The organism is Mycobacterium pinniadriaticum (assembly GCF_026242045.1).
In the GTDB taxonomy this organism is placed as follows: domain Bacteria; phylum Actinomycetota; class Actinomycetes; order Mycobacteriales; family Mycobacteriaceae; genus Mycobacterium; species Mycobacterium pinniadriaticum.
This window is the reverse complement of sequence record NZ_JAPJDO010000011.1, coordinates 57286-113615: the sequence shown is the minus strand read 5'-3', so window position 1 is coordinate 113615 and position 56330 is coordinate 57286. Positions and strand designations below refer to the sequence as shown.

Genomic DNA, 56330 nt, shown 5'->3' with positions numbered 1-56330 from the left:
ATCGTGGCTCTGGAGCAGGCCGTGTCGGCACCGATGTGCACGCGCGTCCTGGCTGACTTCGGGGCTCGCGTGATCAAGGTCGAGAACCCGGCCGGCGGGGACTTCGCCCGCCATTACGACGATGTCGTCAACGGCCCGGGCGGCCTTGCGGCCCATTTCGTCTGGGCCAACCGCAACAAGGAATCGATTGCGCTGGACCTCAAATCAGCCGAGGGCATCGAGATCCTGCATCAGCTGCTCGACCGCGCCGATGCGGTGGTGTCGAATCTGGCCCCGGGCTCCACTTCGCGACTCGGCATCTCACCCGAGCAGCTGCGCGAACGGCACCCCCACGTGATCGCCGTCGAGATCGACGGCTACGGGGCCGGCGGCCCGCTGTCGAACAAGCGCGCCTACGACCTGCTGGCGCAATCGGAATCCGGATCGTGCGCGGTGACCGGCTATCCCGGCAAACCGGCCAAGCCCGGACCGCCGATTGCCGACATCTCCACCGGGCTGTACTCGGCGTTGTCGATCATGGCGCTGCTCATCTCCCGCGACGGCCGGGAGCGCAGAGGCGCGGCGGTCAGCGTGAGCCTGTTCGACACGATGATGGACCTGATGGGATATCCGCTGACGTACGCACAGCACTCCGGAATCGACCAACAACCGTTGGGGATGAGCTCGCCTGCCGTGGCGCCGTACGGTGCCTACGACACCGCCGATCATCAGACCGTCGTGCTGGGTACCACCAACGACCGGGAATGGCAACGGTTGGCGCGGGAGATCATCGAACGGCCCGATCTTGCCGACGACCCGCGCTTCGCCTCCAACTCGGATCGCGTCGCCAATCGCGAGGTGCTCGACGACGCCATTCAAAGCTGGTGTGCACAGCACGATCTCGCGCACATCCAGACGACAGCCGACGCCGCGGGCATCGGCAACGCCCGGTACAACCTGCCCAGCGAGGTTCTTGCGCACCCGCAGTTGTCCGACCGTGATCGCTGGCGGACGGTACAGACCACCGCCGGTCCGATCCAAGCGATCCTGCCGCCGCCGATCATCGAAGACTACGAGCAGCCGATGGGTCCGGTGCCCGGCCTCGGTGAGCACACCGACGCGCTGCTGACCGAATTGGGCTTGTCCGACAACGAAATCGGCAGGCTGCGCGAGCAGGGCGCCGTCGCATGAACCATCGTCAGAAGTAAGGAGCAGCCATGCGGGAAACGGTGATCGTCGAAGCGGTGCGCACTCCGGTCGGTAAGCGAAACGGCGGGCTGTCCGGCATGCATGCCGCCGACCTGTCGGCGGTGGTGCTGAACGCGCTCGCCGAGCGCATCGGGCTCGACCCCGCGACGGTCGACGATGTGGTGTGGGGCTGCGTATCCCAGGTCGGCGACCAATCGAGCAATATCGGCCGCTTTTCGGTTCTGGCCGCCGGCTGGCCGGAAGCCATTCCCGGGACCACGGTCAATCGGGCGTGCGGATCCAGCCAGCAGGCACTCGATTTCGCCGCCCAGGCGGTCATGTCCGGCCAACAGGACGTGGTGGTCGCCGGCGGCGTCGAGGTGATGAGCCGGGTTCCGCTCGGCTCGGCCCGCGCCACCGGCATGCCCTACGGCCCCAGGGTGCTCGAGCGCTACCACGACTTCTCGTTCAACCAGGGCATCTCGGCGGAGATGGTCGCCGAGAAGTGGGGGTTCTCCCGCACGGATGTCGACGAGTTCTCGGTGCGCAGCCACGAACTGGCCGCCGCGGCACAGGATCGCGGGGCCTTCGCCGACCAGATCGTTCCGGTGGCAACCGACGGGGGTGTGGTGAGCGCCGACGAGGGCATCCGCCGGGGGACCACCGTCGAGAAACTGGCCGCGCTCAAACCGGCATTCACCGAGGATGGTGTCATCCATGCTGGCAACTCGTCGCAGATCTCCGACGGCGCGGCCGCTCTTCTGGTCACCACCGCCGAATACGCTGCCGCACAGGGCTGGACGCCGCTGGCCCGCTACGTCGCCGGTGCGGTCGCCGGCGCCAATCCGGTGATGATGCTCACCGGTCCGATCCCGGCGACGCAGAAGGTGCTGGGCAAGACCGGGCTGGGCATCGACGATATCGGGGTGTTCGAGGTCAACGAGGCGTTCGCGCCGGTGCCGATGGCCTGGCAGGCCGAAACCGGTGCCGCGACCGAGCGGCTGAACCCGCTGGGCGGCGCGATCGCACTGGGCCATCCGCTGGGCGGGTCGGGGGCAGTGCTGATGACCCGGATGCTGTACCACATGCGAGACAACGGAATTCGCTACGGACTGCAGACGATGTGCGAAGGCGGCGGCACCGCCAACGCCACCATCGTCGAGCTGCTCGGAGAGTATTGATGCGCCGCGATCTGTTCACCGAGGACCACGAGGCGTTTCGCCAGCTCGCCCGCGACTTCATCGAGAAGGAAGTCGTGCCTGCCTACCCGCAGTGGGAGAAGGCGGGTCGGATGCCACGCGAGACGTTCGCGAAGCTCGGCGAGACCGGGATCATGGGGGTCACCCTGCCCGAGGAGTACGGCGGCGGCGGCCAGGACGACTACCGCTACAACGTGGTGCTGCAGGAAGAAGCCGCCCGCGCACTGGTCACCTTGTCGACGGTGCGCACCCAGCTCGAGGTGATCCTGCCGTATTTTCTGCACTACGCGAATGACGAACAGCGCGCCCGCTGGTTTCCCGGACTCGCGGCCGGGACGCTGCTCACCGCGGTCGCCATGACCGAGCCGGGCACCGGGTCGGACCTGGCCGGGGTGCGTACGACGGCGGTGCGGGACGGTGACGACTACATCGTCAACGGCGCGAAGACCTTCATCACCGGCGGTATGCAGGCCGATCTGGTGGTCGTGGTGGCGCGCACCTCCACCGATCCGGACAACCGGCGCGCCGGGCTGACCCTGCTGGTCGTCGAGGACGGGATGGCGGGCTTCACCCGCGGGCGCGAGCTGGAGAAGATGGGCTGCAAGGTGCAGGACACCGCCGAGCTGTCGTTCGTCGACGTGCGGGTGCCGGCCACCAACGTGCTGGGGGCCGACGGCCAGGCGTTCAGCTACCTGGGCCACAACCTGGCCCAGGAACGGCTCACCGTGGCGGTCGGCTCGGTGGCCCAAGCCCGCTCGGCGATCGCTGCCGCCATCGAATACACGCGGAGCCGCAAGGCATTTGGCACGCCCGTCGCGTCGTTTCAGAACACCAAGTTCGAACTCGCCGCCTGCTCGACAGAGGTGGAGGCGGCCCAGGCCATGCTTGACCGGGCGGTATCCCTGCATGTCGAAGGTGAGCTCAGCGGCGCCGACGCGGCCCGGGTCAAGCTGTTCTGCACCGAGGTGCAGCAGCGGGTGATCGATCGCTGTCTGCAGCTCTTCGGCGGCTACGGCTACATGATGGAGTATCCGATCGCCCGCCTCTACACCGATGCGCGAGTGGCCCGGATCTACGCCGGCACCAGTGAGGTCATGAAGGTGATCATCGCCAAATCGCTGGGGTTATAGCGGCGCGTCACATTTCTGTACCGATCGGTGCTGAAGTGTTATGGTTCCTCGTATGACGGCACATCGGGAGTCGGGGCAGGTTGTCCTCATCACTGGCGGCACGTCCGGTATCGGCTTGAGCCTGGCCGAAGCCTTCCTGGATCAGGGTGCTGCGGTAGCGGTCTGCGGACGATCGCTGCCGGCTCTGGAGAGTTTCTCGCGGGCTCACCCAGATGAGCTGGCCGTCCAGGCTGACGTGACGGTTGCTGAGGCGAGGGCTGCGCTGCTCGATGCGGTAGCCGCTCGGTTCGGTCGGCTTGACGTGCTGATCAACAATGCGGGCACGTTTGTCGAACGAGACTTTGTCTCGGGCGTCGACGCCACCCATGATCTCGAAGATGAAGTCGCCCTGAACCTTACAGCACCCATTCAGCTGACCGGTGAGGCTTTGCGGCGCTGGCCGGCGCTCGCCGCGATCGTCTTTGTCACGTCGGGTTTCGCCTTGGTTTCTCCCTCCCGCGCGCCGACCTATGGTGCGGTCAAAGCAGGACTGCATGGCTTCGCCGAGGGGCTGCGTCGGCAGCTTGAGCCCACGAAAACCCATGTCCTCGAACTTCTTCCGCCCGCCACCGACACGCCGATGAATGCCAACCTCGAGGGCAAGAAAATGTCGCCGGCGGTTGTGGCGGCAGTGACCCTCAAGGCCTTGGAGCGCCGCAGGCCAATGGCTCTGCCGGGCTCGACCAAGCTGCTCCCGACGATGTTGCGGCTCACTCCGAACACCGTTGCGCGCGCGGTCGCCAAGATGTGATGCCCGACGTGAACGGCCTCAGGCCGACGGCCAGTTTCGCAGCGCGACGGCGGCGACGTGGTGAAGGTCGTCGGGACTGGCGCCGGCCGCGGCTTGAACGGCGATGCCGTTGGACACCGTCATGACGTAGCGTGCCAACACACCGGGATCGGCGCCCGGTGGCAGGTCGCCTTCGTCAAGTGCGCGTTGAAATCGCTCGCGCAGCCGAGAGACTGCCTCGTTGCGCAATTCGGTGAGCATGTCGCGAATCGCGCGGGCGGACTTGCCGGCGGCGAGGGAGCCTTGGACGGTCAAGCAGCCTGTTGGGCCGGTCGGACTGGTGGTGGCCTTGATTGATCCCTCCAGAATGGCCGCGGCTACCTTTCGCGCGGTCGGTTCCTGCAACGCGCGGGGGCCGTAGGAGGCTGGGCCTTCGGCGTAGCGCTGCAGAGCCTGGGCGAACAGATCTTCCTTGTTGCCGAACGCGGCGTACATGCTTGTGCGTCTGATGCCCATCGCGTCCGTCAGGTCGGTGAGGCTCGCACCTTCGTAGCCCTGTTCCCAGAAAACCCGCATGGCGCAATCAAGGGCTTCGTCAGCGTCGAATGTGCGCGGGCGCCCGATCGCCGCTTTCTTGCCACTCTCCATGCGATCGACCGTACCGCTTTTGCACCGATAGGTACGAAAGTCCGCACTGTGCCGGGCGCCGCCGAATCTTTTTCCGTTGAGACCCTTGTCACACTGCCCCAAACCAACCTACTGTGTGTTCACTAGGTTGGTCTGAGGAAGGGAGTGCAGTGACGGCAACCCGTCCGTACGCAACCCTGCTGGCTAAGGGTGAGGACCGCAAGCAACGGATTCTCGACGTCGCGCAGCGGCTTCTCGCACGCAACGGCTGGCGCAACACCACGTTGGCTCAGATCGCTCGGGAGGCCGGCGTCACCGCTGCCGGCTTGCTGCACCACTTTGAATCCAAGGAGCAGCTGCTGCACGCCGTGCTCGATGCTCGTGATGCCGATGACAGCGAGCATGCCGACTACCTGACCGGTGACCTCATCGAGGGCATTGCCAATGCCGCCGACCGGTTCGATCGATCACCGCAGCTCGTTGGCACCTTCGCGGTGCTGATGGTGGAGAACATCGCGCCCGACGCCCCGCTGCACGATCGCCTGGTGGACCGCTACCGGCAGGCGGTGGACATCATCGCGGACCGGATCCGTGGCGGTCAGGCCGCCGGCCGCTATCGACAAGACGTGAACCCGGCCCGCAAGGCCGTGGAAATCCTGGCATTTGTGAACGGAATGGAGACCTCATGGCTACTCGACCCGTCGATACCGCTGACCGACGTGTTCCGGGAGTACTCCAGGTCGCTGGCGAGCCAACTGAGACCGGCCGCCGAATCATGAGATACCGGCTCGACATCGTCGCGCCGACGGTCGCTGAGGCGGTGCAGCACGCCGGTGGCTGGATGTTCGACCGGGTGATGGCCGGCTGGGACGTCAACGTTCTCCTCGCCCATCCCGGTGACACCCGCCCGCTGTCGATCCTGGGTGCCCAGACCCTCGATTTCGAATCCGTTCTCGCGGCCGGTGACGACCAGCCGCACCCGCAGGCACTGGCGGTCGCCGCTGACCTCGTCGACGCCGATGCCAGGGTCCGCGAGGGCGTGCTGCGAGCACTGGATTACGGCATGACCGAGGTGGCCCTGTGGGGCGAGGTGCGCCCGGCCGGACTCGACCGCAACGTCGACTCGGTCGAGCACCGGCTCAGCTCTGCGGCGCGGGTGTTCAAAGCGCAGGCGCTGGCCGCGGCCGCGGTCGACGACATCGCGGTGACCCCGACCGAGAGCTTCCGCAGCGGCGCCATGAGCTGCCCGCCGATCGGCGCCGACCTGGTTCCCGTCGGCTGAGGGTCGCTGAGCGCTATTCCTTGATCGAGATCGCCTGCCGGGGGCACTGGCGCACCGCGTCGCGAACCTGTGCCTCGTTCTCCGGGGTCACCTCGTCGTTGAGGACGTGCAGGTAATCCTGGTCGTCGACCTGGAACACCTCCGGGATGATCCCCATACAGATCGCGTTGGCCTCACACAGGCCGAAATCCACTTCAATCTTCATCGCAGCACCTTCACCGGTACGTGTGAATAGCCGGCGACGTTCTGCATCTGGACCCGTCGCAGGCCATCCCATTGCACTTCGTAGCGTGGCATGAAGTCGAGCAATTTCTCCAGTGCGATGGCACTCTCCATGCGGGCCAGGGCGGCGCCCAGGCAACTGTGGATGCCGTAGCCGAGGCCGAGGTTCTGCGCCTCGGTGCGGTCGCGGTCGATGTCGAAGGTGTCGGCGTCGGTGAAGGCTGCCGAGTCCCGGTTGGCCGACGCCATCAGCAGAAACACCGGTTTACCGGCCGGAATCTTCCCGCTGGGCACTTCGGTGTCCCGCAGCGTGTAGCGGACGTTGTATTGCACCGGGCCTTCGTATCGGAGCAGTTCCTCCACCGCCGCCGGGATCTTGTCGCGGTCGTCGAGCAGTTTCTGCCACTGGTCGGGGAAGCGGGCGAAGTTGACGACGGCGGTGCCCATCAGCTTGGTCACCGTCTCGGCACCCGCACCGCCGAGAAGCGTTGCGAAACCGCAGATCTCGATGTCGTCGAGGCGACGCAGGTTGCCGTCGTCATCGGGGATCTCCGCGGCGATCAGGCGGCTGATCATGTCGTCCTGCGGATTCTCGCGACGCTCCTGCACCAGGCCGTAGTAGTAGATCGCGGTATCGACGTTGGCCTGCATTCCGGCTTCGCTGTAACCGATCTGCCCGGGCTCACGGGACAGGCTGGTGTCGATCCAGTGCCGAACCTGCTGGCGGTATTCCTCGGGCACCCCGGCCATCCGGGTGATGACCTCGACCGGGAAGGGCCCCGAGAAGTCCTGCACCACGTCGAACGCATCCGGATTGGCCGCTGCCAAGTACTGATCGACCAGTTCGATGACCACTTCGCGCTGGGACTGCACTGCGCGTGGGGTGAAGGCCTTGTTCAGCAGGCTGCGCATGTGACGGTGCTCGGGCGGATCCATGAAGATGATCGACTTCTGCGGTGGCTCGTCACCCTTGACCATGGCCAGATCGCAACCCCGGGACGACGAGAAGCTTTCGTGGTCCTTCAGCGCCGCCGAGACGTCCTCGTGCCGTGAGATTGCGTAGAAGTCCTCTTTGGCGTCGTAATAAAGCGGCGCCTCGTCCCGCATCCGACGGTAGATGTCGAACGGGTTGTTGAAGTACTCCTGCGAGAACGGATCGAAAACGAGTTCGGCCTGGGTCATTGCGTTCTCCTCCGAGGCGAGAGCTGGGCGATAAGCGTTACGGAAGGCTGGCTAATTGTAACGCTAACAGTGGGGCATTAGGGAGTGCGGAAAATGACTAAATCACCTGATTTCCGCCGGTGTCAGACCGGCGTTCACCACATCGTCGAGCAGGCCGAGGTCACTGCCCAGATCGGCCACCGTCGCCCGGACGACGGCGACGTCTTTACCGATGAATTCGCCGACGGCGCCGATGAATCCGGCCGCCGAGCCGACGCGGGCGATGGAGCTCAGGGCGAAGCTGGCACCGCTACCGTGGGGTAGCGCGCTCAGCAGGGTGGACTCGTCGACGCCGAGCCGGTCGCCCAGCCGGACCGCCTCGGCCACGGTTCCGATCTGCGCGGCGAACAGCGCGTTGTTGATCAGTTTGACGCGTTGACCGAAACCGAGGGGCCCGACGTGCAACACCGGATCGCCGTAGCTGGACAGCACCGGATTCGCCAGCTGCACAGCATCGTCGTCGCCGCCGACGAACAACGTCACGGTCCCCGCGGCGATGTCATGCGGTCCGCCGCTGACCGGCGCGTCGAGGACGCCGATACCGCGCGTACCGGCCGATCCGGCGATGGCCTCGGCGGTGCTCGGGCTGCCGGTGGTGTGCAGGACCAGTACCGAACCGGGATGCATGGCGCCCAGCAGGTCATCGGTCAGGCAGACCTGGCGCACCTGGTCGTCGGTGAACACACAGACCACCACCGCGTCGGCGTCGCGAGCGAGCTCGGTCAGGTTGTCGGCCGGTGTGGCGCCCAACTCTTCTGCAGCAGCAAGCTTTTCGGGCGTGCGGCCCAGCACCGTGACGTCATGGCCGGCATCGAGCAGACGGCGCACCATCGGTGCGCCCATTCGGCCGGCACCGACGAAGCCGATGTTCATCGCGGGTTGTCCATCAACCTCAGCGCCGCGTCGGCGGCATCGAGGACGGCGCCGGGTTGCACACCCGCCTTCTCAGCGATGCCGGCGATCAGACTGACGTCCTTGTGCAGAAGCCCCGCCGCGACCTGCTTGAGCACATCGAGACTGCCCCCGAACCGGGCCACGCTGCCCAGCGCGAAGCTGTTGGCCGAGCCTCTGGTGATGACCTCGGCCAGGTTCTCCGGTGCCACGCCCAGCGCGGCGCCGAGGTCGAGTGCGGTTTTGGCGGTGGCGATGTTGGCGGTGAACAGCAGGTTGTTCAGCAGCTTGGTGACCTGCCCGGCGCCGACGCCACCGAGGTGGACGATGGGGTCGGCGTAGGTGGCGAACACCGGGCGAACCTTCTCCACAACGGCGTCGTCACCGCCGATCATCACCAGCAGCTTGCCCTCTTCGGCGGCCGGGCCGCCGCCGCTGACGGGCGCGTCGAGGACCGACACCCCCTGGGCGGCCGCCGTCTCGGCCAGTTGCCGGCAGGTGTCCGGATGCACCGTGGCATGCACGGCGATGATGCCGCCGGGCTGCAGTCCGGTCAGCACACCGTTGTCGCCGGTGGCCACCTCGAGCACGTCGGCATCACCAACCACACACAGGCACACCAGGTCGCTGCCCTCGGCCAGCTCGGCCGGTGAGGCCGCCACGGTGGCCGCGGTGTCGGCGAACGGCTCCACCGAAGCAGCGCGCCGAGCCCACAGCGTGGTCGGGTAGCCACCCTCGACGATCCGGCGCGCCATGGGCGCACCCTGGCTGCCCAGTCCGATGAATCCGACTCGCATTGACCGGCCTCCTAATTCACATCAGCGGTGATGCATTGCTCCACGAATGACAAGATGCTCGAATGATATTGCGCCGCCGCGACACCCAGGCTCAGGTTGTGACCGGCGCCCGGCTGGTGGTGCAGCTCGACGCGCGGTGACGTGGTGAACAAGGCGGCGATGTCGGCCAGCGCCGCCGGAGTGGAGTCCCACACCCGTTCGTGCTCGGCAGCGGTGAACCGCACGGGTACGGTGACGTTGCCGGCCAATGCGGCGAAGTCGCGGCCGGCCCAGTTGGCCGATATCTGCCCCTCCTGGGGCGGCGCGCCGGCGGATCCGACGGCGTTGACGACGTCGGCGGGGTACAGCTCTTCGGGTGCCCAGATGAGCTCCCGGATTCCCGCGGGCCGGTAGGTGGGCGTCGCTTGTTTGAGAATCATTGCGGCGGATGGGTATTGGCGCAGTCCGGTGCCGGCCAATTCGAGACCCAGCAGGTCCCGGCCGCGCTCGTCGACCGCCATCCGTAACGCCAGCTCGCAGCCGTTGGAATGGGCCATGACGAACAGGCCGGCGCCGCGGTCCCGCTTGCCGAGGATCGCATCGACGGCCGCATAGGCTAGTTCGACCCGGCGGCTCGGCTCCCACATCTCCTCGGAGTACGGGGCCGACGCGCCGTAACCCGGCCGGTCCAGTGCCACCGCGCTGAAACCTGCTGCGGCGGCGCAGCGTAGCAGCGACAGCTCCGGATGGCCCGGGCAGTCGTAATAAGCCGCCGAGGACGCACCGCCGTGCAGGGCGACGATGACCGCTCGTGGATTGGCGGCCTCGGAGAACAACCCCGACATCGGTATCCCGCCGACGGGGACCACCCGGCGGGTTGGCACCTGATCGCTAGTCATCGACCCGCATCAACAGCACCCCGCTCGGCGTCAAACCGCCGCTGCTGGCCACCGCGACTTTGGCATCGGCGACCTGCCGCTCGCCGGCCTCGCCCCGAAGCTGGCTGACGGCCTCATGGATCAGGCCCATGCCGTGGGTCCGCCCATGCGACAGCTGGCCGCCGTGGGTGTTCAGCGGCAGCACCCCGTCACGGGCGATGTTGGTGCCGCCGTCCAGGAAGTCCTTCGCCTCGCCGATACCGCAGAACCCCAGCGCCTCGATCCATGACAGGCAGTTGAAGGTGAACCCGTCGTAGAGCTCGGCGACGTCGACGTCACCGGGACGCAACGATGTTCGTGTCCACATGTGCGCCGATTGTCCGAGTACCTGCGGTTCGTGGGTGAGTGTCGTCTGATCCCAGTCCGTGCGTTCCACGATCTGCGTGCCCACCGCCTCGAACAGCACCGGCGGCTTGGGCATGTCGCGGGCGGTCTCCACTGCCGAGACGATCACGGCAACGGCGCCGTCACACGGTACGTCGCAGTCATAGAGCCCGAACGGCGTGGTGATCGGCCGCGCCGACAGATAGTCGTCCATGGTCATCGGGTCGCGGTAGATGGCGGTCGGATTCAATGCCGCGTTGGCGCGCTGATTGAGCGCGATCCAGCCCAGGGTCTCGCGGGTGGTGCCGTAGCGGGCAAAGTGGCGTTGGGCATTGAGGGCCAACGTGTGTGCCGCCGAGGTGGCACCGAACGGCATCTGCCAGCTGGTGGTGCGCAGACCGCCGGGGGGAGCCATCTTGCCCTGCTTGAGCAGCTCCTGGAACGTCGACTCCCACAGGGTGCGGAAGCACAGCACGTGCCGGGCCATCCCCGTTGCGACGGCCATCATGGCGGCGATCACCGACCCGCCCGGGCCGAAGGTGTCCATGCCGCCGTTGATCCACGTCGGCCGCAACCCCAGTGCGCCTTCCAGAGCGGTCACGCCGCCCTCGCCCATTCCGGCGATGTCGAGGCCCGGGTAGGTGGACAGGCCATCGATATCGGAGAAGGTCAGACCCGCGTCGGCGACGGCGGCCTCGCAGGCCTCGATGGTCAGCGCCAGCGGGTTCGCCATCAGCCGCCGTCCGAGCCGCGATGCGCCGATACCCGTGATCGCGGAACGCTCCTCGAACTTGGTGGTCGTCAGCGGCGGCCGGACGTGTTTGGCGAAGTCCTGCGGGGGGATCTCGTCGACCGGAGTCTCGGCGATCTGCTTGGGGGTGACCGGGCGGAACAGCGGAAGGTAGACGTCGTCGTTCTGTTCGAAGACGACCTCGACCAGCTGGCCCAGCTCCAGGTCCTCAGGCTCGGCGTCGATGATGTTGGTGGTCAGTCGGACCCGCGGATCCTCCTGAATCGCCACCTGAGCCACCACGTAGGGCGCCGGCAGTCCCGGAATGCTGAACCGCTGATTGACCGTAAATGCCGACAGCACCGCCAGACCACTGACCGGCCGGGCCTTCAGGTCGTGGCTGCCGCAATACCGGCACACCGGTTGTGGCGGATGGATCAGGGACGTACAGCCCTGGCACTCCTGGATACGCAGCGTGCCGTCGGCGCCGGCGGTCCAGAAGAACTCGTTCTCACCTGTGATCTGGGGCAGGGGAGCGCGGCTCACTGGGCGAAGCCCCAGCGGGCCTCGAATAGCGGGGTCTCGTCGGCCGTCGCTGCCGCCGGGTCCGGCCGGGTCTCGCCATCGAATTCGTTGTCGCTGATCTCGATGATCGCGTGCACCGGGCAGTCGAACAACGCTCGCAAGACGTCATCGCGGTCGGCCTCGGCGACGGTGCCGTCACCGACCAGGGACGCATACCCCCAGTCGTCGAGCGAGAAGTGATTCGGCGCGTGCTTGGCGCAGGCTCCGAAGCCGTCGCAGATCGTCCGGTCCAGCCGGATTCGCATGTTCGGACTCATGGCTGTGTCACCGCCTCCACTTCGTAGGGACGCTGGGCGCTGAAGGCGGCTGACCCGCAGGGATCGCAGGCACCGGCCAGATGCGCTTCGACGGCCTCTGGGAAATGCTTGAGCAGGCTGCCCGCCACATTGGCCGCCCCGTCCAGGGTGGCGCAGGCACCCCGGCCGCGAAGCACGACCGACCACCGCTGCAGCCGGGCGACATCCTCGGCGGTCGCAGCACCGTCGCGCAGCGCGCCGGCGGCTGCGGCCATCGCCGCGGTGCCGTTGAAGCACGACCCGCACTGCCCGGCGTTCTCGCGGTCGAAGTAGGCCAGCACCGAGGCGGCCACCGCCACCGGGCAGTCATCGGTCAAGATCGCGACCGCGCCGCATCCCAGGCCGCAGCCCAGCTGGCGGAACGTCTCGTGGTCAAGGGTGGTGCCGAGTACGTCGCGGTTCAGCAGTCCCGCGAAGTAGCCGCCCATCAACGCCCCCTGCACCGAGTCCGGTGAAACACCGTGGAGCGTCAGCAGATCCGCGAACGGCATGCCGTGCGGCACTTCGTAAAGCGCAGGTGGTCGGCCCGCGCCGGTGACCGTCATCAGGAAGGTGCCCGGCGAGGCCGCCGTGCCCGCCGAGCGGAACGCGGCGGCGCCGTGCCGCTGGAGATACGGCAGGTTCGCCAGGGTTTCGACGTTGCTGACCAGGGTGGGATGACCGGAGACGCCGTGCTGGAAGGGTCGCGGTGGCTTGTCGGTCGGTTTGGCCGGGCCGCCGTTGACGGCCCGGACTGCCGCGGTCTCCTCACCCGCGACGTACCCGGGTGTCACGGTCACGATCGAAATATCCAGGCCGCCAAAGGTGTCGAAGCCGACCTCGTCAAGTCCGGCGTCAATGGAGCGCGCCGCCTCCGAATCGGACACGTAGACGTAGGCGCGCTGCGCGCCCACCATCCGCGCGGCGAGTCGCACGCCGTCGAGCACGAGATGCGGGCGATGGCGCAGTAGCCAGCGGTCCTTCACCGAAGCGGGCTCGCCTTCCTCGCCGTTGGCGAGCACCACAGTCTCGTGGCCGCGGGTGTGCGCGGCACGCACGGTGCGCAGTTTGACCGCGAGCGGGAATGCGGCGCCGCCGCGGCCCAGCACGCCGGCGGCTTCCACCTCGGCGAGCAGGGTTTCCACGTTCTCCAACAACTCGTACCCGCCGCTCGACAGGTAGGCACTGTGCGTTTCCACTGTCGCGGGCAGCCGCAACAACCGGGGTGTACAGCCGGGAGCGCTGGCGACGGTCAAGGCCGTGCCCGCCGGCGCGGTTGCATTCATCGGTCACCTCTTCTGATTCGGGCACTCGGCACTGGGTCGCTAGGCTGAGGCGTATGAGAACGGCTGTGGTGCGCGTCGATGTCGACCCGTCCGGCGCGCTGACGCCGGCGCAGCTCACCGACGGCGTTGCGGCGCTGCGCACCCTTGCCGGTCACGACGGCGTGACCGTGGTCGACAACAACCTGGCCTCGATGCCGCGCGGGCGCCGGGAAGCCGAACTGCTGATCAGCAACTCCGCGGCCGCCGAGCCGGAGGAACTCAGGCGCGTCGCGATCACCTTGTGCGCCAGAGCATTCGGAACTGACCCGGTGACCGGTGTGTTGACCTATGTCAGCCGGGGAACCGACGAGGACGCCCACGGGGTGCTCGCAGGATTCGGATTGCGCGGCGAGATCGACCGCACCGCGGGTGACGACGGTTACGACATCATTCACGTGTCCTTGCGCAAGGCCGATATGGCTCGCATCCCGGAGAGCAGGGTCCACACCGCCCTGGAGGCCTCGACCAACTGCGAGATCCACATCCACCTGATCTGAGCCCAACCGATCGCTCATCGGCCGAGGAAGTCCAGAATTGCCGGGGCTGCCTGCACCCAGGTGTCGAACATGTTGAATCGCTTGACCTTCCCCGACGCACGGTCCTCGCCGGCGCGCTCCCAGGCATCTTCCGGCCAGGGCGGGTCGATCAGCGTGGAACCCTTGATCAGGCAGTTGACCTCCAGCGACGTACGTTTGGGGTGGTCCCAGTCGTTCTCGCCGCCGCGGATGATGAGGGTGGGAACCTTGATGTCACCGAAGAACTCGTCGTCGACGCCGGGAATCGCCTGTCCGGGCTTGGGGACGAACGCGTTGAGCCAGCGCAGCATGACCCGGAGGAACTCATCGGGGTCCATAGCCAGAATCCGGTCTTTGTTGGCCGGGTTCTCGGCGATGCGTTCTTTCCATTCATCCACGTGTAGAAGGCCTTTGATGCCCAGGCCGCGAACCGCCAGGATGCTCGGCACCAGATAGTACGAGCCCAGCACGAAGCTGCCGTAGACACCGCCCACGATGTTCCAGGCCACCAGCTTGGTGACGATCTCGGGGTAGAGAATTGTCGTGAGAATCGAGTCGCGGGCGCCGCCGGAGCCGCCGGCGATCACGCACGGACCGATGCCCAGCCCGGTGATCAACGCGTGCAACGTCGCGGCACGCATGTGGGATTCGCTCTGTCCGTAGAACTGAAGGTCGGACTTTCCGCAGTTGGGCCGGTCCCAGAGCAGGACCCGGTAACCGCCCTTGACCAACTCCTCGGCCAGCGGACGCAACCCTTCGATGTCCTTGCTGTATCGGCCGCCCGGCGTAAGGGCGATGAAATCGCCCTTGTCGCCCAGGATTTCGTAGACGACGTTACCGCCGTTGATCTCCAGCACCTGCTCGCCGTCGCGCAGCTGCGGACCCGCGGTCACCGGTGTGCTCATGCCATCACGAGAACGTCGTCGCCCACCACGCGGACCGGGTAGGTGCGGATGCTCCATTCCGGCTTGACCGCGGTGGTGCCGGTCGCCAGCTCGAAGCCCCACTGGTGCCAGGGGCAGTAGATGAATTCCATGTCACGGACCATCACCGCGTCACCGGGGACGCTTTCGTCGACGATGTTGCGTCCACGGGGGCGTCCCGAACACAGTGGTCCACCCTCGTGCGGACAGTAGTTCGCGATGGCGTAGAACGTGCCGTTGACGTTGTACACACCAACGCCGTGCCGACCGATCGGCACCAATTTGTGTGTGCCCGGAGGGATCTCGTCGACCGTGGCGACTACATGCTCTCGGCCCTGCGCCAGGCGGGGCTGCTTCTCGATATTGGTCATCTGTTCAGAAAACCCGCGTCTGGCCTTCGATGGCCGGAACGGTGTCGGGCAGCTTGTACGTTTCGATCCCGTTGCGGAACATGACCGCTTCCCGGGCGTGTTCGGGTAAGTGTTTGACCAGCCAGCGTGGGTCGTCGAAGGTCCAGTGCGGGTAGTCGGAGGAGAACAGCAGGATCTTTTCGCATTCCATCCACTCGAAGGCCCGCAGGAGTTCGGTCTTGTCCTCGGGGTAGTCCAGTGGCTGGGTGGTGAATTTGATGTGGTCCTTGACGTACTCGGACGGTTTGCGCTTGATGTCCATCCAGGGCTTACGTGCCTCGTAGATGGCGTCCATCCGCCACATCAGCGGCAGGATCCAGTTGAAGGCGTGCTCGACGAACACGATGCGCAGGGTGGGGTAGCGGTCGAACACCCCGTCGAAGACCAGGCTCATCACCTGGTTGATCGCGGTTAGCGAGTAGCTGACCATGAAGTCGTGGTTGTAGCTGGGCAAGCCGACCGGTGGCATCGGGAGCGTTTCGTACACGCCGCGGCCCAGATGACAGCTCACCGTGATGTCGTTCTTGGTGGCGGCCTGCCAGATCGGGTCGTACTTGGGATCACCCCACGACGGCCGAGGCTCGGCGTGGATGAGGACCTGAGCCATATAGGGATGGCCGGCCCACTTCTCGATCTCGTCGGCCGCGCCTTGCGGTTCCTCGATCGCCACGCAGATCGAACCCCGCCAACGTTCGTGCCAGTTGTTCTTGCTGTCCAGCCAGTGCTCGGCCTGCCAGCTGTTGAGTGCATAGGAAAGGGCTGCCGTTGCTTCCGGGAGCCGGCAGGCGCCATGTGTCGGCTCCAGCACCGCGATGTCGGCACCCGCCTCCATAATGGCCTGCCGGAACGCCATGTCGGGGTCGCTGCAAGCGAATTCGCCGTCCGGGGGGAAGGTGTCGACGCGCATCGCGTAGGCGTGCGCGTAGTCGGGCGCGTCATAGTAGATCAGCTCGCCGACCCGGTGGTTCATGAAGTACTTGCTCCGCAGCGGCTCGGGGATGTACTGCTGGAGCACGCCGCGGCGCGGAACCGGGTGGACGTCGGAGTCGACGCAGCGGATGGCCTTGCGCTCGGCGGGTGCGACTCGATCCTGGATGTGTGTCAGGGTCATCGGGGTCTCCTTAGCTCACGTCTACTGTGCGGTCACGCCGGCCGGAATGTCTATGCCATAGAGCTGCGCAGCATTGCGCCAGCACACCTTCTCGCGCTGCTCGGCCGTCCACGCGGCGGGGAGCTCGCGGACGTCGCCGCAGTGCCAGTGCGGGTAGCTCGAACCGAACATCAGCATGTCGTCCTTGCCGGTGAAGGACAGCCATTCGTCGGCGAACGCAGCATCTCCGGGGCCGTCGAGGCTGTTGTGGATGAAGTAGACGTGGCCGGGCAGATAGTCGCTGGGCATCTTCGGCGCCCACGGGGTCTGCTCGAGGTGCGGCCTGCCAAAGCAATCCATTCGCCAGATGAACGGTGTCACGAAGTCGCCGCCGCCGTCGGCCCACACGAACTTCAGGTCGGGCCACCGCTCGAATACACCCTCGGCGATCATGTTGAGCAGGTGGTACACGTAGTTGAGCGACATGAAGCCCAGGTACTGCTCGAACGTGCGGGGGTGCCCATTGGGCGTCGGCGGGTTCGCGATGCCCTCGCCTACCTCGATATGTGTGGTCACCGGCAGTCCGGCGGCCACCGCGGCCTCCCATAGCTCCCAGAACTGCGGCTTGCCGTAGAGCTCGCGGGACTGTAGCGGGATGCCGATCTGCACCACCCGTGGGTGGTCTTTGTACTTGTCGATCTCGCGTAGCGCGCCGGCGATGTCGTCGGGGTTGATCCGGATGGTGCCACGGAATCGCTCGCCGAATTCGGGATGCTCCAGCCAGCGCGAGACCATCATTTCGTTGTGGGCGGCCGCGATGGCGGTACCCAGGTGGCGGTCGGGCATGACGCCTCGGGTCATCGGGTGCAAGACGGCGACATCGACGCCGCGATCGGTGAACAGCTGCTGAGCGACGAACGCCGGGTCGGATCCCGGGTACTGCCGGTCCGGCCCGCGGGTTCCTTCGAGGTACTCGCCACCGGGGGCGCCGTACCAGTCCATCTCGTAGTCGGGGAATCCGCGACTCGTGAACGGTTCCCGCATCACGCCGCGCAACTCAGGGGTCGACCCGAAGAAGATGTGCACGCTCGCGTCGATCACGGGCGTCGTTGTCCCATCGCGGTGCTCTATCACCAAACCCACCTTCCGGTGATCTATCCCAGTGTAAATGCGAGTTCTTCATCGGCAAGAATACTGTTCTCGCGATTGAGAGTAGAACCTCATTACCACTCTGCCTCAACCGACCGTAGGCAGCAAGCAAATCAGCCGGTAGAGTGCGATACCGTCTAGGGAGAACCGGTGACGCACGAATGGAGAATTCGATTTCCATTCACATCGGTCCCATCCGGGCAGGAGACAGCGGGTGCTATTGGAATTCGATGCTGATCAGCGGTTGTGGCAGGACACCGTGCGCGACGCGGTGGCCAAGCAGTGCCCGGCCTCGCTGATCCGCGGGATCGCCGAGGACGGGGTCGACCCGACCCCCTTGTGGGAGTCCTACATCGACGCGGGGTGGACCGAACTCGCCGATCCGGAGAACGCGGTCGAACTCGCGATCGTGCTCGAGGAGTTCGGCCGGGTCACCGACCCGACGCCGTTCCTGGCCACCCTGACGCAATACGCGCCGCTGGCCGGTGATCGCTACGACCCACAGCAGGCGGGCACTGCGGTGTTCGACGGTGTCACCGCTCATCGGGATGCCGACGGGTGGGTGCTGTCCGGAACCGCCCGCTACGTGCTCGATGCCGATCGGGCGCAGAAACTGGCCGTGGTGACCGACGGCGGAGTGTTCCTCGTCGAGGCCGCCGCCGCCGCCGTCACCCGCATCCCGGCTTTCGACCCGGTATTGCACATCGCCGACGTGACCCTTCCCGGCGTGCACGTCTCCGATGACGATCGGGTGCACACCGATCCCGAACGCGCCCGCCATATCGCGTTGACCGGCATGGCGGTCACCACGGTCGGCGCCTGTCAGCGCATTCTCGACCTGGCCCTGCAGCACGTGCGGGACCGTCACCAGTTCGGGGTCCCGATCGGCTCCTTCCAGGCCGTGCAGCACAAGGCGGTCGATATGCACGTCGCGATCGAACGGGCTCGTGCCCTGTCGTACTTTGCGGCGCTCACGATCAGCGCCGACGACCCGCGCCGGCGGCTGGCCGCCGCGATGGCGAAGGCCGCGGCGGGCGACTGTCAATCGGTGGTGTTTCGCCATGGCCTGCAACTCTTCGGGGCGATGGGCTTCACCTGGGAAAACGACGTCCAGTTCGCGCTCAAGCGCGCCAAGGCAGGCGAACTCATGCTGGGCGGTGCCGCCGACCACCGCGCCATCATCGCCGAGGAGTACAGGGAACTGTAGATGCAGCTTTCATTCGATCCCGACGTCGAGTCGTTCCGCGACGAGTTCAGTGCGTTCCTCGACGCCAATCTGCCCACCGAGGCCGAGACTCTGGAGCGGCCGAGGTCGGTCTCACACATGCCGGACTGGGCGCGGCGTTGGCAACGTCTGTTGTTCGACAACGGCTGGTTGCTGCCGGCCCAGCCGCCCGAGTTCGGTGGCCGCAACGCGACGATCCTGCAGCAGTTCGTCCATCTCGAGGAACTCTGCCGGCGCCGGATCTATCACAGCTTCAACCCGCAGGGCGTCAATATCGTTGCGGCCTCACTGATCTCGTTCGGATCCGATGAACAGAAGCACCGCTGGGCGGTGCCGGTGCTCAAGGGTGAAAAAACCGCGTCGCTGGGCATGAGCGAGCCGAGCGCAGGATCGGATCTGGCCTCGCTGCGGACCCGCGCAGTCCGCGACGGCGACCATTTCGTGGTCAACGGCCAGAAGGTGTGGACCTCCGGTGCGCACGATGCCGACTTCCTGTTGACCTTCGTCCGCACCGACCCGGACGCGCCGAAGCACAAGGGCATCAGCGTGCTGATCATCCCGACCGATCTGCCCGGAGTGGTGTGCCGGCCGTTCGCCTCAATCTGCGGGGTGGACGACAAGGATTTCAACGAGGTGTTCTTCACCGATGTGCGGGTTCCCGCCGAGAACCTCGTCGGACCGCTCAACGGCGGCTGGGGAGTGGCCAACGGGTCACTCGGCCACGAACGGACGATGATGTGGCTGGGGTTCGCCGATCGGATCGCCAACATGATCGGTGACTTCGAGCCGCGGACACCGCTGGAGAAAGATCAGTACGCCTCGATGATCATGGATTACCAGGCGCTGCGTCTGATGGGTTCCTCCGGGCTGGCCAAGGCGGCGCGTGGCGAATCCGATATGGCGTCGGTGTCGGTGGTCAAGCTGTTCGGGTCCGAGGCAGAACTGCGCGCTTCCGAGTACGCGCTCGCGGCAGCGGGTTCCGACGGTCTGGTCCACCCGTCGAGCACCGGGCCGTATGCGCACATGAATCTCGATCACTATTTCGCCAGCTGGTTCGAGCGGCATGCCCGGAGCTTCTCGGGAACGATCGCCGGGGGTACGTCGGAGATTCAGCGCAACATCATCGCCCAGCAGGTTCTGGGTCTGCCGCGCGGGAAGTAGAGAGCATCCGCGTCAGCTCGGTCAATTGCCGTTCCGCGTCTTGGCCGCTGTCGCGAGACATGGGGATGCACGCCTGTTAGTGGCTTTTCTGCCTAGCCGTCGATTGCGCTCCGCGGTGGGTACACGAGGTACCTTCCGCGGGAGCGAGACGGTGAAAGGCTGTCGGCGTGGCGTTCACTGGTGTTTGCTGACTGGAATTTGGCGCCGGCAGTCGACTCTCATGATTTTCTATGGTAAAGCACAGGCAGGTGTGCACGCGAATCGCTGCAGCTAATTATATCTGCAAGGTGGATACTGCAGGATTAACTCGCACAGCGAATATACATCTGCCCGCTAGCAGGGAAAAGCGACTTGGGTATCGGGTCCTGGCGACGCTATGCGCGCGCCCTCTTCGTGATGACGTCGAAAAACGCGCCGGTCGCAATATTCCCATCCGCCGCGTGGTTCAAACCACGCCCTGCAAACGTGTCGAAAGCCGGGTGCACGGGGCCTCTCGAGGCTCCGCGACCGGATGGCGCGGCCGGTCGATCCGGCGTGTCGTGCCCGCGAATCACCATCATTTTGTTCCGAACCCGGGCGTGCAGTGCGGCTGCGATGGCGAACACAACTGCGGAGCGCCAACGTTTTCGGATTGCTTGCTATCCCAGTCTCGAGCGCATGGCGTGCGCCCGACGGCTCCCTTCCCTCGACGATCGGCGGCGGGCTCGGCCGGCCGCTCTGGCCGACGCGCTTGACCATGCCGATTGGCGGCGAAGGCCGCTACGCGTGCAGCCCGGCCGTCACCCCAGCGTGCGGAGTGAACAGCAGACGCGTGATTCTTTGCTGCTTATTTGTATGCGCGGACGTCAAATAATTGTGGTTAATCCCTAATCGGCAAATGGCAAGACTCCGTGCAGAGAATTGACGCAGTTAGCTAAAAAAGCTGAGAGCAGTTCGCTTGGCTACTTAGGTTCTTCTCAGGTAAGTTCGCGCCTATCGGGGATCAGCCATTTGAAGGGATAGTCATGGACGTTGCTGTTCGGTCATATCTGACCGCCGGGGTGGCAGTCTTCGGTGCGAGCGCTATTGCGCTGGCGCCTGTTCAGGTGACACCGCCAAACCTGCACCTGGCACAAGATCGGGCGCTATCGGCTCTGGCCGACGTGTCCCTGTCCTCGCTCACCGACGTCATCCAGGCGATCAACGACGGCTGGAACGGACTGCGCGGCGGGCTCAATGCGCTCAACGGTGCGGCCGACACCGCGATCACTCAACTGGGTGACGCGCTTCAAGCCGCTCTGATCTCCGGCATCGGTTCGGGCAACACCGCGTTGCAGTCCGTCGTCGACGGTCTACTCAACGGCGGCAGCACGCTCGCCCAGGCGGTCGACAACGCTCTGGCCGAGTTCCCCAACCCGCAAGCGTTCATCAGCGCGCTGGTTGCGGCATTCGGCACCATCGATGTCAACCTCGGGCTGGCCATCCAGGCCGCGCTCAACGTGAGCATCCAGGGTGCAGCGGATCTGGCCAACGCGCTGATCGCAGGCGGGGCAGCACTGGCCGCGGCGTTCAACGCCGCGGTCGCCGCGTTCCCGTCGCCGGCGGCTTTCGTGGCGGCGCTCACCGATGCGCTTGCGGCGATCAACCCGACCCTGGGCATCCTGAGCAGTGCGCTGACGACCTTCACCGGCCAGCTGGCTGACACCATCCAGGCCGGAATTGCGGCCGGGCTCACCGGTTTCCAGGCGCTGCTCAATGCGCTCGGTAATCCCGCAAGTGCTCTGGCCGCGGCGTTCCAGGCAGTTCTGGAGGCGTTCCCGAACCCGGCGGCGTTCTTCAACGCGCTGGTCGCGGCCTTCAGCAATATCGATGTCAATCTCGGGCTTGCCCTGCAGGCGGCGCTGGATCTGAGTGTCACCGGGTTGCAGGGTTTCGTCGACGCGCTGGTCTCCGGCGGGGCGACGTTGGCTGCGGCGTTCAACGCCGCATTGGCGGCCTTCCCGTCACCGGCCGCGTTCGTCGCAGCACTCAATGGTGCGCTCGCGGCGATCAACCCGGCTCTGGGCGCTTTGGCCACGGCCTTCACCACCTTCACCGGACAGTTGGCCGACACCATCCGGGCCGGAATTGCGGCCGGGCTCACCGGTTTCCAGGCGTTGCTTAATGCGCTCGGTAATCCCGCGAGTGCTCTGGCCGCAGCGTTCCAGGCAGTTCTGGAGGCGTTCCCGAACCCGGCGGCGTTCTTCAACGCCCTGGTTGCGGCGTTCACCAATATCGACGTCAACCTGGGTCTGGCGCTGCAGGCCGCGCTCAATGTCGGCGTCCAGGGGCTGCAGGGCTTCGTCGACGCGCTGGTCTCGGGCGGGGCGACTCTGGCCGCGGCGTTCAACGCCGCGCTCGCCAACTTCCCCAGCCCGCAGGCATTCGTCGATGCACTTGTCGGGGCATTCGCGGCGATCAATCCGACGCTGGGCATCCTCGCCGACGCCTTCACGACCTTCACCGGTCAGCTCAACGAGACGATCCAGGCGGGAATTGCGGCCGGGCTCACCGGTTTCCAGGCGTTGCTTGATGCGCTCGGTAATCCCGCGAGTGCTCTGGCCGCGGCGTTCCAGGCAGTTCTGGAGGCGTTCCCGAACCCGGCGGCGTTCTTCAATGCCCTGGTTGCGGCGTTCGGCAATATCGACGTCAACCTGGGTCTGGCGCTGCAGGCCGCGCTCAGCCTCGGCGTTGATGGCCTGCAGGGCTTCGTCGATGCGCTGGTCTCCGGTGGGGCGACTCTGGCCGCGGCGTTCAATGCCGCGCTGGCCAACTTCCCGTCCCCGCAGGCCTTCGTCGACGCACTCACCGGCGCACTGGCCGCGATCAACCCGACCCTGGGCATCCTGGCGAATGCGGTCACGAATCTGACCGGCGAGCTGGGTGCCACGATCCGAGCGGGAATCGCCGCCGGGCTGACCGGGTTCCAGGCCATGCTCAATGCGCTCAGTGATGGGGGTAGTGCGTTGGCGGCAGCGTTCCAGGCGGCGCTGGCGGCGTTCCCGAATCCGCAGGCGTTCTTCAGCGCGTTGGTGCAGGCGTTTTCGAGTATCGACGTCAATCTCGGGCTGGCTCTTCAGGCGGCGCTGGATCTGAGTGTCAATGGCCTGCAGGGCTTCGTCGATGCGCTGGTCTCCGGTGGGGCGACGTTGGCGGCGGCGTTCAATGCCGCGCTGGCCAACTTCCCGTCCCCGCAGGCCTTCGTCGACGCATTCACCGGCGCACTGGCCGCGATCAACCCGACCCTCGGCGTGCTCGCGAATGCGTTCACCACGTTCACCGGTCAGCTCAACGAGACGATCCAGGCGGGAATTGCGGCCGGGCTCACCGGTTTCCAGGCGTTGCTTGATGCGCTCGGTAATCCCGCGAGTGCTCTGGCCGCGGCGTTCCAGGCAGTTCTGGAGGCGTTCCCGAACCCGGCGGCGTTCTTCAATGCCCTGGTTGCGGCGTTCGGCAATATCGACGTCAACCTGGGTCTGGCGCTGCAGGCCGCGCTCAGCCTCGGCGTTGATGGCCTGCAGGGCTTCGTCGACGCGCTGGTCTCGGGCGGGGCGACTCTGGCTGCGGCATTCAACGCCGCGCTGGCCAACTTCCCCAGCCCGCAGGCATTCGTCGAGGCCTTCGCCAATGCGTTGGCGGCGATCAACCCGACCCTGGGCATCCTGACCAACACGCTGACGACGTTGACGGGTCAGCTGGGGGAGACGATCCGGGCCGGAATCGCAGCCGGATCGACCGCCTTCCAGTCAGTCATCGCTGCGCTCGGCGACGGCGGAAGCGCACTGTTCGCGGCGTTCCAGGCAGCTCTGGAGAGCTTCCCGAATCCGCAAGCCTTCATCAACGCGCTGGTCGATGCCATCGGTAACATCAACGTCAACCTCGCGTTGGCACTGCAGGCCGCGCTGAACGTGAATCTCGATGGGGCACAGGCGATCATCGATGCGCTGGCCAACGGTGGTGTCGAACTGGCCGCAGCGTTCAACGCGGCAGTGGCGAACTTCCCGAGCCCGGAAGTATTCGTTGACGCGCTCACCGGCGCGCTCGGTGGCGGCTTGGAGGTTGCACAGGACGTGTTCAACAACGGCGCGGCGCTGTTGACGGCCGGACTGAATGCCGGTGTGGCAGCGGGCAATGCCCTCATCGGTGCCCTCAACAACGGGCTGATTGTGGGCGGCGCTGCCCTGGACACCGCGATTCGCACCGCGCTGTCGACACTGCCGTCGCCGGAGGCTGTCGTGAACGCGTTGGCGACAGCGGGTGCACACATCAGTGCGCAGTTGACTGCTCTGGCGAAGTCGATCAACGCCGGTCTGTCGGCGGCGATCAACATCAACATCGGTGGCATTCACATCGGTGGCGGCATCGACGTGGGCGGCAGTACCGGCGCGGCGACCCTCGCGGCAGCCAGTGCTGCGGCAGGATCCGCCGTGACGAGTGTGAACGACACGGCGACGAGTATTGCCGGCAACGCGCCGACAGTGTCGTTGAAGGTCAAGGACGCTCCCGCCGCGACCACCCCGACGAAGGCCGCCGAGAGTTCGCCATCGTCGGCCGACGCTCCGGCGGCGTCGTTGCCTGCCCCGCCGAAGGTGTCGCTGCCCAAGGTGTCGTTGCCTGCGCCGCCGAAGGTGTCGCTGCCGAAGGTGTCGGCAAAGGGATCCTCGGATGCCTCGGCTTCGGCCTCGGCGGGCGCTTCGGCCAAGAGCGGTACCTCGGCCAAGAGTGGCAGCTCCACCAAGGGATCCACGTCGTCGAAGAAGTCGTCCGGCCGGTCCGGTCACGGCGCGAAGAAGAGCGGCAAGGCCGCCTAGGCAAAACGCACCGTAGCCCCTTCCTTGCGGAAGGGGCTACGGTCGTTTGTCGGGCGGGACGGTATCAGTCGATGACGGCTGCCTCTTTGCGCTCGGTGATGGGGCGCGCGAGTTCCTGCTCGTCGCAGATCCGCTGCAGCTTGTCCAGTGTCTCGTCGAGGCCAGGCCCGAGACGCTTGCCGGGGGTGAACGTGGCGGGCAGGTGCCGCATGCCCTGGATCACGCCGATCGTGTCGTAGTGCACGGTGCCCTCGGGATCGCATTGGTAATCCGGCATCCGGTCGAGCACCGTCGTCAGCATGTCCTTGAACACGGTCCGGGCCACGTTCGATCCGATGCAGCGGTGCACGCCGATGCCGAAGCTGAAGTGACGGTTGCCTTTTCGGTCCAGAATGACGTCATTGGGATCGTGGAAGACGGACGGGTCCCGGTTGGCCATCGCCCACGAGATCCACACCCGCTCGCCTTCTTTGAACTGATGGCCCTCGAGGTCGACATCGTCGGAGAAGGTACGGCCGTCGCCGGGCGCAGGCGTGTAGTACCGCAGGAACTCCTCGGTGGCGGGGTCCAGCAACGTCTCGCGCTCAGCGCTGAGTCGCGCCCGCTCGTCGGGGTGCTCGGAAAGCCATTCCAGCGCATGCGCGGTGAGGGCGGTGGTGGTGTCGAAGCCGCCGCCGATCACCAGGCCGAGCATGCCCAGGACCTCAAGGTCCGGCGCCGGCTCACCGTCGACGGTCAGATTGAGCAACGCGTTGACCAGACCCGGCCGAGGGTTCTCGCGGATCTCGTTCATCCGCGTGACGAGGTCGATCCCCATCTCGCGGTGCTGTGCGGCCACCCGTTCGGCATCGGGGGAGTGCTCGGGGGTGTAGATCGCCGCATGTGTCGGCTCGCTGTATATTGACCAGTTCTTCAGCGGGATGCCCAGCAACGCCATCGTCAGAACCGCGGGCACCACGTTGGCCAGGTCGTCAACGAAGTCGATGCGACCGGATTCGATCTTCTCGTCGATGCTGGCGCGAGTGATCTCGTGGATGAATGGTTCCCAACGCGCGATGGCTGCCGGTGACAGGTACGGATTGAGCGCGTTGCGATAAACGCGGTGCTCGGGATCGTCCATTTCCAGCATGCCGCCACGGACCACGGTCGCCCGGCGCGCGGTCGGGATCGAAATCCCTTTGTATCCACGTCGTTCGCCGTGGATATCGTGGTCATTGGAGATGTGCGGGCAGCGTGCCAGTTCGAAAACCGCTTGGCTGCCTGCGGCCACCCAGTGGCCGCCGTAGGTGTCCGACCAGGCGACCGGGCACTTGCTTTGCATCTCCTCGGTGATCTTGGCGAACTGCACACGGTAATCCGAGGTGTGCCGATCGAAGTGGTAGCGAGGCTGCTTCCGCTCGTCGTCAGCGGTCATGTCGTCGACGCTCAAGACGCTGTCTCCCTTGACTATTCGTGGGTTTGTCAGTTCTGAAGGAGCTAGGTGTCAATCCTCTTCGATGAGGATCGCCTGCTCAGGACAGGAATGCGCGGCTTCGCGAACGAGTTCTATCTGGTCGGGTGGGACCACTTCGGTGACAGCCGACGAGCTGCCGTCGATATCGCTGAGCTGGAACATATCTGGAGCGATCATGGCGCACAGTGTGTGCCCCTGGCAGCGCTCCTGGTCAACCCGGACCTTCACAGTTTCCCTTTCGTGTACGGATTACTCGTCCGACCTCAGATGTGGTAGTCGTACCACTTGAGGTAGCCGCCGGCATCGACGCGCAGCTGCATGCCGGTGACATAGCGGGCTTCGTCGGAGGCCAGCCACAATACCGCGTTGCTGATGTCAAGGGGCTCGACGAAATTGACCTTCATCGCCTGCTGAACCCCGAAGACGGGTTCGGCGTCCGCACGGGTCGGATTCTCCAGGTCCGGCCGGAAGGACCGATACATCGGCTCGCTCTGCAACATGTCGGTGTTGCAGTTGGTCGGGTGCACGACGTTGGCCCGGATGCCCCGCACCGCGAGCTCGGTTGCCAGGTCGTGGACGTAGTTGGACAGCAGGCGTTTGGCGACCATGTAGGACATGCCGCCGGGATCGGCGCCCGGATTGGCCTTCTGATGGGCATCCATCAGCGCGGCGGTCGACCCGGTCGCGATGATCGAGGCGCCCTCCTCCAGGTGCGGCAGCGCAACCTGAATCGCGTTGATGGTGCCGATGAGGTTGGTGTTGATCACGTCGCACCAGGCCTGCAGCGGCGGCTGGCCCTTCATTCCGGCGATGCCGGCTTGTGCGACGACGATGTCGACCTTGCCGAACTCGGCGAGACCCTGCTCGAGAGCCTGCTTGAGCTCAGCCGCCTCGCGCACATCGGCCTGCGCGGTGACGATCCCGCGGCCGGTCTTCTTGACCAGCTCGGCGGTCTCTTCGAGATCTTCCGGGGTGGCCATGCGGTAGCCGATGGTTTCGATGTCCTTGCACAAGTCGACAGCGATGATGTCGGCGCCCTCTTCGGCCAGCCTCAGGGCATGGCTGCGGCCTTGCCCGCGTGCGGCGCCGGTAATGAAGGCAACTTTGCCTTGGACTCGTCCCACGGGTGTTCCTCTCTCTCACTGCCTAGTTGTCGGTTCAAGTATCGATATGTGATGAAAACTCTTGAGCTGATTCGTACTCAGGTGTTGCGGCCGCCGTTGACGCCGAGAATCTGGCCGGTGATGTAGCCGGCTTCCTCGGAGATGAAGAAGGAGCAGGCCGCGGCGATGTCCTCGGGCCTTCCGATTCTGCCGACCGGGGTCGCCTTGATGGCATCCTCGACCGAACCGAGGTTTCCGCGGGCTTCGGCCTTGCGCAGCATCGGGGTATCGACGAAGCCGGGCGGGACGGCGTTGACGGTGATGCCGGCCGGGCCGTACTCCAGGGCAAGGCTTTTCGTCAGGCCGTTGACCCCGCTCTTGGCGGCGACGTAGGCCGACATGTACGGCGCCCCGGAATGGGTGCTCGAGGAGGAGATGTTGACGATGCGGCCCCAGCCGGCCTCGATCATGTCGGGCAGGACGGCCTGGATGGTGTGGAAGACGCCGTGCAGGTTGATGTCGACGATCTTCTTCCACTCCTCGAACGACAGGTCGGTGAACCGGCGAAACGAGTCGCGGCCGGCGGCGTTGACCAGGATGGTGACCGGACCCAGCGCGGCGTGGATCTCGGCGAGCGCGGCGTCGATCTGGGCGCGGTCGGTGACGTCGGCGAGGTAGGAGAAATCCGTCAGGCTCGGGTCTTGGCTGGGATTCAGGTCGATCGTGGCCACGTGGTAGCCGTCGGCGCGCAGCCGATTGGCCACCGCCGCACCGATACCCGAACCGCCACCGGTCACCAACGCCGTCTTCACAGACGGTCTCCTTTGCCACCGCAGAAGGAGAAAGAGAAGGGTCGGCACCGTTTACCACGGCGTCCGTACCGCGTAGCGTTACCGGTCCAGCGAATCTCGAATGTCAAGAATCTCCCTTTCTGATATGAGAACGCTACTCTCGGTGTGATCCATTTCGCAAGACACTTCGGCGCAATCTGTCTAACTGCGGAGATGCGATAACAAGTCGCGTCTATCGGACGCGTGTCCGATGCCGTGAGCTTCATCCAACGCGGCTTGAGTTCTCATGGCCCGAATGTATGATTCGCCGGAGATGAGAACCAAGTTATCCACCGACTGGAGGAGTTGCTGATGCCGGCCCAGGACGCGACGGCAACCATCGCGAGCGGCGAGCAGGCGGCCGAGGGTCAGGTATCGGAGCGGCACATGCTGATCGACGGCCAGCTGGTCGGGGCTGCGCAGACGTATCCGTCGATCAATCCAGCCAACGGGGACGTGGTCGGTTATGCCCCTGATGCGGATGTCGCCGACGCCGAGCGCGCGATTGCCGCGGCCCGCAATGCCTTCGACAACACCGACTGGTCCACCAACGTCGAGCTGCGGATCCGCTGCATGGAGCAGCTGCATGCAGCACTCGTGGAACACAGCGACGAACTGCGGGCACTGACGATCGCCGAGGTGGGCGCAACCCGCGCGTTGACCGAGAGCGCCCAGCTCGACGACCCCATCAGGATCGTCGGCTACTACGCGAATCTGCTGAAGACCTATTCGATGACCGAGGATCTCGGCGAAATCGAGAGCCGCGGGCAGCGCCACCATCGCTGGGTGGAGAAGGAAGCCGCCGGTGTGGTGGCCGCGATCATCGCCTACAACTATCCCAACCAGCTGGCACTGGCCAAGCTGGGTCCGTCGCTCGCGGCCGGCTGCACCGTCGTCCTCAAGGCCGCGCCCGACACCCCGCTGACCACACTCGCGCTCGGCGAGGTGATCGCGAAGTACACCGACATCCCCGCCGGTGTGATCAACGTGATCAGCTCTACCGATCCCGCTGTCGGCGCGGCGCTGACGACCAGCCCCGACGTGGATGTCGTGACGTTCACCGGATCGACGGCGACCGGACGCAAGATCATGGCGGCGGCCAGTGACACCATCAAGAAGGTCTTCCTTGAGCTCGGCGGCAAGTCGGCGATGGTCGTGCTCGACGACGCCGACTTCAACAACTGCGCCATGATGGCGGCGTTCATGATCTGCTCGCACGCCGGTCAGGGGTGCGCGATCACCACCCGGCTGTTGGTGCCGCGCAAGCATCACGACGAGATCGTCGAGCTGGTGAAGAACTTCATGGGCATGGTCCGCTATGGCGACCCGGCCGATCCGTCGACTTACATGGGACCGCTGATCAACGAGACCCAGCGCGACAAGGTCCACGGCATGGTCCAGCGCGCGGTGGCCGCCGGCGCAACCGTGGTCACCGGGGGGAAGAAGGTCGACGGGCCGGGTTTCTTCTACGAGCCGACGTTGGTCACCAACGTTGCCCCCGACAGCGAGCTTGCCCAGGAGGAGATCTTCGGACCGGTCCTGGCCGTCCTCGCCTACGACGACGATGACGACGCCGTCCGGATCGCCAACAACTCCATCTACGGCCTCTCCGGCGGCGTGTTCGGCGGCCACGACCGCGCGCTGGCGATCGCCCGCCGTATTCGTACCGGCACGATGGGGATCAACGGCGGCAACTACTTCGGGCCGGACAGCCCGTTCGGCGGATACAAGCAGTCCGGTGTCGGCCGTGAGATGGGCGTGGCCGGCCTGGAGGAATTCCTCGAGCGCAAGACACTCGCGGCGGTCGTGTCGTGAGGCCCCTGGACGGGGTTCGCGTCCTCGAGGTTGCGATGTACGGCTTCGTGCCGTCGTGCGGCGCGGTACTCGGCGAGTGGGGTGCGGAGGTCATCAAGGTCGAGCATGCCGTGACCGGTGACCCGCAGCGCGGCCTGCGGCAGACCGGTCCGCTGCGGGTCGAGGGCGACCCGAATCCCAATGTGGAGCACGCCAATCGGGGCAAGCGCAGCATCGGCCTGGACATGTCCGTGCCGGAAGGCAAAGAGGTGCTCTACGAGCTGGCCCGCCGATCCGACGTGTTCCTCACCAGCTTCCTCCCCGGGCATCGCAAGAAGTTCGGCATCGATGTCGACGACATCCGCGCGGTGAACCCGAAGATCGTTTACGCGCGCGGTAGCGCCTTCGGGCCGCGCGGGCAGGAGTCGGAAAAGGGCGGCTACGACATGACCGCCTTCTGGTGCCGGGCCGGCACCGCCGCCACCATCACCCCGCCCGGGATCGAGGGCATGATCGGCCCGCCCGGACCGGCCTATGGCGATACCATCTCCGGCACCAATCTGGCCGGCGGCATCGCGGCGGCGCTGTTCGCGCGGGAGCGCACCGGTGAACCCTCGGTCGTCGACGTGTCGCTGCTCGGCAGCGGCCTGTGGTCGATGGGCCACACCATCGCGTTGACCCAGCACCTGGGCGAGCGGATGGTGGCCCCGGTCCCCGGGGTGCATGGTTCACCGATCAACCCGCTGGTGGGGCTCTACGAGACAGCCGACGGCCGCTACATCTCGTTCGTGATGATGCAGCCCACCAAGTTCTGGGCGGATGTCTGCCGCCACATGGACATCGATGAGTACATCGATGACGCGCGGTTCTCCTCGGTGGAGCAGATCGCGGCCAACACCGCCGAGGCAGTGGAGATCCTGGGGAAGGCGATGGCCACCCGGACGCTGTCGGAGTGGTCGACGCGGTTCGCCACGCTGGCCGGACCGTGGGCGCCGGTGCAGGACACGTTGCAGGCGGCCGCCGATGCCCAGGTGCGGGCCAACGAATACCTGGTGCACGCGGGGGAGTTGGAGTTGGTGTCCAACCCCGTGCAGTTCGATGTCGCCGCACCGCAGACCGGCCCGGCACCGGGATTCGCCGAACAGACCGACGAGATCCTCGAAGAGCTCGGCCTGGACTGGGACCGCATCATCGAACTCAAGACCGCTGGCGCGGTCACCTAGGTCGCGCCGGAGAATTCATGCCACACATCATCGCCATTGGCACCTATCTACCCTCGTGGGGGTGTGATGCACATCGCATTGCCGGCGATGACGAGGATGCGATCACACTCGCTGTCGAAGCGGGCCGGGCGGCGCTGTCCGAAGGTGGCGCCGTCGAACGGGTCGTCCTGGTCAGTCGGGACCTACCGCTCCTGGAGAGCAGCAACGCGGCGGTCCTGCTGGCGGGCCTCGGGCTGGATCCCGAACTCGAGGTGGACGAGCGGCTCGGCGGTGCCCCGGCCACGCTGGACGCGGTCAGTTCGGCGCGGCCGCGCACACTGGTCATCGGCACGGATCTGGATCCGGCGGGGGCGGCGGCGATCCTGACCGCCGAGAGCGGGCTGGCTGTGCGCACCGCCGCGCGTGTGGCGCGGAGCCTTCCCGTCCGCACCCGCAGCGCCAACGGTGTGGTCCACGACTACGGCGACCCGCGCCTGCTGCACGAACGCGGCCTGGTCGCCTCGCTGGCGGCGGCATGGCTGGACACACCCGTCGCCGTGGCCGGCGTCGACCACGACCGCGTCGCCGAACTCTGCGGCGGCGATCCGCCGGCGCTGCCGACCTCTGGGGCCAGCGCCGGGCTGTTCGCGTTGGCGGCGCTCGCAGAGACACACACCAACGGCCCGTTGGTGGCCGTCGAGCAGGCCAGCCTGTCCGGTGTGACGGTGGTCGGCGGTGACGCTGCCGTGTACCGGCGCGAGCCGGCGCCGCGACCAAGACCCAACACCAGGGTCGTCGCCGGTGCGGACATCCCGATCTCGCTGGCGGCCTATGAGCGGGCTTTCGAAGCCAAGGTGCGGTGGGAGGCCGGCCGGCACAGCGGCGCCGACGAACTGGACTTTCCGCCCCGTTATCGTCTCGACGAAGACGGCCGGCTGACCAGCGACTACGAACTGGTACCGCTGCCGCGTGCCGGCACGGTCTACACCGAAGTCACGGTGCACATCCCCGTCCCGGGTCTGCGCACCCCCTACTCGCTGGTGATCGTCGAACTCGACGATGTGGGTGTTCGCGCACTTGTGAAAGTCACCGGTGTTGAGCCGGGCACGGTGCGGATCGGCGACCGTGGGCGGCTCACGCTGCGCCGCGTCGCGGTCAGGTCCGGCGTGCCCGACTACGGGTACGCGTTCGAGCCGTACCGCCCGGCGGCTCCCCGGGAGCCGTCCGTCCGGTCGTGGGGTGCGGCATGAGGCGCGTCGCGGTGGTGGGCGCCGGCATGACGGCATTCGGGGAGCATTTCGCGCTCGGTCTCAAGGACCTGCTTCCGATGGCGTTCGCCGAGTGCGCCGCCCGGGTTGACAAGGGCGTCAACAAGTCTGAGATCGACGCGGCATGGTTCGGTGCGATGGGCACCCCCGACGGATTCCCGGCCGGCATCCTGGCCGATTCGCTCGGTCTGCCCGATCTCCCGGTCACCCGAATCGAGAACTCGTGCGCCACCGGCAATGACGCGGTCCGCAACGCTCTCTACGGCATCGCGTCCGGGGCCGCCGATGTTGCGTTGGTGATGGGTGCGGACAAACTGCGCGAGACGGCGTCCAAGCAGTTGTTGTGGGAGTGGGAGGCGATGGCCCGCGACATGGCGTGGGACTATCCGCTGGGGCTGGTCGCGCCCGCGGCATTCGCTCTCCACGTTGCGCGTTATTTGCACGAAACCCCGGCTACCCGTGAGCACATGGCGATGGTCGCGGTGAAGAACCATCGACACGGCCTGTCCAATCCGAAGGCGCGACTCCGCTTCGAGGTGACCATCGACGAAGTGCTGGCGGCGCCGACGGTCGTCACGCCCTTCGGCGTGTATGACTGTGCACCCCAAAGTGATGGTGCCGCAGCACTTTTGCTGGCCGCCGAAGATGTGGTCGACCGCTATACCGACCGGCCGGTGTGGATCCGTGGGGTGGGCCTCGGTCTGGACTCGGTGATGCATCAGCACAAGTCGGACATGACAAGATTCCCGGCGACGATTCGCGCCGCGAAAAGAGCTTTCAGTATGGCAGGTTTGACGCCTGCCGATATCAATGTGGCTGAAGTTCACGATTTCTTCACCGGCATCGAGCTGATCAGCTATGAAGATCTCGGCTTCGCCGAACCCGCGGAGGCCTACAAGTTGATGGAGGCCGAGGTGACTTGTGTCGGTGGAGCACTGCCGGTGAATCCCAGCGGTGGTTTGAAGGCCAAGGGTCATCCGCCCGGCGCCACCGGAGTGGCCCAGTGCGTGGAGCTCTTCGACCAGCTTCGCGGTGAGGCCGCCAATCAGGTGGACGGAGCTCGAATCGGGCTGGCCCACAATGTCGGTGGCCCGACGGCTGTCGCAGCGGTGACGATTCTGGAAGGACCGGGTACCGATGGCAGGTAAGGGACCGGATCGTTGGTCACCCGGGATTGCGTTGAGCAGCGCCGCGGGTCCGATGCAGGCTATTGGTGGACTGTTTGCGATGTCGGCGGATGCGGTGCGGTTTGTGTTTCGGAAGCCGTTTCAGTGGCGGGAGTTTTTGGAGCAGTCGTGGTTTGTGGCGCGGGTGTCGTTGGCGCCGACGTTGTTGGTGGCGATTCCGTTCACGGTGTTGGTGTCTTTTACGTTGAATATTTTGTTGCGGGAGTTGGGGGCTGCGGATCTGAGTGGTGCCGGTGCTGCGTTTGGTGCGGTGACGCAGGTGGGTCCGTTGGTGACGGTGTTGATTGTGGCCGGTGCCGGCGCCACGGCGATGTGTGCGGATTTGGGGTCGCGCACGATTCGTGAAGAGATCGACGCGATGGAAGTGCTGGGGATCAATCCGGTGCAGCGGTTGGTGACGCCGCGGATGTTGGCGTCGGGTCTGGTGGCGTTGTTGCTGAACAGCTTGGTGGTGATCATCGGGATTTTGGGTGGGTATGTGTTCTCGGTGTTTGTTCAGGATGTGAATCCCGGCGCGTTCGCGGCGGGGATCACGTTGTTGACCGGGGTGCCCGAGGTGATCATCTCGTGTGTGAAGGCGGCCCTGTTCGGGTTGATCGCTGGCTTGGTGGCCTGTTATCGGGGGTTGACGATCACCGGGGGTGGGGCCAAGGCGGTGGGCAACGCGGTCAACGAGACGGTGGTGTATGCGTTCATGGCGTTGTTCGTGGTGAATGTGGTGGTGACCGCGATTGGTATCCGGATGAGCGCACGGTAGGCCGGGGATGGCGTCGTTGCAGGGTGTGTATCCGCGGATTGCGCGTCAGGTGCGTCGTCCGTTGGGGACGTTTTCCCGTATTGGTGATCACACGATTTTTTATGGTCGGGCGATTGCGGGGACGCCGCATGCGGCGATCCATTTCCGTAAGGAGATCATTCGGCTGATCGCGGAGATCTCGATGGGGGCGGGCACGTTGGCGATGATCGGCGGCACCGTGGTGATCGTCGGGTTTTTGACCTTGGCTGCGGGTGGGACGTTGGCGGTGCAGGGGTATTCCTCGTTGGGCAATATCGGGATCGAAGCCCTCACTGGATTCCTTGCGGCGTTTATCAATGTGCGGATCAGCGCGCCGGTGGTGGCTGGGATCGGGTTGGCGGCCACGTTCGGGGCGGGGGTGACCGCGCAGTTGGGGGCGATGCGGATCAATGAGGAGATCGACGCGTTGGAGTCGATGGGCATCCCGCCGGTCGAATACCTGGTCAGTACTCGGATTGTGGCGGGGATGGTGGCGATCACCCCGTTGTATTCGATTGCGGTGATCTTGTCGTTTGTGGCCAGCCAGTTCACCACGGTGGTGTTGTTCGGCCAGTCGGGGGGGCTCTATGACCATTACTTCAACACCTTTTTGAACCCGATCGATTTGTTGTGGAGCTTTTTGCAGGCGGTGTTGATGGCGATCACGATTTTGTTGATCCATACCTATTTCGGCTATTTCGCCACCGGTGGCCCCTCCGGAGTCGGTGTCGCGGTGGGTAACGCGGTGCGGACCTCGCTGATCGTGGTCGTCTCGGTCACCCTGCTGGTCTCACTGGCCATCTACGGATCCAACGGCAACTTCAACCTGTCCGGATAGGGAGAAGACGTGACGAGAAACCTCGGTCCGGGGCCGGCCGACCGATCCGAAACCGAAACCACCGCGGCACCGGTGGCGGCACGGACCGGCCACAGCTTCGGCGCCCGCAGCTGGGCACGGCCCGTTGCGGGCCTCGCGACGGTGGTGGTCCTTGTCGCTATCGTCGCCGTCGCGGTCGGCCTGTTTCGCGGGGACTTCACCAAAACCGTTCCGGTCATGGTGATCTCCGATCGCGCGGGCCTGGTGATGAACCCCGACGCCCGAGTCAAGATGCGCGGCGTGCAGGTCGGCAAGGTCGAATCGATCGAGACCCGCCCGGACGGGGCAGCAGTCCTGCACCTGGCGATGGACCCTTCGCAGCTGCGCAAAATTCCGTCCAACGTCGTCGCCGACATCGCCTCGACCACGGTCTTCGGCGCCAAGTACGTCAGCTTCGAACCACCCGCCGACCCGTCACCGAAACCCATGTATTCCGGCCAGGTTCTGCAGGGACAGCACGTCACCGTCGAAATCAACACGGTGTTCCAGCAGCTGACTCAGGTCCTCAACAAGATCGATCCGGCGCAGCTCAACGAAACACTGGGAGCGCTCTCGGCGGCCTTCGCCGGACGCGGCAAGCAGTTCGGCCAGACGGTGGTCGACTTCGACAGCTTGTTGGCCAAGATCGAGCCCAGCCTGCCGAACATGGCCCGTGACATCGAACTCAGCGCGCCGGTAACCGCCGCCTATGCCGACGCCGCACCGGATCTGGTTCGCACCGTGCAGAATGCGAACAAGGTCAGCCAGAGCATCGTCGATGATCAACAGAACCTGGACAGCTTCCTGGTCAACATGATCGGGTTGGCCGATCAGGGCAACGACGTGCTCGGCAGCAACCAGCCGGCGCTCAGCAAGGTGCTCAAGCTGCTGGCACCCACCACCGCCCTGTTCAACGAATACGCATCCGCGATCAACTGCACCCTCGAGGGGATGAACTTCGTCCGGCTGCAGCCGCCGCTGATGGATCCCGGTGTTCTGGTCAACGTCGCCTTCACCCTCGGTATCGAGCGCTACCGCTACCCGTCCAACCTGCCCAAGGTCGCGGCCAAGGGTGGCCCGCAGTGCATGGGCCTGCCCTACATCGGATACAGCAACCGGTCGAAGTATCTGGTGACCGACACCGGAGTCAATCCGTGGCAGTACGGCAACCAGGGCATCCTGCTCAACTCCGACGGCCTCAAGCAGCTGCTGTTCGGGCCGCTGGACGGCCCGCCGCGCAACACCGCACAGATCGGACAACCGGGATGATGCGCACCACAAGCACGCTCGTCAAATTCGGCACGTTCGCCGTCGTGATGGTGGTCCTGACCGCGTTCCTGTTCCTGACGTTCAGCAACTACCGCAGCGGCTCGACCTCCGGGTACTCCGCGGTGTTCGCCGACGCATCCCGGTTGAAAGGTGGCGATACGGTGCGCGTCGCCGGAGTCCGGGTCGGCACCGTCAAGAGTGTTGACCTGCAACCGGACAAGAGCGTCCTGGTCAAGTTCGATGCCGACCGCGACATCGTCTTGACCACGGGAACCCAAGCGGCCGTGCGTTATCTGAACCTGACCGGCGATCGGTACCTGGAACTCGTCGACGGACCCGGCTCGACCAAGGTGCTGCCGGCCGGGGGACGGATCCCCGAGGACCGCACCCAGGGCGCACTGGACCTGGACCTCTTGCTCGGCGGATTGCGGCCGGTGATCCAAGGGCTGAACCCGCAGGATGTCAACGCGCTCACCGCCTCGCTGATCAATATCCTGCAGGGCCAGGGCGACACCCTCGATTCACTGCTGAGCAAGACCTCGTCGTTCTCGAATGCGCTGGCCGACAACAGCCAAACCATCGAGCGGCTCATCGACAACCTCCGGGTGGTTGTCGACACGCTGGCCAAGGACGGTGACAAGTTCTCCGGAGCCATCGACAAGCTGGAGACGCTGATCAGTGGTCTGGCGCAGGACCGCGACCCCATCGGCACCGCGATCACCTCGCTGGACAACGGGACTTCCTCGCTCACCAGCCTTCTCAACGAGGCTCGGGCACCGCTCAAGGGTGATATCGAGCAGCTCAACCGGCTCGCGCCACTGCTCGACGACCACAAGGTCATCTTCGACCGCGGGCTGCAGCGGGGTCCCGACAACTACCGCAAGATGGCCCGGCTCGGGGCCTACGGCAGCTGGATCATGTACTACATCTGCGGCATTTCCATCCGCGTCACCGACCTTCAAGGACGGACCGGAGTCTTCCCGATGATCAAACAAGAATCCGGTAGGTGTGCGGAGCCCTGATGCTGAAATACCGTGCTTCAAACCTGTACCGCGCCGGTTTCATCGGTGCCGTCCTGATCATGCTCGTGATCGCCGTCGGGCTGCAGCCCGAGCGGCTCACCCAGTTGGCCACCTCGGTGCGCCATCAGGCCCTGTTCAGCGAGGCGGGCGGGATCACGGTCGGCAACGACGTGACGGTCTCGGGAATCAAAATCGGTTCGGTCACCGGGGTTTCGCTCGACAACGGCGATGCGCTGGTCACCTTCACCACGGCGGGCAAGTACCAGCTGGGATCGCAGACCTCTGCGCATATCCGTACCGGCTCCCTGCTGGGTGAGCGCGTTCTCACCCTCGAGTCGGCCGGCAGCGGAAACCTGCGCTCCGGCGATGTGATCCCGACGACCCGGACCTCGTCGCCCTACTCGCTGACCGATGCTGTCAGCGATCTGACCACGAATACCGCCGGCACCGACACCGCCTCGCTCAACCAGTCGCTGGACACCCTCTCGGCGACGATCGACCAGATCGCTCCCAAGCTGGGGCCCACCTTCGACGGGTTGAGCCGTCTGTCCCGATCTCTGAACAGCCGCAACGAGAATCTGGCCGGCCTGCTCAAGAGTGCCGCCGACGTCACCACGGTGCTGGGACAGCGCAGCCAGCAGCTCAACACCCTGATCCTCAACGCCAACGACCTGCTCGGAGTGCTCAACGACCGGCGTGAGGCGATCGTCGACTTGCTGGCCAACACCGCGGCGGTGTCCAAGCAGCTGTCCGGGTTGGTGGCCGACAACGAAAAGGCCCTGGCTCCCACCCTGGAGCGGCTGAATCGGGTTGTCGCGATTCTGGAGAAGAACAAGGACAACATCGCCCAGATGCTGCCGAACGTGAAGAAGTTCATCCTGTCCGAGGGTGAGACGCTGGCCAACGGGCCGTACTACAACGCCTACGTGCCGAACCTGCAGCCCGCACAGTTGCTGCAGCCGTTCATGGACTACGCCCTCGGCTTCCGACGCGGGGTCAATGCCGGCCAGCCGCCGGACAATGCCGGTCCGCGGGCCGAATTGCCGCTGCCCTACAACGGTATTCCGGGAGGTTCCCGCTGATGAGCCGCACACGTTGGGTCAAGGTGCTCGCCGTCGCACTGGCCGGGCTTCTCGTTGTGGGTGCCGCGGTTCTGGTGCGCAACATCTTCTTCGGTCCGAAGACGATTTCGGCCATCTTCACCACGGCCACCGGTATCTACCCGGGTGACGACGTGCGGGTGTCGGGCGTCAAGGTCGGCACCATCAAGGCGATCGAACCGCAGGGAACGCAGACCAAACTGGTGCTGGACGTCGACCGCGACGTGCCCATCCCCGCCGACGCCAAGGCGGTGATCGTGGCGCAGAACCTGGTCGCCGCCCGCTATGTCCAACTGGCGCCCGCCTACCGCAACAACGTCGGGCCGAAGATGGCCGACAACGCGGTAATACCGTTGGACCGCACCGCGATACCGGTGGAATGGGACGAGGTCAAAGACCAGCTGACGAGGTTGGCCACCGACCTCGGGCCGCAGAGCGGCGTATCGGGCACATCGGTGTCGCGGTTCATCGACAGCGCCGCCAATGCGCTGGACGGAAACGGCGACAAGCTCCGCCAGACCATCACCGAGTTGGCCGGTGTCTCTCGCGTCCTGGCCAACGGCAGCGGCAACATCGTCGACGTCATCACGAATCTGCAGACCTTCGTCACCACCCTGCGGGACAGCAACCAGCAGGTGGTGTCGTTCCAGAACCGGCTGGCGACGCTGACCAGTGTGATCGACGGCAACCGATCTGATCTCGACGCCGCGCTGAAGAACCTGTCCGTGGCGATCGTCGACATCCAGCGGTTCGTCGCGGGCAGCCGCAATCAGACCTCCGAGCAGATCCAGCATCTCACCACGGTCACGTCGAACCTGCTCGAGAACAAGATGGAGATCGAGAACATTCTCCACATCGCGCCGAACGCGCTGACCAACGCCTACAACATCTACAACCCGTCGGCCGGCAGTGCGGTGGGGCAGTTCGTGCTGAACAACTTCTCCAACCCGACCGAGTTCGTCTGCGGCGCCATCGGTGCGATCGAGAACACCACCGCTCCTGAGACGGCGAAGCTGTGCGAGCAGTACCTGGGTCCGGCCCTTCGCCTGTTGAACTTCAACTATCTGCCGATCGGGATCGATCCCTACCTGAGTCCTGCGGCACCCGAACAGGACCTCGTCTATTCCGAGCCCAATCTCGCTCCGGGCGCAGGAGGCCCACCGCCGGACGTGCCGCCGATCCCGCCGGCCATTTCGGCCTACGAGGGTGTGGCTCCGGGCCCGCCGCCGTTCACCGGGCGCGCGCCCGGAGAGGCACCGCCCGGCGCCGCGCAACTGCTGCCCGGGGCGGGACCGATCGTGCCGCCCAGTGTGATCTCATCGCTGCCCAGCATGTTGAACCCGGTGGGCGCCCCACCGGGCCCGGGGCCCAGCGGTCCCCCGATGGCCGCGGAAGCAGGAGGCACCCCATGATCGGCGGAAATTCCCTGCGGCGGGCGGTGATCGTCGGCGCTTTCGCGGTCACCACTAGTGCCTGCGCGTTCCAGGGCGTCAACTCGCTGCCGCTGCCCGGCGCTGTGGGACGCGGATCCGATGCCAGCGTCTATCACGTCGAGATTGCGAATATCGCAACGCTGGAGCCGAATTCGCCGGTCATGATCAATGACGTCGTCGTCGGCAGCGTCCGCAAGCTGACGGTCAAGAACTGGCACGCCGACGTGGAGTTCTCGGTGAAGCCCGATATCGTGGTGCCGGCCAATGCCGTTGCCAGCGTTGGCCAGACCAGCCTGCTGGGCTCGATGCACCTGTCCCTGAACACGCCCATCGGACAAGCGCCGAGCGGACGGCTGACCCCGGGCGCGACGATTCCGCTGAACTCGTCCTCGACCTATCCGACAACCGAACAGACCCTGGCGTCGCTGGCGGCAGTCGTCAACGGTGGCGGCCTCGGCCAGATCGGTGACGTCATCCACAATTTCAGTACCGCGGTCAACGGTAACGAGGCCGCGTTCCGCGATCTGATCACCCGCTTGGACACCTTCGTCGGAACACTGGATTCCCAACGCGACAACATCATCTCGATCATTCAGTCGCTCAACCGGATGACCTCGACATTCGCCGGTCAACGCGACGATCTCACCCAGGCACTGGAGAAGATCCCACCCGCCATCGATGTGCTGATCAAGGAAAGGCCGACTCTGACAACGGCGTTGGTGAAGCTAGGCACCTTCAGTGACACCGCCAACCGCCTGGTCAACGAGTCGCAGGCCGATCTGGTCGCGAATCTGAAGAACCTGGAACCGGCGATCAAGGCGTTCGCCGATGTCGGTCCCGATCTCGATGCGCTGCTGGAGTACGCGATCCATTTCCCGTTCACCCAGAGCTTCATGGACCGCGCGGTCCGTGGTGACTACTACAACCTCTTCGCGGTCATCGACCTGACCATCCCGCGGCTGAAGCGCACGCTGTTCCTGGGCACCCGATGGGGACAGGAAGGCGCCGAACTCATTCCCGCCCCGGGTGATCCGGTCTACCTGAACTACACCTATGACCCGCTCAAGACGGGGGTCACCCCGCCGCCGCCGGACGTCTTCGACGATCAACCGCCACCAGCGACCCCGCCGATGTCGGTCGCCGACATCGGGCCGATCCTGCCGATGGTGCCGCCGGCGCCGATCGCCCCGCCGGGTACCCAGATCTACACCCAGGCCCAATTGGCTGCGACCGGGGTGGCGCCTATCTTCGCCGGACCCTATGACGCGGCGCCCAATCCGCCGGCGAACACACCACCGGCTCCGCCGACCGGAGGGGGTGGCTGATGCTCACACGTTTCGTCCGCACTCAGCTGATCATCTTCACGATCGCCTCGATCGTGGGTGTGGCGATCATGCTGTTCGCCTATATCCAGGTCCCGACCCTGCTGGGGCTCGGCCGGCTGACCGTCAAGCTCGATCTGCCGGCCACCGGCGGCCTGTACAAGTTCAGCAACGTCACCTATCGGGGTCTGCAGATCGGCAAGGTCACCTCGATCGAACTGACCGATACCGGTGCGCAAGCGACGTTGTCGCTGGACACCTCGCCGAAGATCCCGGCGGACCTCAAGGCCGAGGTCCGCAGTATGTCGGCGGTGGGTGAGCAGTACGTCGAGTTGTTGCCGCACACCGATAAAGCGCCCTATCTGCAGGACGGTTCGGTCATCCCGGTCGACAACACGTCCATTCCGCAAGCAGTCGGCCCGATGCTCGACCAGGTCAGCAAGCTGGTGGACAGCATTCCGAAAGACAAGCTCAGCCAGCTGCTCAGCGAGTCCTATCAGGCGTTCAACGGGACCGGCTACGACTTCGGCTCGCTGGTCGACTCCGGTGCGACGATTACCCGGGACGCCAACGCGATATCCGACAACACCCGCGCCTTGATCGACGACTCGATGCCGTTCCTGAAAGCGCAAGCCGACACCACGGATTCGATCCGGACCTATGCGGCCAGCCTGGCCGGTATCACCGAGCAGGTGGCCAACAACGACCCGCAGTTCCGGTCGATTCTGCGCAACGGCCCGGGTTTCGCCCAGGAGACCTCGAAGCTCCTGGAGCAGCTGAAGCCGACGCTGCCGGTGCTGTTGGCGAATCTGACCACCTTCGGTCAGATCGGGTTGACCTATAACCCGTCGATCGAGCAGCTGCTGGTCCTGGTGCCGCCGTTCGTCGCGCAGATCCAGACCTACGCGCCGACCAACAACCCGACCGGCCTGCCCAACGGCGACTTCTCGCTCGGCCTCGGTGATCCGGCCGCCTGCACGGTCGGTTTCCTCCCGCCGTCGTCGTGGCGCAACCCGGCCGACACTTCGGTCATCGACACCCCGGACAACCTCTACTGCAAGCTTCCGCAGGATTCCCCGGTGGCCGTGCGCGGCGCGCGCAACTACCCGTGTATGGAACATCCCGGCAAGCGTGCCCCCACGGTGGAACTGTGCAACGACCCCAATGGCTTCCAGCCGTTGGCGCAGCGCCAGCACGTCCTCGGGCCCTACCCGATCGACCCCAATCTGGTCGCCCAGGGCGTTCCCATCGACAGCCGAGCCCTCCCGGATTCCAACATCTTCGGACCTCTGCAGGGCACGCCGCTGCCGCCGGGAGTGAGTGCACCGCCGCCGGGGGCGCCTCCGGTGGCCCCGCCGCCACCGAATTTCGCCGGCACCGGTCCTGGTCCGCTGCTGCCGGGCCAACCCACCTATCTGACTCCACCGGTGACGCCACCGGGTCCGGAGGGCAACATCGGGCCCGCCCCGATCAACCTGCCGGGGCCCGAGAATATGCTGGCCCCTGATCTTCAGCCGCCTCCGCCGGCCGAACCTGGTGTGCCCCAGGCCGCGCCGAGTGCCTTCAACGGCGCCGGTCAGCAGGAGCCGGTGCTGGAGGTTGCCAAGTACGACAGGCGCACGGGCCAGTACATGGGTAGTGACGGCACGCTGTACCGCCAGACCGATTTAGCCAAGCCGGCAACGACCTGGCAGGACATGCTGCAGAGCTGAAAGGGGATGTCGATGCCGATTCGTGGATTTCCGGCAGTGACGATCGTCGCCGCGGCCGTCACGTTGGCCGGGCTGAGTTGTGCCACACCCGCCGGGGCAGAAGAGGATTGGGGCATCAACGGAACGTTCGAGACATCGTCCAACGGTGATTGGGCGAAAGTGAACTCCCGGTACGAGGATCAGCCGTCCGAACGCAACACCTGGACCATATCGACCACCTGCATCTCACCGACCGAATGCAGCGGTACCGTGCAGAGCGACGCCGGCTGGGCCGCTCCCATCTTCACCACCAACGGTCTGTGGTACATCAAGCGGACGATCCCGAACTGGCGGTTCTGCGCTGACGGAGCGGCGATCGAGGGATTCCAGGAGTACAAAATCTATCCGGTCGGCAGCGACGGCCACTACGACGGCGCCGCAACCGAATATACCGGCGAGAACCGCGTGATCGGCCCGAGCGGCTCGTGCGGCCGCAACCAGTGGCCGGTCGTCGAGATGCCGTTTTACATGAAAAAGCTGTAGCGCAAGCCAATCGGGCCCCGGCCGGGCTGGGCGGCCGCCCTCACCAGTTCCGAAGTGAGCACAGCGCACCCTTCGGGCCGCTGTTCGTTTTCACCACAACACCGTTGATCGCCATCGTGCAGTTGAACCCCGCTGCCGCCAGCGGCAACGATCCCTGGGCCTGGACCAGCACCATGCCCCACTGGATCGGATCGGACAGATTCGCCTCCAGGACCCACGGTTGGTCCGGTCCGACGGTGGCTTCGGCGCTCGGACTGAAGACGTACGGGTCATGACTGTAGTCGGAGAACGTGGGGGGATCGGTGTCCCGGTAATAGATCTGGGCATTCACCGGTTTGTCGGCGGTCACGGTGTACCGGACGTTATAGGCGGGCGGCGGAGGCGGTGGATCATCGGCCAGGGCGGGTGACGCGAGACCCGTTGCGGCACCGAGAACGGTGAGGGCGGCGCAGATCATCAACGTGGGTTTCATGGTCACATCCGGTTCAGGCTGAACGGGTACACAAAGCTGCCACCGGGGGCGCCGTCGCATCCGGCGTCGAACGTCGAGACCATCGATCCGGTGAGTGTGTTCGCATCCCAGGTATAGACATCGTGGGTGGGAATTGTTGGGCCGTAATAGATATCGCCGCAGCGCAGGCCGAACGGATCATCCACGGTGAAGGTGTACTGCCCGTTCACCAGATGTGCATCGCCGGTGCTCTGCACCGCCTTCGCGATCGGCCGCGGCAGGGTGAGGATGTGGATGCAATCGGGGATGGTGTTGTTCTCGTCGTCTTTGCACGGTGTCACCGCCGACCACACCCAGGTATGGAAGTCGCGTCGGTCGGGCATGATCAGCTCATAATTGCCCAGGTACATCTCGGCGGTGGCGGGCGGGGCGAGGACCACCGCCGACGCCACCAGCGCCGTGGCCATCACGAGGGACTTCAAAATCCGGCTTCCTCCACCTTCAGGCCAAGCTCAACACGCTGCGAGATCGGCATTCTCGTGATCGGAGAATACTATCTTTGGGCTTTCCGGAGAACGGGTTTGACCGCTTACGTCCCCGTCAGGCGAACTCGATGTCCGCCATCTTGAGCTGCTCGCCGTCCCGCTGCAGGCTGACCACCACTCGCCAGACGCGCGGCTGCTGATCTTCCTTGGGTGCGTCCGGGCCGGTGCGCTGCGACGTCGCCGCGACCAGAACGGTCGCGGAATCTTTGTCCATTGACTCGACCGCGGCGTCGTTGACGGTGACCTTGGTGACGATCTTGGCCTGTTGCAGCGCCTTGATCAGGTCCTCGGCGCCATCCTGGAAATTCGCTTTGAACTTGCCGGTCGAGTCGTCGATGACCCGCTGCACGCTTTCCTTGGCATTGTTGAAGTCCAACGACATCAGGTTCACCACACCCTGGCGGGCCGCCGCCGAAAACTCGGCCGAGCGATGCCGCTCCATCTCCGCTTGGCGGTGTTGCCAGAGCATGTACCCGGTAGCGCTCAGCAGGGCGGCCACGAGCAGGACGGCAAGTGTGGCGGCCACGGTCCTGAGCCGGGGCAGGCGCAATCGGCGCTTGCGGGCCGGGGCGGCCTCGGCGGTGCCGTCTTCTTCGGCAGGCGCCGCGTTGTCGACGTCCTCGGGTTGCGCGCCATCGGTTTCGTCCGCGGTCACGGTCTCGGCGGATGGCGCGGTCTCGTCGCGAGAGGCTTCCAGCTTGCGGCGCAATTCGATCGCCCGCGCACGGGCGGCCTCGGCGCGCGCCTCGGCCGCGGCTGCCGCGGCCTCCGCCGCCTCGGCGGTTACCACATCGTCGGCGTCGGGTGCCTCGGAATCACTCTTGCCCGACGGCATGGGACCTCCTCGTCCATCGCGGTCGCGTGGCGAAGAGCGACGTTAGCACTGCAGACCAGCATTCCACAGGGGCAGTTGCGTGCCGTGCCCGGTCGTCAGCGCGCGCGCCGGGATTTCTTGCCGGTTTCTTCTCTGAGCCGGAGAATTCGCTTACCGAGTATGCGAAAGTATTCGGGTGCGATCGACCGTGCCAGTTCTTGCTGCCCTCCTGACGGCCGGACTGCTGATGCCGGCATCGGCCTCCGCGGACCCCGCGGTGGCGCCGATCAACGCCGACGAGTGCAACGACGCGTTCTGCACTCCGGGCATCACACCCGGCGTCGAACTCGGCGCCCCGTGCAACAACACGACGTACTACGTCTTCGGTGTCGACACCCGCAACAACTGGGGGCGATTGATCTTCTGCGGGTCACCCCGGCGATATGAGCCGCGGTACTTCCGGTCGCCGCCGATGGTCGGCGTCAAGAATCTGAACGACACCTGCGTCGGTTACGAGAATTCCGTCGCGCAGGCGCCCGACGGCATGTTCCTGTCGTGCTTGGCAGTTGGTGGCGCTACCCGCTGGGTGCAGGGCGACGCCTGAGCCAGCTGCGCTCGCCGACGTCAGCCCCTTCCGGTGAACCGGACGTGGATGTCGGCGAGCCCCCGCAGGATGTAGGTCGGCTCATAGTTGTAGCGCCGCTGGTTCGCCGGTCCGTGGAACTCCTCGTCGATGGTGATCTCGCCCATCCGGTCCAGCATGCGTTCCAGCGACACCCGGCCCTCCACCCGCGCCAGCGGCGCACCGGGGCAGGAGTGTGCACCGCGCCCGAATGCGATGTGCTCGCGAACGTTGGGGCGGCGGACCTGGAACTCGTGGGGATCGGTGAAGCGTCGCGGATCGCGGTTGGCTGCACCTGGCAGCACCATGACGACCGTGCCGGCCTTGATGTCCATATCGCCGATCTTCGACGTCCGGCGCGCCAGCCGTGAGTCGCTCTTGACCGGGCTTTCCAACCGCAGTGATTCCTCGATGAAGGTGGGGATGAGGCTGCGGTCCTCGCGGAGTCCCTGCTGCAGGTCGGGTCGTTCGGCGAGCGCCTTGATCGCCGCCGAGAGCAGCTTGGCGGTGGTTTCCTGGCCGGCAGCGAACAGGAACGTCGCGGTGCGGACCACCTCGATGATCGGCGGCGTCGAGCCGTCCGGGTATTTCGCGGTGGCCAGCTCGGTCAGCACGTCGTCCCGCGGGTCGCGGCGACGGTCCTCGAGATAGCTGCTGAACTTCTCGTCGAGAAACTCCAGCGGGTTGGTGCCCACCGACTGATGATCCAGCGAGCCAACCCGGGCTTCCGGCCGATCCGCGCCGAGCACAGTGCGGAACTCTTTGTGATCCTCCTCAGGGACGCCGAGCAGATCGGCGATCACCAACAGTGAGAACGGCTTTGCGTATTCGGCCAGGAACTCGCTGTGGCCCAGCGAGATGAATTCGTCGAGCTGGCGGTCGGCCAGCCGCCACATGAAATCCTCGTTCTCCTTGAGCCGCTTGGGGGTGAGCAGCCGGCTCAGCAACGAGCGTGCCTTGGTGTGGTCCGGTGGGTCCATCGTCACCATGTGCTCGTACATCGGGAACTGCGTCCGATGCGCGTCGATCTGCGGGTTGAGGTCATCGCCCTCGGGGGTGAACGGCAGGGGCGGGAAGGGGCCGCCGAGGGCCACGATATTGGAGAAGACCTCGGGATTCTTGTAGACCTCGAGCGCCTCCTCATACCCGGTGACGGCTATGTAGCCGTGCGGCTCCAGCCGCAGCGCCGGGCTCTGCGCACGCAAATAGTCGTAGTACGGATAAGGGTCGGGAACCAGCGACTGATCGGTGAGGAAGTCAACGGTGGCGAAGTCGGTCATGAGCGTGATTTTCCTCCAGGCGGGCTGATTGCTGTGCACCTGCTTAGCATGACGTAAAGTGCGTGGTCAAGGCGCGATCCCATCGACGCACGTACTATCGGCGTGTTCGATCGGCGGTCAAACGAGAACGAGGTGGCAGATGGCATCGGCGCGGCGGATCGGTGCGCCCGACGCGAAGAATCGCACGGTGCTGCTGGATGCGGCCGAACAGCTGCTGATCGACGAAGGCTACGCGGCGGTGACCTCGCGTCGGGTCGCCGAGAAGGCGGGCCTCAAACCGCAGCTCGTCCACTACTACTTCCGCACCATGGACGATCTCTTCCTGGAGGTTTTCCGCCGTTACGCTGACCAGGGCATGCAAGCCCATCGGCAGGCGCTGGCGTCATCCCAGCCGTTGTGGGCGCTGTGGCGGTTCGGCATCAATCCCGAGGCCAGCCGGCTCACCATGGAGATGGCCGCGCTGGCCAATCACCGCAAGGCCCTGCGCGCCGAGATGTCACGCTATGCCGAACGCTTCCGCGAGGATCAGCGCAAGGTGTTCGTCCTTGCGCTGGAGCGGCACGGGGTGCTGCCCGCTGAGGTGCCGCCAGTGGTCTGGTCCATCCTGCTGACCGGCTTGTCGACGGTGGTGATGCTGGGTGAGGCGCTCGGCGTCACCGCGGGGCACGCCGAAACGATGGAACTCGTCGAGAAGTACCTCACGGTGATGGAGGGGCCGCCGCTGTCCGCGGACGATTCAGTTCACCAGTGGCGCAGCGAGCACAGCGCGCCCTTGGCGCCGGAGTTCTCCGCGACGACGACCCCGTCGACGGCGAGCACGCAGTGAAAATTCGGCGGGGTCGCGGACAATCCGCTGCTGGCCGCCACCATGGCCCACTCGTCGGGATTGGCTAGCTGCACGTTGAGCACCCACTTCTGGGTCGGCCCAAGGTCGGCTTCGACCTTGGGGCTGAACACGTAGGGGTCGTGACTGTAGTCAGCCCAGTTCGCCGGCTCGGTATCCCGGTAGTAGATGTCGGCGGCCCGGAACGGCTGCTCGGTGAAGACGCTGTAGGTGACCTGGTGCAGCACAGGCTCTTCGGCGCTGGCCGGCGTCGTGGATCCCGCCACGCACGCCGCCGCCAGTGCCATCGACCATCCTAACTGGACGAACCGCATGGCTCAGTTTGCCATGCGGCCGTCTTCGCTGGCGCCGTTTGTCCCAGCCGATGGCCGCTTCATTGACACTCGGTGCGAGAATACTATTCTCGCTTGCGACAAAGCAGCGTTCCGACGAAGGGGGCTGGACATCAAAGACGCGCTCATCCTCGACGCGGTGCGCACTCCCCGTGGCCGGGGTCGTGCCGACGGTGCCCTGCACGGCGTCCATCCGCAGGATCTGTTGGCACAGTGCCTCGCCGCCGCCGCCGATCGAGTGGGCTTCGATCCGGCCGATGTCGACGACGTCATCGCCGGCAACGGGATCATGGCGGGCGAGCACGGCGACGACATCGCCCGGCTCTCGCTGCTGCTGGCCGGTTGGCCGCAAACGGTCCCCGGTATGACACTGAATCGGTTCTGCGGGTCGGGCCAGCAGGCTGTCACCGTGGCGGCCGCCGGGATCGCTGCCGGGCAGCAGGACTTGGTGGTGGCCGGCGGCGTCGAGTCGATGTCCCGCTGGGATGTCACCGTCGGTGCGCCGACGATCGACGGCGCTAACCCCGCCTTCCGGAAGCTCTATCCGACAGTGCCCCAGGGTATTTCCGCAGACCTGATCGCGTCCCTGGAAAGCTTCAGCCGGGCGGACGTCGACGCTTTCGCGGTGTCGAGCCAGGACCGTGCGGCGGCGGCGATCGCGTCCGGCTATTTCGACCGCTCGATCATCGCCGTGCGGAACGGCGACGGCGTGATCGTCGCCGATCGCGACGAACATCCCCGGCCCGGAACGACGTTGGAGAAGTTGGCGGGGCTGCCACCAGCGTTTGAACGCATGGGTGCGGCACACCTGGACGGCGAGAACCTCAGCTTCGACGAGATCTGCCGCAGGCGTTACCCCGGCGTCGAACGCATCGATCACGTTCACCACGCCGGCAACTCGTCAGGCGTTGTCGATGGTGCGGCGGTGGTGGTGGTTGCTTCCGGTGAGTGGGTCAACGCCCATGGGGGAGCGCCGCGCGCTCGGGTCCGCGCCACCGCGGCGGTGGGCAGCGAGCCGATCATCATGCTCACCGCGCCCGGCCCGGCCGCCCAACGCTGCCTGGCCAAGGCCGGCATGACCGTCGGGGACATCGACCTGTGGGAGATCAACGAGGCCTTTGCCGCCGTGCCACTCAAGACGATTCGCGATCTCGAACTGGATCCGGATCGGGTGAACGTCAACGGCGGGGCAATCGCACTGGGGCATCCGATCGGGGCTACCGGTGCCATGCTGATCGGGACGGTGCTCGACGAGCTGGAGCGTCGGGACCTCACTACGGGCCTGGTCACCATGTGTACCGGTGGCGGTATGGGCACCGCGACGATCATCGAGCGAGTCTGATGGCCGAGACGCTCGACATCGAGACACCGGCCGCGGGTGTCCAACTGGTCCGGTTCAATCGCCCGGACAAGCTCAACGCGATCAACGAGGCGATGCGCGACGAGATCGCGGACGCATTCAGGTCGCTGTCGAACGACGCTGATGTACACGCGGTGGTGCTCACCGGCTCCGGGCGCGGATTCTGCTCGGGTATCGACATCCGCGACTTCGGTCCCGGCATGCTGGAGGCGAGCGCGCCGGCGATCGAACGGCTGCGCTTCCAGGAGGCGATGGCGGGTCTCGTGCGAGGGCTTGCCGACCTGCCGCAGCCGGTTATCGCGGCGATCAACGGACCATGTGTGGGGGCCGGCCTGGCGATGAGCCTGGCAGCTGACATCCGGATCGCCTCCACTGCGGCCACATTCGGCAACGCGGCGATCCTGCTCGGCCTGTCCGGCGCGGAGATGGGGATGAGCTATCACTTGCCCCGGATCGTCGGGGCCGGGGTCGCCGCGGACTGGATGCTCACCGGGCGTACCGTCTCGGCCGAGGAAGCCGACCGGCGCGGCTTGGTCAGCAGGCTGTTCGAGCCCGCCGAGCTCCTCGATCAGGCAGTTGAAATCGCCTGTGGTATCGCTGGATTGACCACCCTGGGGGTTCGCCTGACGAAGCGGGCGCTACAGGTGAACATCGCCGCCGCGGGCCTTGGCCCGGCGCTCGAGCTCGAGAACCGCAATCAGGTTCTCAGCCACGCGACCGATGACGCGGCGGCCCGCAGATCCACGTGGTCGTAGCAGGCGAAGGGAAAGCGCATGTCTTGGGATTTCTCCACCGATCCGGAATGGGCGGATCAGCTGAAGTGGGTCGAGGAGTTCGTGCGCTCGGAATGCGAGCCGATCGACCTGATCGTCTCCGAATCCCATGACCTCAACGACCCAGTGCGCCAAGCGCTGATTCCCCCACTGCAGGAGATCGTGAAAGATCGCGGGTTGTGGGCCACCCATTTGGGTCAGCATCTGGGCGGCCCGGGCTACGGCCAGGTGAAGCTGGCGCTTCTCAACGAGATCCTAGGGCGGTCGGAATGTGCCCCGATCGTCTTCGGCTCGCAGGCACCGGATTCCGGCAACAGCGAGATATTGGCGCACTACGGCACGCCGCAGCTCAGGGAGCGGTACCTCGAGCCGCTGCTGGACAACCGAATCGTCTCGTGCTTCTCGATGACGGAGCCGCAAGGCGGGGCAGATCCCAAGGTGTTCACCACGACGGCTGTCCCCGACGGTGACGACCACTGGATCATCAACGGAGAGAAGTGGTTCTCCTCGTTCGCATCGATGGCGTCGTTCCTGATCGTGATGGCGGTCACCGACCCCGATGCCCCGCCGTACAACCGGCATTCGATGTTCGTGGTACCGGGGGAGACACCGGGCATCAATGTGCTGCGTGATGTCGGCTTGGGCTACCAACCGCTCGGCGGTGGGCGGGAAGGCTACGTGCGGTACGAGAACGTCCGGGTGCCCGCCGATCACATGCTGGGCCCGCGGGGCGGTGCGTTCGTGGTGGCGCAAACGCGGTTGGGCGGCGGCCGCATCCATCATGCGATGCGCACTGTCGGGCTGGTCCGTCGGATCTTCGACATGATCTGCGAGCGCGCGGTCTCGCGGTACACCCAGGGCGAATCGCTGAGCCGCAAGCAGCTCGTGCAGGAGATGGTCGCCGACTCGTGGATGGAGATCGAGGCGTTCCGCCTACTGACCTTGCAGACGGCATGGAAGATCGACCAGCACAACGACTACAAGGCCGTGCGGGCCGACATCTCTGCGGTGAAGGCGATGATGCAGAAGGTACTCCACGATGTGTCGGCTCGCGCGCTGCAACTGCACGGGTCGCTGGGCGTCACCCACGAAATGCCGTTCGTGCAGCACCTGGTCGAGTCCTTCGTCCTCGGCCTTGCCGACGGCCCCACCGAGGTGCACAAGGTCACCCTTGCGCGGCTGTTGTTGGCTGATCGGGAGCCGGCGCCGGATCTGTTTCCCTCCGAACACCTTTTGCGGTTGCGGCAGGCTGCCGAGGAGAAGTTCGCCGACCGCCTCGCCGGGATTCCGCGCGGCTAGCTCAGATACTCGCCGGCTTTGGTGAGTACGGCCGGTAGCCGTGCGGCCATCGCCTCCAGGCCGGGATCTGGGGTGGCGCGGCGCCGGTTGTGTTTGACGATCAGCGACCAGGTGGCGGTCGATTTGAAGCAGGCCAGCGCCCGGAACCATTTCAGCCCTGAAATGTCACCTGCGAACGCCTTCCGATATTCATCGATCAAATCGGCCACTGGTGGTGTTAGTCCTCGGTAGGGCGTGATCCGGTCGTAGGTGTCGGTGTCGGAGTTGATCAGGAACCAGCCGAGGTCGACGCGCGGGTCGCCGACCGACCAGATCTCCCAGTCGATGACGGCGGTGACTCCTTGCTCGTCCGCCAGCAGGTTGCCCAATCGGAAGTCGCCGTGCACAACCGCGGGTGCGATGGCGGGCGGGGCGGATACCTGCAAGGCGTCGGAGACCCGCTGCCAGCCGGGTGCAAGTTCCGGGTCCACCGTATTCAGTGTGCGACACCATTTGTCGACCTCAGCGGCCGGCGCCACGACGGGCTCGCCGCCCAAACCGAGGCCGGCGGGGGACAGTCGGTGCAGCGCTGCCATCGTTGCGGCCGCGCGCCGGAAGCGCTCGGCGACGACGGCCGAGGGGCCGGCGTCACCGGTGTCGAACAAGGGCTCGACCGATGTCCCGTCGGAAAATGACATCACGAACAGCGGCGGTGTATCAGGAGGATCGCCGGGGTCCTCGAGGAGCACCTCGGGCACTGGGACACCGGTGGTCCACAGCGCACGAATAATTCTGGCCTGCCGCAACACGTCGCGGTGCGCGGTGGGCGCCAGGCCCGGTGGGGCGACTTTGACCACAACCCGGCGCCCGGTGAAGTGACCGGCGAAGGTCAGGCTGGACGCCCCGCCGGCCAGCGGTCGCAGCGCCGTGATGTCCCTCGGGGCGAGTCGGCGTTGCAGCGCGTCGAGTAGTTCGCCGGTCAGGGCAGCGCGCCGATCTCGCGGAGAAACGTCTGGGTGTGCGCGATGCGGCCGGTCATCGTCGCCGGGTCGCCGGTGCACAGTTCCAGTGCGGTTCGGGTGATCAGTTCGATGTCCTCGGTGTCGGTCTTGGCCAGGTCCAGGGTGCCCGCACCCGGGGTGGCTACCGGGTTGGTCGGTGCGGCGGCGTTGACCGCGATACCGTCGTCATAGAGTTCGGCTGCAAGGCTTTTCGTCATCCGGTTCATCGCGGCCTTGACCGTGCCGTAGATCCCGAACCCGGCGGTTCGGTCGAACTCGGAGAACGGCGGGCCGGACGGCAGATCACCGCCGACTGAGGTCAGGTTGAGTACCCATCCGCGGCCGCGTTCGCGCATGGCGGGAGTGGCGAGTTGGGTCAGATGCAGGGGTGCCACGACGTGCATCTCCAGCATCAGGCGCATCCGTCGCTCCGGAAAGCCATCCAATGGACGCAGGAACGTCACCGCGGCGTTGTTCACGAGGATGTCGGGGGAGCCGACCTGCGCGACCGCTTCGGCGAACAGCCGCTCGCGCTCGTCAGGACTGGACAGGTCCGCGGCGATGGCGATGGCATGGCCCCCGGCGCGGGAGATCTCCTCCTGGGTCTGCTGCAGCGAGCCGTCATATTTCGGATCGGGTTGCGAGGTGCGGGCGGTGAGCACCACGGTGGCCCCCTCGCCGGCGAGTCGCTGCGCGATCGCCTTGCCGAGACCCCGGCTGCTGCCGGTCACCAACGCGACTTTGCCCGCACACCGTCCTGCCACGTCCTTCGGCTCCTTCCGTCATCATTTCGAGAACCGGTTCTCCGAAAGCGAGAATCACGTTACCCTGCTGATCGGCGCGATGGACACGAAAGGTCGAATGATGGTCGAGTGGCACCTGTATGTTCCGCAAAGCCGAATGGGCATGGACGATTTGGTCCTGCGAGCACGCACGGCCGAGGCGAGCGGTTTCGACGGGGTGGCCTTCCTGGATCACCTCGAGACACCCATGGCTCCGGACAGCCCTATCTGGGAAGCGATGACCACCGCGACGTGGATCGCCGCGCGGACCGAGCGGCTGCGGATCGGTCACCTCGTGCTCTGCGATCCGTTCCGCTCGTCCGCGGTCCTGGCCAAGCAGGCCGTCACCCTCGCCGAGGCGTCCGGCGGACGATTCGATCTGGGGCTGGGGTCGGGCTCGATGCCCGACGAGCTCGTCAAGTTCGGGTTCGGTACCGCGAACGGAGTGCAGCGGGTTGCTGCCCTGGAGCAGACGTTGATCGCCCTGCGGCGGTATTGGGACAGGGACGAGGGTGCCCAGCAACCCCGGCCGAGCCAACCCATCCCGGTGTTACTCGGCGGCCGTGGACCCCGAATGCTGGAACTGGTTCGCCGCCACGCCGACTGGTGGAATCTGCCGGCAACGTACGTCGGGGAATTGCCGAAATTGTTGCCGGCCATCGGAACCGCGCGGGCCTCGGTACAGCAGATGGTGGGATTCATCGGCAAGAGCGCCGACGCGGAGGCGGTAACCGAGAAGAGCCGGCGCCGTTGGGGGCATCTGGGACCGGGGCTGGTGTGCGGGCGAGCCGACGAACTCATCGACTACTTCGCCAGGCTGCACCACCAGGGGGCGCAGCGGTTCTACGTGTGGTTCTCCGACTTCGCGGTGCCCGAGTCCATCGCTGAGTTCGGCGAATCGGTGATCCGGGAATTCCCGAGCTAGGGCTGTTCGTCGGCAGCGCCGGCCAGGGCCTCGGGACCGTACTTGCCGGCGATGAAGGTCCACGGATCGGCGTAGCGCCCGCGGCCTTCGTGCCGCCGCTGCGCGGCCAGGGCCAGGCGCATCGCTGGCCTGATGAGCGGTCCCGCCAGGCCGAGCACCGTGCGCAGAACTCTGCTTTGCGCCCCGGCCACCCAGGCCACGGTCTCCGGCCAGGGGTGCTCTTGAAAGTCCAGCAGTGCTTGGGATTCCGTTGTGTCGTACCAGCCGGTGAAGCTCCAGCCGCGCTCGTCATCGGGGTCGCCGGGCAGGCTGGCCGTCGGCCCGAGACGGCCCAACCCCATCGCAGCCATCATGTCGTCCTCCACATCCCGGTGAGTGTGCCGGTGGGTCTCATCGCCACCGATCAGCAGCACCTTGCCGGCGATGGCCGTTGCGCGTTCGACGCCATTGGCGAAGGCCAATCCGACATCGCGGGCATCCACGGTGTGCAGCCGGTTGTCACCCGGCGTCGCCCGCATCAGGACCAGGTAGTCGCTGTTCATGTTGGCCGCGCCGTCGGGAGAGATGATCCCGGCCAGGCGGAGCATCGCGTAGGGCAGTCCGCTGTCGGTGATCACCTTTTCGGCGAGCACCTTGTCCTCGCCGTACTGGTCGATCGGATTGACCGGTGTCTGCGGGGTGATCAGCTCGGGATGGCGATAGGGATTGCGCGAGCCGTACACTGACGCGCTCGATGCCAGCAACACGATCGGTGGCGCCGGCAGTGTGGCGGCGGCCTCGACCAGGGTGGCGGTGCCCCCGACGTTGACCCGTCGGGCCAGTTTGGGGTTCCGGTACGAGGACGGCGAGAAGATCGCGGCCAGATGCACGATCGCGGAGGGCTCGTGTTCGGCGAACAAGTCGGCCACTGCCTCGGGGTCGAGCAGGTCGGCATACACCGTAACGAACACTCCGGGATGGCCGGCCCCGGCCAGCCGCGCCGCGACAGCCTCCGTTGCCGGCGTCTTGAGGTCGGTAGCGACGACGGTATGTCCGCGTCGCAGCAGGATCTCGGCGCAGCGGGAACCGACCTGGCCGAACGCTCCGGTGATCAACACAGTCTGGTGGGACATCAGACCATGCCTCGCTTTCGTGCCAGCCGTGCCGCGGAGTCGCGCAGGCGGGGGGAAATCCTAAGGGAGAAAAGGGGATTGAAAACATCCTCACGCAGTCGCGTCAGCTTGGACGTCTTGATCCGCCATTGCCCGTCGGACTTCTCGTAGGTCTCGTGGTAGTGGCCGTACCCTTGCAGATTGACTCCGGGGCCAAGCCGCACAACATCGTTGAGTGCCCAGATTCCGGAAGCCGCCTGCGGCGAGGTCAGCTCGATCTCTGGCGCATGGACTTGGTGGACGGTGGGTTGCGACGGCTTGCCCAGAGTTGAGCGGATGAACTCGACGAATTCGTCCGCACCGTGGATGAGCACTCCACCCGACTCGGTGGTGTCGCTGACGAAGTCGTCGGTGAAGATGTCCCGCCAGGCGGCCCAGTCCTTGGTGTCCAGCAGGCGGCAGTAGCGCGCCTTCAGCTGCTTGATTGCTTCGACGTCAGCCCACCTATCGTCTTCGACCACCGGCACAGGCTAGCGAACGACCCGTCCGCGAGTAACAGCCTCAACTCGATGTGATAGCTCCGCGACGTAAACTCTCCCGAATGGCACGGCGATCGTCTCC

The 56330-nt window shown here is 65.7% G+C and carries 56 protein-coding genes (2 of these 56 only partly in view); 30 read left to right on the top strand and 26 right to left on the bottom strand.

The window, feature by feature from the left end:
* The 4 genes in view from ORI27_RS15120 to ORI27_RS15105 are tightly spaced (at most 52 nt apart) and all read left to right on the top strand, a layout consistent with a single transcriptional unit that may run on beyond the window.
* A protein-coding gene (locus ORI27_RS15120; RefSeq protein ID WP_265997668.1) for a CaiB/BaiF CoA transferase family protein crosses the window boundary here: on the top strand, positions 1–1170 show its 3' portion. 45 nt of this gene lie to the left of the window's left edge; only the last 1170 of its 1215 coding nucleotides appear in the window; the start codon falls outside the window, past its left edge; its stop codon occupies positions 1168–1170.
* A gap of 26 nt (positions 1171–1196) precedes the next feature.
* Positions 1197–2348 (top strand): thiolase family protein, encoded by a 1152-nt coding sequence (locus ORI27_RS15115; RefSeq protein ID WP_265997669.1) that lies wholly within the window; start codon positions 1197–1199, stop codon positions 2346–2348.
* Positions 2348–3496: an acyl-CoA dehydrogenase family protein gene (locus ORI27_RS15110; RefSeq protein WP_265997670.1), complete on the top strand. Its 1149-nt coding sequence runs from the start codon at positions 2348–2350 to the stop codon at positions 3494–3496. Before ORI27_RS15115 ends, ORI27_RS15110 begins: the two co-directional genes overlap by 1 nt.
* Before the next feature lie 52 nt (positions 3497–3548).
* A complete protein-coding gene (locus ORI27_RS15105) occupies positions 3549–4286 on the top strand; it encodes an SDR family NAD(P)-dependent oxidoreductase (RefSeq protein ID WP_265997671.1) in 738 nt (245 codons plus the stop codon).
* An 18-nt stretch (positions 4287–4304) separates the two neighbouring features.
* Here ORI27_RS15105 and ORI27_RS15100 read toward each other — a convergent pair whose 3' ends face one another.
* A complete protein-coding gene (locus tag ORI27_RS15100; protein WP_265997672.1) occupies positions 4305–4913 on the bottom strand; it encodes a TetR/AcrR family transcriptional regulator in 609 nt (202 codons plus the stop codon).
* A 149-nt stretch (positions 4914–5062) separates the two neighbouring features.
* Here ORI27_RS15100 and ORI27_RS15095 point away from each other — a divergent pair, with 149 nt between their 5' ends.
* Entirely contained in the window at positions 5063–5671 is a 609-nt protein-coding gene (locus ORI27_RS15095; RefSeq protein WP_265997673.1) for a TetR/AcrR family transcriptional regulator, read from the top strand.
* Positions 5668–6174, top strand: coding sequence for a hypothetical protein (locus ORI27_RS15090; RefSeq protein WP_265997674.1), 507 nt, complete (start codon positions 5668–5670; stop codon positions 6172–6174). The genes ORI27_RS15095 and ORI27_RS15090 overlap by 4 nt, the downstream gene beginning before the upstream one ends.
* A gap of 13 nt (positions 6175–6187) precedes the next feature.
* Here ORI27_RS15090 and ORI27_RS15085 read toward each other — a convergent pair whose 3' ends face one another.
* From ORI27_RS15085 to ORI27_RS15050, 8 genes are all read right to left on the bottom strand, one after another.
* Positions 6188–6379: a ferredoxin gene (locus tag ORI27_RS15085; RefSeq protein WP_265997675.1), complete on the bottom strand. Its 192-nt coding sequence runs from the start codon at positions 6377–6379 to the stop codon at positions 6188–6190.
* Positions 6376–7578 carry a cytochrome P450 gene (locus tag ORI27_RS15080; RefSeq protein WP_265997676.1) on the bottom strand — a complete coding sequence of 401 codons (1203 nt, stop codon included), beginning with the start codon at positions 7576–7578 and terminating at the stop codon, positions 6376–6378. The genes ORI27_RS15085 and ORI27_RS15080 overlap by 4 nt, the downstream gene beginning before the upstream one ends.
* A 102-nt stretch (positions 7579–7680) precedes the next feature.
* Positions 7681–8490: an NAD(P)-dependent oxidoreductase gene (locus ORI27_RS15075; protein WP_265997677.1), complete on the bottom strand. Its 810-nt coding sequence runs from the start codon at positions 8488–8490 to the stop codon at positions 7681–7683.
* Positions 8487–9305: an NAD(P)-dependent oxidoreductase gene (locus tag ORI27_RS15070; protein ID WP_265997678.1), complete on the bottom strand. Its 819-nt coding sequence runs from the start codon at positions 9303–9305 to the stop codon at positions 8487–8489. Before ORI27_RS15070 ends, ORI27_RS15075 begins: the two co-directional genes overlap by 4 nt.
* Positions 9306–9316: 11 nt before the next feature.
* Entirely contained in the window at positions 9317–10183 is an 867-nt protein-coding gene (locus tag ORI27_RS15065; protein ID WP_265997679.1) for an alpha/beta fold hydrolase, read from the bottom strand.
* Complete coding sequence (locus ORI27_RS15060; protein ID WP_265997680.1) at positions 10176–11822, bottom strand: thiolase C-terminal domain-containing protein; 1647 nt, start codon at positions 11820–11822, stop codon at positions 10176–10178. Before ORI27_RS15060 ends, ORI27_RS15065 begins: the two co-directional genes overlap by 8 nt.
* On the bottom strand, positions 11819–12106 hold the full coding sequence (locus ORI27_RS15055) for a ferredoxin (protein ID WP_265997802.1): 288 nt from the start codon (positions 12104–12106) through the stop codon (positions 11819–11821). The genes ORI27_RS15060 and ORI27_RS15055 overlap by 4 nt, the downstream gene beginning before the upstream one ends.
* 8 nt (positions 12107–12114) lie before the next feature.
* The gene (locus ORI27_RS15050) at positions 12115–13422 is read right to left on the bottom strand and encodes an NADH-ubiquinone oxidoreductase-F iron-sulfur binding region domain-containing protein (RefSeq protein ID WP_265997682.1); all 1308 of its coding nucleotides are present in this window, start codon (positions 13420–13422) and stop codon (positions 12115–12117) included.
* A 53-nt stretch (positions 13423–13475) separates the two neighbouring features.
* Between ORI27_RS15050 and ORI27_RS15045 the strand changes: the two genes are divergently transcribed.
* On the top strand, positions 13476–13958 hold the full coding sequence (locus tag ORI27_RS15045; RefSeq protein WP_265997683.1) for a hypothetical protein: 483 nt from the start codon (positions 13476–13478) through the stop codon (positions 13956–13958).
* Positions 13959–13972: 14 nt separating this feature from the next.
* On the opposite strand, the gene ORI27_RS15040 is transcribed toward ORI27_RS15045, so the two are convergent.
* The 4 genes from ORI27_RS15040 to ORI27_RS15025 are packed head-to-tail and all read right to left on the bottom strand — an operon-like array spanning position 13973 to position 17533.
* Entirely contained in the window at positions 13973–14881 is a 909-nt protein-coding gene (locus tag ORI27_RS15040; RefSeq protein WP_265997684.1) for an alpha/beta fold hydrolase, read from the bottom strand.
* A complete protein-coding gene (locus tag ORI27_RS15035; protein WP_265997685.1) occupies positions 14878–15270 on the bottom strand; it encodes a Rieske (2Fe-2S) protein in 393 nt (130 codons plus the stop codon). The genes ORI27_RS15040 and ORI27_RS15035 overlap by 4 nt, the downstream gene beginning before the upstream one ends.
* Positions 15271–15274: 4 nt before the next feature.
* Positions 15275–16420 (bottom strand): amidohydrolase family protein, encoded by a 1146-nt coding sequence (locus ORI27_RS15030; RefSeq protein ID WP_265997686.1) that lies wholly within the window; start codon positions 16418–16420, stop codon positions 15275–15277.
* A 21-nt stretch (positions 16421–16441) separates the two neighbouring features.
* Positions 16442–17533, bottom strand: coding sequence for an amidohydrolase family protein (locus ORI27_RS15025; protein ID WP_265997687.1), 1092 nt, complete (start codon positions 17531–17533; stop codon positions 16442–16444).
* A gap of 229 nt (positions 17534–17762) precedes the next feature.
* Here ORI27_RS15025 and ORI27_RS15020 point away from each other — a divergent pair, with 229 nt between their 5' ends.
* The 3 genes from ORI27_RS15020 to ORI27_RS15010 all read left to right on the top strand — a co-directional run bounded on the left by ORI27_RS15020 (position 17763) and on the right by ORI27_RS15010 (position 24763).
* Positions 17763–18755 carry an acyl-CoA dehydrogenase family protein gene (locus tag ORI27_RS15020; RefSeq protein ID WP_265997688.1) on the top strand — a complete coding sequence of 331 codons (993 nt, stop codon included), beginning with the start codon at positions 17763–17765 and terminating at the stop codon, positions 18753–18755.
* Entirely contained in the window at positions 18756–19934 is a 1179-nt protein-coding gene (locus ORI27_RS15015; protein ID WP_265997689.1) for an acyl-CoA dehydrogenase family protein, read from the top strand. It abuts the gene before it with no gap.
* A 1004-nt stretch (positions 19935–20938) separates the two neighbouring features.
* Positions 20939–24763 (top strand): beta strand repeat-containing protein, encoded by a 3825-nt coding sequence (locus ORI27_RS15010; protein ID WP_265997690.1) that lies wholly within the window; start codon positions 20939–20941, stop codon positions 24761–24763.
* A 64-nt stretch (positions 24764–24827) separates the two neighbouring features.
* Here the strand turns inward: ORI27_RS15010 and ORI27_RS15005 are convergent, their stop codons facing one another.
* The 4 genes from ORI27_RS15005 to ORI27_RS14990 form a co-directional block, all read right to left on the bottom strand.
* On the bottom strand, positions 24828–26192 hold the full coding sequence (locus ORI27_RS15005) for a cytochrome P450 (RefSeq protein WP_265997691.1): 1365 nt from the start codon (positions 26190–26192) through the stop codon (positions 24828–24830).
* 54 nt (positions 26193–26246) lie between these two features.
* Positions 26247–26444, bottom strand: a complete 198-nt coding sequence (locus ORI27_RS15000; protein ID WP_265997692.1) for a ferredoxin — start codon at positions 26442–26444, stop codon at positions 26247–26249.
* Between the two features lie 35 nt (positions 26445–26479).
* Complete coding sequence (locus tag ORI27_RS14995; RefSeq protein WP_265997693.1) at positions 26480–27340, bottom strand: mycofactocin-coupled SDR family oxidoreductase; 861 nt, start codon at positions 27338–27340, stop codon at positions 26480–26482.
* Positions 27341–27417: 77 nt separating this feature from the next.
* Complete coding sequence (locus ORI27_RS14990; protein ID WP_265997694.1) at positions 27418–28131, bottom strand: SDR family NAD(P)-dependent oxidoreductase; 714 nt, start codon at positions 28129–28131, stop codon at positions 27418–27420.
* Between the two features lie 330 nt (positions 28132–28461).
* Between ORI27_RS14990 and ORI27_RS14985 the strand changes: the two genes are divergently transcribed.
* The 13 genes from ORI27_RS14985 to ORI27_RS14925 are packed head-to-tail and all read left to right on the top strand — an operon-like array spanning position 28462 to position 43611.
* Positions 28462–29964, top strand: a complete 1503-nt coding sequence (locus tag ORI27_RS14985) for an aldehyde dehydrogenase family protein (protein ID WP_265997695.1) — start codon at positions 28462–28464, stop codon at positions 29962–29964.
* Entirely contained in the window at positions 29961–31166 is a 1206-nt protein-coding gene (locus tag ORI27_RS14980; RefSeq protein WP_265997696.1) for a CaiB/BaiF CoA transferase family protein, read from the top strand. Before ORI27_RS14985 ends, ORI27_RS14980 begins: the two co-directional genes overlap by 4 nt.
* A 17-nt stretch (positions 31167–31183) precedes the next feature.
* Entirely contained in the window at positions 31184–32395 is a 1212-nt protein-coding gene (locus ORI27_RS14975; protein WP_265997697.1) for an OB-fold domain-containing protein, read from the top strand.
* Positions 32392–33561: a thiolase C-terminal domain-containing protein gene (locus ORI27_RS14970; protein WP_265997698.1), complete on the top strand. Its 1170-nt coding sequence runs from the start codon at positions 32392–32394 to the stop codon at positions 33559–33561. Before ORI27_RS14975 ends, ORI27_RS14970 begins: the two co-directional genes overlap by 4 nt.
* The gene (locus ORI27_RS14965) at positions 33551–34357 is read left to right on the top strand and encodes an MlaE family ABC transporter permease (protein WP_265997699.1); all 807 of its coding nucleotides are present in this window, start codon (positions 33551–33553) and stop codon (positions 34355–34357) included. The genes ORI27_RS14970 and ORI27_RS14965 overlap by 11 nt, the downstream gene beginning before the upstream one ends.
* Positions 34358–34364: 7 nt before the next feature.
* Entirely contained in the window at positions 34365–35213 is an 849-nt protein-coding gene (locus ORI27_RS14960; RefSeq protein WP_265997700.1) for an MlaE family ABC transporter permease, read from the top strand.
* A gap of 9 nt (positions 35214–35222) precedes the next feature.
* Positions 35223–36500 (top strand): MCE family protein, encoded by a 1278-nt coding sequence (locus ORI27_RS14955; RefSeq protein WP_265997701.1) that lies wholly within the window; start codon positions 35223–35225, stop codon positions 36498–36500.
* The gene (locus ORI27_RS14950; protein WP_265997702.1) at positions 36497–37522 is read left to right on the top strand and encodes an MCE family protein; all 1026 of its coding nucleotides are present in this window, start codon (positions 36497–36499) and stop codon (positions 37520–37522) included. Before ORI27_RS14955 ends, ORI27_RS14950 begins: the two co-directional genes overlap by 4 nt.
* On the top strand, positions 37522–38604 hold the full coding sequence (locus ORI27_RS14945; RefSeq protein ID WP_265997703.1) for an MCE family protein: 1083 nt from the start codon (positions 37522–37524) through the stop codon (positions 38602–38604). Before ORI27_RS14950 ends, ORI27_RS14945 begins: the two co-directional genes overlap by 1 nt.
* Complete coding sequence (locus tag ORI27_RS14940) at positions 38604–40034, top strand: MCE family protein (protein WP_265997704.1); 1431 nt, start codon at positions 38604–38606, stop codon at positions 40032–40034. Before ORI27_RS14945 ends, ORI27_RS14940 begins: the two co-directional genes overlap by 1 nt.
* On the top strand, positions 40031–41380 hold the full coding sequence (locus ORI27_RS14935; protein WP_265997706.1) for an MCE family protein: 1350 nt from the start codon (positions 40031–40033) through the stop codon (positions 41378–41380). Before ORI27_RS14940 ends, ORI27_RS14935 begins: the two co-directional genes overlap by 4 nt.
* The gene (locus ORI27_RS14930) at positions 41380–43089 is read left to right on the top strand and encodes an MCE family protein (protein WP_265997708.1); all 1710 of its coding nucleotides are present in this window, start codon (positions 41380–41382) and stop codon (positions 43087–43089) included. Before ORI27_RS14935 ends, ORI27_RS14930 begins: the two co-directional genes overlap by 1 nt.
* Before the next feature lie 12 nt (positions 43090–43101).
* Positions 43102–43611, top strand: coding sequence for an Rv2253/PknI dimerization domain-containing protein (locus ORI27_RS14925; protein WP_265997710.1), 510 nt, complete (start codon positions 43102–43104; stop codon positions 43609–43611).
* A 40-nt stretch (positions 43612–43651) separates the two neighbouring features.
* Here ORI27_RS14925 and ORI27_RS14920 read toward each other — a convergent pair whose 3' ends face one another.
* The 3 genes from ORI27_RS14920 to ORI27_RS14910 form a co-directional block, all read right to left on the bottom strand.
* The gene (locus ORI27_RS14920; RefSeq protein WP_265997711.1) at positions 43652–44083 is read right to left on the bottom strand and encodes a hypothetical protein; all 432 of its coding nucleotides are present in this window, start codon (positions 44081–44083) and stop codon (positions 43652–43654) included.
* A gap of 2 nt (positions 44084–44085) precedes the next feature.
* Complete coding sequence (locus tag ORI27_RS14915) at positions 44086–44544, bottom strand: hypothetical protein (RefSeq protein ID WP_265997712.1); 459 nt, start codon at positions 44542–44544, stop codon at positions 44086–44088.
* A 118-nt stretch (positions 44545–44662) separates the two neighbouring features.
* On the bottom strand, positions 44663–45442 hold the full coding sequence (locus tag ORI27_RS14910) for a hypothetical protein (protein WP_265997713.1): 780 nt from the start codon (positions 45440–45442) through the stop codon (positions 44663–44665).
* A gap of 226 nt (positions 45443–45668) precedes the next feature.
* Here ORI27_RS14910 and ORI27_RS14905 point away from each other — a divergent pair, with 226 nt between their 5' ends.
* The gene (locus ORI27_RS14905) at positions 45669–46025 is read left to right on the top strand and encodes a hypothetical protein (RefSeq protein WP_265997803.1); all 357 of its coding nucleotides are present in this window, start codon (positions 45669–45671) and stop codon (positions 46023–46025) included.
* Between the two features lie 20 nt (positions 46026–46045).
* Here the strand turns inward: ORI27_RS14905 and ORI27_RS14900 are convergent, their stop codons facing one another.
* Entirely contained in the window at positions 46046–47323 is a 1278-nt protein-coding gene (locus tag ORI27_RS14900) for a cytochrome P450 (protein WP_265997714.1), read from the bottom strand.
* Between the two features lie 139 nt (positions 47324–47462).
* Here ORI27_RS14900 and ORI27_RS14895 point away from each other — a divergent pair, with 139 nt between their 5' ends.
* Entirely contained in the window at positions 47463–48149 is a 687-nt protein-coding gene (locus ORI27_RS14895; RefSeq protein WP_265997715.1) for a TetR/AcrR family transcriptional regulator, read from the top strand.
* Here ORI27_RS14895 and ORI27_RS14890 read toward each other — a convergent pair.
* Entirely contained in the window at positions 48065–48454 is a 390-nt protein-coding gene (locus ORI27_RS14890) for a hypothetical protein (RefSeq protein WP_265997716.1), read from the bottom strand. The genes ORI27_RS14895 and ORI27_RS14890 overlap by 85 nt on opposite strands.
* 172 nt (positions 48455–48626) lie before the next feature.
* Here ORI27_RS14890 and ORI27_RS14885 point away from each other — a divergent pair, with 172 nt between their 5' ends.
* Genes ORI27_RS14885 through ORI27_RS14875 form a run of 3 tightly spaced genes read left to right on the top strand, consistent with a single transcriptional unit; the run spans position 48627 to position 51931 of the window.
* Complete coding sequence (locus ORI27_RS14885) at positions 48627–49841, top strand: acetyl-CoA C-acetyltransferase (protein WP_265997804.1); 1215 nt, start codon at positions 48627–48629, stop codon at positions 49839–49841.
* Complete coding sequence (locus ORI27_RS14880) at positions 49841–50614, top strand: enoyl-CoA hydratase/isomerase family protein (RefSeq protein WP_265997717.1); 774 nt, start codon at positions 49841–49843, stop codon at positions 50612–50614. The genes ORI27_RS14885 and ORI27_RS14880 overlap by 1 nt, the downstream gene beginning before the upstream one ends.
* Before the next feature lie 18 nt (positions 50615–50632).
* On the top strand, positions 50633–51931 hold the full coding sequence (locus ORI27_RS14875; protein WP_265997718.1) for an acyl-CoA dehydrogenase family protein: 1299 nt from the start codon (positions 50633–50635) through the stop codon (positions 51929–51931).
* On the opposite strand, the gene ORI27_RS14870 is transcribed toward ORI27_RS14875, so the two are convergent.
* Both ORI27_RS14870 and ORI27_RS14865 read right to left on the bottom strand, forming a co-directional pair.
* A complete protein-coding gene (locus tag ORI27_RS14870; protein ID WP_265997805.1) occupies positions 51928–52893 on the bottom strand; it encodes a phosphotransferase family protein in 966 nt (321 codons plus the stop codon). The two genes, ORI27_RS14875 and ORI27_RS14870, sit on opposite strands and share 4 nt — an antisense overlap.
* Positions 52890–53675, bottom strand: coding sequence for an SDR family NAD(P)-dependent oxidoreductase (locus ORI27_RS14865; protein ID WP_265997719.1), 786 nt, complete (start codon positions 53673–53675; stop codon positions 52890–52892). Before ORI27_RS14865 ends, ORI27_RS14870 begins: the two co-directional genes overlap by 4 nt.
* Before the next feature lie 100 nt (positions 53676–53775).
* Between ORI27_RS14865 and ORI27_RS14860 the strand changes: the two genes are divergently transcribed.
* A complete protein-coding gene (locus tag ORI27_RS14860; RefSeq protein WP_265997806.1) occupies positions 53776–54618 on the top strand; it encodes an LLM class flavin-dependent oxidoreductase in 843 nt (280 codons plus the stop codon).
* On the opposite strand, the gene ORI27_RS14855 is transcribed toward ORI27_RS14860, so the two are convergent.
* On the bottom strand, positions 54615–55730 hold the full coding sequence (locus ORI27_RS14855; RefSeq protein WP_265997720.1) for an NAD-dependent epimerase/dehydratase family protein: 1116 nt from the start codon (positions 55728–55730) through the stop codon (positions 54615–54617). The genes ORI27_RS14860 and ORI27_RS14855 overlap by 4 nt on opposite strands.
* Entirely contained in the window at positions 55730–56230 is a 501-nt protein-coding gene (locus tag ORI27_RS14850; protein ID WP_265997721.1) for a nuclear transport factor 2 family protein, read from the bottom strand. Before ORI27_RS14850 ends, ORI27_RS14855 begins: the two co-directional genes overlap by 1 nt.
* A gap of 80 nt (positions 56231–56310) precedes the next feature.
* Between ORI27_RS14850 and ORI27_RS14845 the strand changes: the two genes are divergently transcribed.
* Positions 56311–56330, top strand: partial view of a TetR/AcrR family transcriptional regulator gene (locus ORI27_RS14845; RefSeq protein WP_265997722.1) — the beginning only. 625 nt of this gene lie beyond the right edge of the window; the window shows 20 of its 645 coding nt (coding positions 1–20); it begins with the start codon at positions 56311–56313; its stop codon lies beyond the right edge, outside the window.

Bases quoted from the DNA above. Each gene is read 5' to 3' on its own strand.
- ORI27_RS14895 (WP_265997715.1), top strand. From the start codon at position 47,463: ATGGCATCGGCGCGGCGGATCGGTGCGCCCGACGCGAAGAATCGCACG.
- ORI27_RS14905 (WP_265997803.1), top strand. From the start codon at position 45,669: ATGCCGGCATCGGCCTCCGCGGACCCCGCGGTGGCGCCGATCAACGCC.
- ORI27_RS15050 (WP_265997682.1), bottom strand. From the start codon at position 13,422: ATGAATGCAACCGCGCCGGCGGGCACGGCCTTGACCGTCGCCAGCGCT.
- ORI27_RS14960 (WP_265997700.1), top strand. From the start codon at position 34,365: ATGGCGTCGTTGCAGGGTGTGTATCCGCGGATTGCGCGTCAGGTGCGT.
- ORI27_RS14855 (WP_265997720.1), bottom strand. From the start codon at position 55,730: ATGTCCCACCAGACTGTGTTGATCACCGGAGCGTTCGGCCAGGTCGGT.
- ORI27_RS15115 (WP_265997669.1), top strand. From the start codon at position 1,197: ATGCGGGAAACGGTGATCGTCGAAGCGGTGCGCACTCCGGTCGGTAAG.
- ORI27_RS14940 (WP_265997704.1), top strand. From the start codon at position 38,604: ATGAGCCGCACACGTTGGGTCAAGGTGCTCGCCGTCGCACTGGCCGGG.
- ORI27_RS15055 (WP_265997802.1), bottom strand. From the start codon at position 12,106: ATGCGAATCCGGCTGGACCGGACGATCTGCGACGGCTTCGGAGCCTGC.
- ORI27_RS15010 (WP_265997690.1), top strand. From the start codon at position 20,939: ATGGACGTTGCTGTTCGGTCATATCTGACCGCCGGGGTGGCAGTCTTC.
- ORI27_RS14970 (WP_265997698.1), top strand. From the start codon at position 32,392: ATGAGGCGCGTCGCGGTGGTGGGCGCCGGCATGACGGCATTCGGGGAG.
- ORI27_RS15080 (WP_265997676.1), bottom strand. From the start codon at position 7,578: ATGACCCAGGCCGAACTCGTTTTCGATCCGTTCTCGCAGGAGTACTTC.
- ORI27_RS14950 (WP_265997702.1), top strand. From the start codon at position 36,497: ATGATGCGCACCACAAGCACGCTCGTCAAATTCGGCACGTTCGCCGTC.
- ORI27_RS15045 (WP_265997683.1), top strand. From the start codon at position 13,476: ATGAGAACGGCTGTGGTGCGCGTCGATGTCGACCCGTCCGGCGCGCTG.
- ORI27_RS15070 (WP_265997678.1), bottom strand. From the start codon at position 9,305: ATGCGAGTCGGATTCATCGGACTGGGCAGCCAGGGTGCGCCCATGGCG.
- ORI27_RS14985 (WP_265997695.1), top strand. From the start codon at position 28,462: ATGCCGGCCCAGGACGCGACGGCAACCATCGCGAGCGGCGAGCAGGCG.
- ORI27_RS15100 (WP_265997672.1), bottom strand. From the start codon at position 4,913: ATGGAGAGTGGCAAGAAAGCGGCGATCGGGCGCCCGCGCACATTCGAC.
- ORI27_RS15035 (WP_265997685.1), bottom strand. From the start codon at position 15,270: ATGACCAATATCGAGAAGCAGCCCCGCCTGGCGCAGGGCCGAGAGCAT.
- ORI27_RS15110 (WP_265997670.1), top strand. From the start codon at position 2,348: ATGCGCCGCGATCTGTTCACCGAGGACCACGAGGCGTTTCGCCAGCTC.
- ORI27_RS15105 (WP_265997671.1), top strand. From the start codon at position 3,549: ATGACGGCACATCGGGAGTCGGGGCAGGTTGTCCTCATCACTGGCGGC.
- ORI27_RS14860 (WP_265997806.1), top strand. From the start codon at position 53,776: ATGGTCGAGTGGCACCTGTATGTTCCGCAAAGCCGAATGGGCATGGAC.
- ORI27_RS14910 (WP_265997713.1), bottom strand. From the start codon at position 45,442: ATGCCGTCGGGCAAGAGTGATTCCGAGGCACCCGACGCCGACGATGTG.
- ORI27_RS14975 (WP_265997697.1), top strand. From the start codon at position 31,184: ATGCCACACATCATCGCCATTGGCACCTATCTACCCTCGTGGGGGTGT.
- ORI27_RS15040 (WP_265997684.1), bottom strand. From the start codon at position 14,881: ATGAGCACACCGGTGACCGCGGGTCCGCAGCTGCGCGACGGCGAGCAG.
- ORI27_RS15065 (WP_265997679.1), bottom strand. From the start codon at position 10,183: ATGACTAGCGATCAGGTGCCAACCCGCCGGGTGGTCCCCGTCGGCGGG.
- ORI27_RS14930 (WP_265997708.1), top strand. From the start codon at position 41,380: ATGCTCACACGTTTCGTCCGCACTCAGCTGATCATCTTCACGATCGCC.
- ORI27_RS14880 (WP_265997717.1), top strand. From the start codon at position 49,841: ATGGCCGAGACGCTCGACATCGAGACACCGGCCGCGGGTGTCCAACTG.
- ORI27_RS14925 (WP_265997710.1), top strand. From the start codon at position 43,102: ATGCCGATTCGTGGATTTCCGGCAGTGACGATCGTCGCCGCGGCCGTC.
- ORI27_RS14890 (WP_265997716.1), bottom strand. From the start codon at position 48,454: ATGGCACTGGCGGCGGCGTGCGTGGCGGGATCCACGACGCCGGCCAGC.
- ORI27_RS14935 (WP_265997706.1), top strand. From the start codon at position 40,031: ATGATCGGCGGAAATTCCCTGCGGCGGGCGGTGATCGTCGGCGCTTTC.
- ORI27_RS14875 (WP_265997718.1), top strand. From the start codon at position 50,633: ATGTCTTGGGATTTCTCCACCGATCCGGAATGGGCGGATCAGCTGAAG.
- ORI27_RS14965 (WP_265997699.1), top strand. From the start codon at position 33,551: ATGGCAGGTAAGGGACCGGATCGTTGGTCACCCGGGATTGCGTTGAGC.
- ORI27_RS15075 (WP_265997677.1), bottom strand. From the start codon at position 8,490: ATGAACATCGGCTTCGTCGGTGCCGGCCGAATGGGCGCACCGATGGTG.
- ORI27_RS15090 (WP_265997674.1), top strand. From the start codon at position 5,668: ATGAGATACCGGCTCGACATCGTCGCGCCGACGGTCGCTGAGGCGGTG.
- ORI27_RS14945 (WP_265997703.1), top strand. From the start codon at position 37,522: ATGCTGAAATACCGTGCTTCAAACCTGTACCGCGCCGGTTTCATCGGT.
- ORI27_RS14900 (WP_265997714.1), bottom strand. From the start codon at position 47,323: ATGACCGACTTCGCCACCGTTGACTTCCTCACCGATCAGTCGCTGGTT.
- ORI27_RS15085 (WP_265997675.1), bottom strand. From the start codon at position 6,379: ATGAAGATTGAAGTGGATTTCGGCCTGTGTGAGGCCAACGCGATCTGT.
- ORI27_RS15015 (WP_265997689.1), top strand. From the start codon at position 18,756: ATGCAGCTTTCATTCGATCCCGACGTCGAGTCGTTCCGCGACGAGTTC.
- ORI27_RS15030 (WP_265997686.1), bottom strand. From the start codon at position 16,420: ATGACCCTGACACACATCCAGGATCGAGTCGCACCCGCCGAGCGCAAG.
- ORI27_RS14920 (WP_265997711.1), bottom strand. From the start codon at position 44,083: ATGAAACCCACGTTGATGATCTGCGCCGCCCTCACCGTTCTCGGTGCC.